The organism is Paenarthrobacter sp. PH39-S1 (genome assembly GCF_030063245.1).
Classification (GTDB): Bacteria; Actinomycetota; Actinomycetes; order Actinomycetales; family Micrococcaceae; genus Arthrobacter_M.
The window spans coordinates 1-56747 of sequence record NZ_JASISR010000005.1 but is presented as its reverse complement, the minus strand read 5'-3'; the positions used below and the strand labels follow the sequence as shown (position 1 = coordinate 56747).

51 protein-coding genes, 1 tRNA gene and 2 pseudogenes (1 of these 54 running past the window's edge) are annotated in these 56747 nt (G+C 64.3%); 14 read left to right on the top strand and 40 right to left on the bottom strand.

What is annotated here, in order from left to right:
- Positions 1–433: the 5' portion of a 3-hydroxyacyl-CoA dehydrogenase NAD-binding domain-containing protein gene (locus tag QMG52_RS04795; RefSeq protein WP_283559288.1), read on the bottom strand. Its footprint begins 131 nt before the window's first position; only the first 433 of its 564 coding nucleotides appear in the window; the start codon lies at positions 431–433; its stop codon lies beyond the left edge, outside the window.
- Between the two features lie 132 nt (positions 434–565).
- On the opposite strand from QMG52_RS04795, the gene QMG52_RS04790 reads away from it, so the two are divergent.
- The 3 genes from QMG52_RS04790 to arfB are packed head-to-tail and all read left to right on the top strand — an operon-like array spanning position 566 to position 2586.
- The gene (locus QMG52_RS04790) at positions 566–1237 is read left to right on the top strand and encodes an endonuclease/exonuclease/phosphatase family protein (protein ID WP_349361656.1); all 672 of its coding nucleotides are present in this window, start codon (positions 566–568) and stop codon (positions 1235–1237) included.
- Positions 1238–1247: 10 nt separating this feature from the next.
- Entirely contained in the window at positions 1248–2153 is a 906-nt protein-coding gene (locus tag QMG52_RS04785) for a ribonuclease Z (protein WP_283559287.1), read from the top strand.
- A gap of 10 nt (positions 2154–2163) precedes the next feature.
- On the top strand, positions 2164–2586 hold the full coding sequence (arfB, locus tag QMG52_RS04780) for an alternative ribosome rescue aminoacyl-tRNA hydrolase ArfB (protein WP_283559286.1): 423 nt from the start codon (positions 2164–2166) through the stop codon (positions 2584–2586).
- A 100-nt stretch (positions 2587–2686) separates the two neighbouring features.
- On the opposite strand, the gene QMG52_RS04775 is transcribed toward arfB, so the two are convergent.
- From QMG52_RS04775 to nrdH, 10 genes are all read right to left on the bottom strand, one after another.
- Positions 2687–3091, bottom strand: coding sequence for a PIN domain nuclease (locus QMG52_RS04775; RefSeq protein ID WP_283559385.1), 405 nt, complete (start codon positions 3089–3091; stop codon positions 2687–2689).
- Positions 3088–3306, bottom strand: coding sequence for a type II toxin-antitoxin system VapB family antitoxin (vapB, locus tag QMG52_RS04770; protein WP_283559285.1), 219 nt, complete (start codon positions 3304–3306; stop codon positions 3088–3090). Before vapB ends, QMG52_RS04775 begins: the two co-directional genes overlap by 4 nt.
- A gap of 221 nt (positions 3307–3527) precedes the next feature.
- Positions 3528–4298, bottom strand: a complete 771-nt coding sequence (locus QMG52_RS04765) for an alpha/beta fold hydrolase (protein WP_283559284.1) — start codon at positions 4296–4298, stop codon at positions 3528–3530.
- 249 nt (positions 4299–4547) lie between these two features.
- Positions 4548–4883, bottom strand: a complete 336-nt coding sequence (locus QMG52_RS04760; protein ID WP_283559283.1) for a hypothetical protein — start codon at positions 4881–4883, stop codon at positions 4548–4550.
- Positions 4884–4886: 3 nt separating this feature from the next.
- The gene (locus QMG52_RS04755; RefSeq protein ID WP_283559282.1) at positions 4887–5342 is read right to left on the bottom strand and encodes a type II toxin-antitoxin system prevent-host-death family antitoxin; all 456 of its coding nucleotides are present in this window, start codon (positions 5340–5342) and stop codon (positions 4887–4889) included.
- A 103-nt stretch (positions 5343–5445) separates the two neighbouring features.
- Positions 5446–6420 carry a class 1b ribonucleoside-diphosphate reductase subunit beta gene (gene nrdF / locus QMG52_RS04750; RefSeq protein ID WP_283559281.1) on the bottom strand — a complete coding sequence of 325 codons (975 nt, stop codon included), beginning with the start codon at positions 6418–6420 and terminating at the stop codon, positions 5446–5448.
- A complete protein-coding gene (locus QMG52_RS04745; protein ID WP_283559280.1) occupies positions 6417–7211 on the bottom strand; it encodes an NUMOD3 domain-containing DNA-binding protein in 795 nt (264 codons plus the stop codon). The genes nrdF and QMG52_RS04745 overlap by 4 nt, the downstream gene beginning before the upstream one ends.
- 18 nt (positions 7212–7229) lie before the next feature.
- Positions 7230–9350: a class 1b ribonucleoside-diphosphate reductase subunit alpha gene (nrdE, locus tag QMG52_RS04740; RefSeq protein WP_283559384.1), complete on the bottom strand. Its 2121-nt coding sequence runs from the start codon at positions 9348–9350 to the stop codon at positions 7230–7232.
- Positions 9351–9397: 47 nt separating this feature from the next.
- On the bottom strand, positions 9398–9907 hold the full coding sequence (gene nrdI / locus QMG52_RS04735) for a class Ib ribonucleoside-diphosphate reductase assembly flavoprotein NrdI (RefSeq protein ID WP_283559279.1): 510 nt from the start codon (positions 9905–9907) through the stop codon (positions 9398–9400).
- A gap of 91 nt (positions 9908–9998) precedes the next feature.
- The gene (nrdH, locus tag QMG52_RS04730) at positions 9999–10244 is read right to left on the bottom strand and encodes a glutaredoxin-like protein NrdH (protein ID WP_283559278.1); all 246 of its coding nucleotides are present in this window, start codon (positions 10242–10244) and stop codon (positions 9999–10001) included.
- 527 nt (positions 10245–10771) lie between these two features.
- Here nrdH and QMG52_RS04725 point away from each other — a divergent pair.
- The gene (locus QMG52_RS04725) at positions 10772–11692 is read left to right on the top strand and encodes a LysR family transcriptional regulator (RefSeq protein WP_283559277.1); all 921 of its coding nucleotides are present in this window, start codon (positions 10772–10774) and stop codon (positions 11690–11692) included.
- Here QMG52_RS04725 and QMG52_RS04720 read toward each other — a convergent pair.
- From QMG52_RS04720 to QMG52_RS04710, 3 genes are all read right to left on the bottom strand, one after another.
- On the bottom strand, positions 11604–13064 hold the full coding sequence (locus QMG52_RS04720; protein WP_283559276.1) for an aldehyde dehydrogenase family protein: 1461 nt from the start codon (positions 13062–13064) through the stop codon (positions 11604–11606). The genes QMG52_RS04725 and QMG52_RS04720 overlap by 89 nt on opposite strands.
- Positions 13065–13222: 158 nt before the next feature.
- A complete protein-coding gene (metE, locus tag QMG52_RS04715) occupies positions 13223–15643 on the bottom strand; it encodes a 5-methyltetrahydropteroyltriglutamate--homocysteine S-methyltransferase (RefSeq protein ID WP_283559275.1) in 2421 nt (806 codons plus the stop codon).
- A gap of 213 nt (positions 15644–15856) precedes the next feature.
- Positions 15857–16810, bottom strand: a complete 954-nt coding sequence (locus tag QMG52_RS04710; protein WP_283559274.1) for a methylenetetrahydrofolate reductase — start codon at positions 16808–16810, stop codon at positions 15857–15859.
- Positions 16811–17392: 582 nt separating this feature from the next.
- Between QMG52_RS04710 and QMG52_RS04705 the strand changes: the two are divergent.
- Positions 17393–18751 (top strand): annotated as a pseudogene (locus QMG52_RS04705) (AMP-binding protein); the annotation flags it as partial.
- Positions 18752–18928: 177 nt separating this feature from the next.
- On the top strand, positions 18929–19129 hold the full coding sequence (locus QMG52_RS04700) for a hypothetical protein (protein ID WP_283559273.1): 201 nt from the start codon (positions 18929–18931) through the stop codon (positions 19127–19129).
- On the opposite strand, the gene QMG52_RS04695 is transcribed toward QMG52_RS04700, so the two are convergent.
- Complete coding sequence (locus QMG52_RS04695) at positions 19126–20337, bottom strand: class I SAM-dependent methyltransferase (RefSeq protein ID WP_283559272.1); 1212 nt, start codon at positions 20335–20337, stop codon at positions 19126–19128. The two genes, QMG52_RS04700 and QMG52_RS04695, sit on opposite strands and share 4 nt — an antisense overlap.
- Positions 20338–20543: 206 nt before the next feature.
- Between QMG52_RS04695 and QMG52_RS04690 the strand changes: the two genes are divergently transcribed.
- On the top strand, positions 20544–21509 hold the full coding sequence (locus QMG52_RS04690) for an MIP/aquaporin family protein (protein WP_283559271.1): 966 nt from the start codon (positions 20544–20546) through the stop codon (positions 21507–21509).
- A 44-nt stretch (positions 21510–21553) separates the two neighbouring features.
- On the opposite strand, the gene QMG52_RS04685 is transcribed toward QMG52_RS04690, so the two are convergent.
- A complete protein-coding gene (locus QMG52_RS04685; protein ID WP_283559270.1) occupies positions 21554–22099 on the bottom strand; it encodes a GrpB family protein in 546 nt (181 codons plus the stop codon).
- 8 nt (positions 22100–22107) lie between these two features.
- A complete protein-coding gene (locus QMG52_RS04680) occupies positions 22108–22908 on the bottom strand; it encodes an SDR family oxidoreductase (protein WP_283559269.1) in 801 nt (266 codons plus the stop codon).
- 173 nt (positions 22909–23081) lie between these two features.
- Here QMG52_RS04680 and QMG52_RS04675 point away from each other — a divergent pair, with 173 nt between their 5' ends.
- Genes QMG52_RS04675 through QMG52_RS04665 form a run of 3 tightly spaced genes read left to right on the top strand, consistent with a single transcriptional unit; the run spans position 23082 to position 26323 of the window.
- Complete coding sequence (locus QMG52_RS04675; RefSeq protein ID WP_283559268.1) at positions 23082–24284, top strand: type III polyketide synthase; 1203 nt, start codon at positions 23082–23084, stop codon at positions 24282–24284.
- Between the two features lie 34 nt (positions 24285–24318).
- Entirely contained in the window at positions 24319–25089 is a 771-nt protein-coding gene (locus QMG52_RS04670; RefSeq protein WP_283559267.1) for a class I SAM-dependent methyltransferase, read from the top strand.
- Positions 25082–26323 (top strand): FAD-dependent oxidoreductase, encoded by a 1242-nt coding sequence (locus QMG52_RS04665; RefSeq protein ID WP_283559266.1) that lies wholly within the window; start codon positions 25082–25084, stop codon positions 26321–26323. The genes QMG52_RS04670 and QMG52_RS04665 overlap by 8 nt, the downstream gene beginning before the upstream one ends.
- A gap of 60 nt (positions 26324–26383) precedes the next feature.
- Here the strand turns inward: QMG52_RS04665 and QMG52_RS04660 are convergent, their stop codons facing one another.
- The 16 genes from QMG52_RS04660 to QMG52_RS04585 form a co-directional block, all read right to left on the bottom strand.
- Complete coding sequence (locus QMG52_RS04660; protein ID WP_502920449.1) at positions 26384–26821, bottom strand: YchJ family protein; 438 nt, start codon at positions 26819–26821, stop codon at positions 26384–26386.
- Positions 26811–27293, bottom strand: coding sequence for a hypothetical protein (locus QMG52_RS04655; RefSeq protein WP_283559401.1), 483 nt, complete (start codon positions 27291–27293; stop codon positions 26811–26813). The genes QMG52_RS04660 and QMG52_RS04655 overlap by 11 nt, the downstream gene beginning before the upstream one ends.
- Positions 27294–27689: 396 nt before the next feature.
- Positions 27690–27998 carry a nucleotidyltransferase family protein gene (locus QMG52_RS04650; RefSeq protein WP_283559265.1) on the bottom strand — a complete coding sequence of 103 codons (309 nt, stop codon included), beginning with the start codon at positions 27996–27998 and terminating at the stop codon, positions 27690–27692.
- Between the two features lie 279 nt (positions 27999–28277).
- Positions 28278–28353: transfer RNA gene (locus QMG52_RS04645), tRNA-Ala, on the bottom strand.
- A 136-nt stretch (positions 28354–28489) separates the two neighbouring features.
- Positions 28490–29170: a histidine phosphatase family protein gene (locus QMG52_RS04640; protein ID WP_283559264.1), complete on the bottom strand. Its 681-nt coding sequence runs from the start codon at positions 29168–29170 to the stop codon at positions 28490–28492.
- A 30-nt stretch (positions 29171–29200) separates the two neighbouring features.
- Positions 29201–29647 (bottom strand): ribosome silencing factor, encoded by a 447-nt coding sequence (gene rsfS / locus QMG52_RS04635; RefSeq protein WP_283559263.1) that lies wholly within the window; start codon positions 29645–29647, stop codon positions 29201–29203.
- Between the two features lie 28 nt (positions 29648–29675).
- On the bottom strand, positions 29676–30515 hold the full coding sequence (locus QMG52_RS04630) for a hypothetical protein (protein WP_283559262.1): 840 nt from the start codon (positions 30513–30515) through the stop codon (positions 29676–29678).
- A gap of 7 nt (positions 30516–30522) precedes the next feature.
- The gene (gene nadD / locus QMG52_RS04625) at positions 30523–31131 is read right to left on the bottom strand and encodes a nicotinate-nucleotide adenylyltransferase (RefSeq protein WP_434612438.1); all 609 of its coding nucleotides are present in this window, start codon (positions 31129–31131) and stop codon (positions 30523–30525) included.
- 58 nt (positions 31132–31189) lie between these two features.
- Positions 31190–31435, bottom strand: a complete 246-nt coding sequence (locus QMG52_RS04620) for a hypothetical protein (protein WP_283559261.1) — start codon at positions 31433–31435, stop codon at positions 31190–31192.
- Positions 31436–31588: 153 nt separating this feature from the next.
- Positions 31589–32869: a glutamate-5-semialdehyde dehydrogenase gene (locus tag QMG52_RS04615; protein WP_283559260.1), complete on the bottom strand. Its 1281-nt coding sequence runs from the start codon at positions 32867–32869 to the stop codon at positions 31589–31591.
- Positions 32870–32894: 25 nt separating this feature from the next.
- Complete coding sequence (gene proB, locus QMG52_RS04610) at positions 32895–34055, bottom strand: glutamate 5-kinase (RefSeq protein ID WP_283559381.1); 1161 nt, start codon at positions 34053–34055, stop codon at positions 32895–32897.
- Positions 34045–35655, bottom strand: a complete 1611-nt coding sequence (gene obgE / locus QMG52_RS04605) for a GTPase ObgE (RefSeq protein WP_283559259.1) — start codon at positions 35653–35655, stop codon at positions 34045–34047. The genes proB and obgE overlap by 11 nt, the downstream gene beginning before the upstream one ends.
- A gap of 206 nt (positions 35656–35861) precedes the next feature.
- Positions 35862–36125, bottom strand: a complete 264-nt coding sequence (gene rpmA / locus QMG52_RS04600) for a 50S ribosomal protein L27 (RefSeq protein WP_283559258.1) — start codon at positions 36123–36125, stop codon at positions 35862–35864.
- 50 nt (positions 36126–36175) lie between these two features.
- Positions 36176–36484 carry a 50S ribosomal protein L21 gene (rplU, locus tag QMG52_RS04595; RefSeq protein WP_283559380.1) on the bottom strand — a complete coding sequence of 103 codons (309 nt, stop codon included), beginning with the start codon at positions 36482–36484 and terminating at the stop codon, positions 36176–36178.
- Between the two features lie 408 nt (positions 36485–36892).
- Positions 36893–38440: a bifunctional hydroxymethylpyrimidine kinase/phosphomethylpyrimidine kinase gene (gene thiD, locus QMG52_RS04590; RefSeq protein ID WP_283559257.1), complete on the bottom strand. Its 1548-nt coding sequence runs from the start codon at positions 38438–38440 to the stop codon at positions 36893–36895.
- Between the two features lie 397 nt (positions 38441–38837).
- Positions 38838–42476, bottom strand: a complete 3639-nt coding sequence (locus QMG52_RS04585; RefSeq protein WP_283559379.1) for an Rne/Rng family ribonuclease — start codon at positions 42474–42476, stop codon at positions 38838–38840.
- A 492-nt stretch (positions 42477–42968) separates the two neighbouring features.
- On the opposite strand from QMG52_RS04585, the gene QMG52_RS04580 reads away from it, so the two are divergent.
- Positions 42969–43700: a vitamin K epoxide reductase family protein gene (locus tag QMG52_RS04580; protein WP_283559256.1), complete on the top strand. Its 732-nt coding sequence runs from the start codon at positions 42969–42971 to the stop codon at positions 43698–43700.
- A 68-nt stretch (positions 43701–43768) separates the two neighbouring features.
- Here QMG52_RS04580 and ndk read toward each other — a convergent pair whose 3' ends face one another.
- Genes ndk through QMG52_RS04560 form a run of 4 tightly spaced genes read right to left on the bottom strand, consistent with a single transcriptional unit; the run spans position 43769 to position 49475 of the window.
- Positions 43769–44185, bottom strand: coding sequence for a nucleoside-diphosphate kinase (gene ndk / locus QMG52_RS04575; protein ID WP_283559255.1), 417 nt, complete (start codon positions 44183–44185; stop codon positions 43769–43771).
- A gap of 50 nt (positions 44186–44235) precedes the next feature.
- A complete protein-coding gene (locus QMG52_RS04570; protein WP_283559254.1) occupies positions 44236–44679 on the bottom strand; it encodes a DUF4233 domain-containing protein in 444 nt (147 codons plus the stop codon).
- Positions 44680–46041, bottom strand: coding sequence for a bifunctional folylpolyglutamate synthase/dihydrofolate synthase (locus QMG52_RS04565; RefSeq protein WP_283559378.1), 1362 nt, complete (start codon positions 46039–46041; stop codon positions 44680–44682).
- A gap of 14 nt (positions 46042–46055) precedes the next feature.
- On the bottom strand, positions 46056–49475 hold the full coding sequence (locus QMG52_RS04560; RefSeq protein WP_283559253.1) for an isoleucine--tRNA ligase: 3420 nt from the start codon (positions 49473–49475) through the stop codon (positions 46056–46058).
- Between the two features lie 391 nt (positions 49476–49866).
- Here QMG52_RS04560 and QMG52_RS04555 point away from each other — a divergent pair, with 391 nt between their 5' ends.
- On the top strand, positions 49867–50880 hold the full coding sequence (locus QMG52_RS04555) for an endonuclease/exonuclease/phosphatase family protein (protein ID WP_283559252.1): 1014 nt from the start codon (positions 49867–49869) through the stop codon (positions 50878–50880).
- Positions 50881–51042: 162 nt separating this feature from the next.
- On the opposite strand, the gene QMG52_RS04550 is transcribed toward QMG52_RS04555, so the two are convergent.
- Positions 51043–52551: a glutamate-cysteine ligase family protein gene (locus QMG52_RS04550; protein WP_283559251.1), complete on the bottom strand. Its 1509-nt coding sequence runs from the start codon at positions 52549–52551 to the stop codon at positions 51043–51045.
- A 459-nt stretch (positions 52552–53010) separates the two neighbouring features.
- Here QMG52_RS04550 and QMG52_RS04545 point away from each other — a divergent pair, with 459 nt between their 5' ends.
- Complete coding sequence (locus tag QMG52_RS04545; protein WP_283559377.1) at positions 53011–55059, top strand: acyltransferase family protein; 2049 nt, start codon at positions 53011–53013, stop codon at positions 55057–55059.
- 147 nt (positions 55060–55206) lie between these two features.
- Here QMG52_RS04545 and QMG52_RS22125 read toward each other — a convergent pair whose 3' ends face one another.
- Both QMG52_RS22125 and QMG52_RS22120 read right to left on the bottom strand, forming a co-directional pair.
- The gene (locus QMG52_RS22125; RefSeq protein WP_502920450.1) at positions 55207–55461 is read right to left on the bottom strand and encodes a hypothetical protein; all 255 of its coding nucleotides are present in this window, start codon (positions 55459–55461) and stop codon (positions 55207–55209) included.
- Positions 55462–55600: 139 nt separating this feature from the next.
- Positions 55601–55999, bottom strand: a pseudogene (locus tag QMG52_RS22120) (SDR family NAD(P)-dependent oxidoreductase); the annotation flags it as partial.
- 425 nt (positions 56000–56424) lie between these two features.
- Here QMG52_RS22120 and QMG52_RS04535 point away from each other — a divergent pair.
- A complete protein-coding gene (locus QMG52_RS04535; protein ID WP_283559250.1) occupies positions 56425–56739 on the top strand; it encodes a hypothetical protein in 315 nt (104 codons plus the stop codon).
- Positions 56740–56747 lie beyond the last annotated feature (8 nt).

Below are 56747 nucleotides of genomic sequence, written 5' to 3'. Positions count from 1 at the left end.
CGCCGACGACGCCGGACCGGGCCACGCTCCTGGCGGCCCCGATGTTAAGGTTCCTGGGCTTGCGGGCCGCGCGTTCCGCCGCGAACAGGTAACGCTGGGCCGCCGACTCGGGGCTTTGGCGCCGCTCGTCAATCTTTTCCCGCTCCACCTGCGCCCCGGTCTCGAAGGACACTTCGATGCCGGCGGCCAGGGCGTCGACGGCGGCCTGAGCTGCGTAGGGATCTTTGGCCTTGTGCAACGGGCCTGCCGCCAGCTGTGCGACGGTTCCGGGTGCGCCGTGCGCTTCGGCGATCTTGTCCCGACGCTCCCGCGTCTGCGAGTGCGTACCGGCCTGCTGCGCAAACTCGGCTGCCCACTGCAGTCCTTCCTCGCCGGCAGGATCCTCAATGACGGCGTCGACGAGCCCATCGGCACGTTCGGAAACAATTTGCACCTATCTGCAAATTGTTTCCAGTTCAAGGAGGGCCGGCCGCGTCCGGCGATTCACCACGCCCGCACGCTCATCGCCGTTGCTAAACTGGGCTGAAGACGGTACCCCCGCCCACGAACCGGAAGAGGTATTCCCCTGTTACGAGTCATCAGTTACAACCTCCGCAAGAACCACGCGAGCGATGAACTCGTCGACCTGGCACAAGACTCCGAAATCGACATGCTGTGTCTGCAGGAGTGCGACGCCGCGGAACTCCCAGACACCGTGGGACACCTGCACTTGGCGGATTCAACCAAGGGCAACAGGCTCGGCTTGGCGATGTACTACCGCCAAGACCGATTCACCGCACTTGAGACAAAGGCCTTCGCGCTCAAGAAATCCATGCACGACCGCATGCTCGCGCCGGCCCACGAACGACTGATCGCTACCCGGCTGATCGACCGTGAAACCAATCGCAATCTAGCCATCGCCTCATTCCACGCCGCGCCGTTGACCGCGTCCAATTCACTGCGGCGCAAGCAGATCCACGCAGCGCACGTGGAAATGCTCAGCATGGGTGGTGAGCTCGTCACCCTTATGGTGGGGGATTTCAACTACCCCTTTTTCAGGAAAAACCTCACGGAACACATGAACAAGACCGGCTACGACCTCACGATGAGTGACAGCCGAACGTACACGCGATACAAGGTGTTCAAAGGCCACTTCGACTTCGCCACTTCCCTGGGGCTGGACATCACAAACGTGGAAACCCTGCCGCGAGGAAAATCCGACCATATGCCGATCCTGATCTCCGCCGAATACCTCTAAGCTCTTCAGCATGCGTGAACTCGTCGTTCTCGGCACCGCCTCGCAGGTCCCGACGCGAGCGCGCAACCACAACGGTTACCTGCTCCGCTGGGACGGCAAAGGCCTGCTCTTCGACCCGGGCGAGGGCACACAACGGCAGATGATCTACGCCGGCGTCTCGGTCCGAAACATCACGCGCATCTGTCTCACCCACGTCCATGGCGACCACTGCTTCGGCCTGCCCGGCGTGCTCTCGCGGATGGCCCTGGACGGCGTGGCGCACCCGGTGCACCTGCATTACCCCGCTTCCGGCGCGGACGTGGTCCGGGCGCTGATATCCGTTGCCACCCCCGGTATTGATCTGCGGTTGCACCCGCATGGGGAAGCCGGGCCGATCGCCCCGGGCTTAGCAGTCCAGCCTTTGCATCACCGGATCGAGACTTACGGCTACCGGCTCGTTGAGCCCGACGACCGAACCCTCCTGCCGGACCGGCTCGCGGCAGTCGGCATTGCCGGCCCCGACGTCGGCCGCCTGCAGAGCGAGGGAACACTCTACGGTGTCCGCCTCGAGGACGTCAGCGTGCCGCGGCCCGGCCAGCGCTTCGCCTTCGTCATGGATACAGCCCCGTGTCCGGGCGCCGAGCAGCTCGCAGATGGCACCGATCTACTTGTGGCAGAATCCACCTTCAGCGACGACGACGCCGACCTTGCCGGGCAGTACCGCCACCTCACCGCGGGCCAGGCAGGCGCCTTGGCGGCCGGCGGCGCCGTCGGTACCTTGGTCTTGACGCATTTTTCGTCCCGCTACGTCGACGTAGCCCCGCTCGCCGACCAGGCCCGCGCCCGCGCCGGCGGAGCCACCGTGACAGCTGCACAAGACCTTGACCGAATCGCCTTCCCCAAACGGCGGCCAAGCTCACCCTGCCTCATCGTGTAACACTTATTGCATGGATCTGGTCGTCTCCCCCGCGCTCACGATTCCCGCCTCGGAACTCAGCTGGAGGTTCTCGCGTTCGTCCGGGCCCGGCGGTCAGCATGTGAACACGTCGGACAGTCGCGTCGAACTCTCCTGGAACATCTCCGACTCAGCTGTGCTCTCCGATGCACAACGGCTGACGTTGGTTAGCCGTCTGGGACGCCGTCTCATCGCCGGAGTAATCACCGTGACCGCCTCCGAGCGGCGCTCTCAACTCCGCAATCGCGAGATCGCCCTGGGCAAACTCGCCGAACTCGTCAGCACGGGTCTTGCTCCCGATATGGCCCACCGCCGTCCGACTAAACCCACCCGGAGCTCGCGGCGGCGGCACCTCGCGGCAAAGCAACAGCGGTCAGCAACAAAACGGCAACGCCAACGACCGTCCGCCGAGTAGCTTCATCCCGGCGACAACTTTCAGCCCTCAGGCCTGCTGGACCGCGTCAAGGGAGTGCGGAGCACGGCGGCTTCGGCCGGTCACCCGCCAATGAGGCCACTCAAACCCGAAGTCTCTCCATTGCCTGCCCTGTAATTCCGCGTATCAGCTCGAAGTCCTTGTCCAGGTGAAGAACGGTGAGCCCGGAAAGCTCAGCGCATGAAGCTATGAGCAGATCGGGGATCGAAGGCGCACGATGTTGTCCACGGTCGGCAAGAAGTAGTTGAATAGCGAGCGCTCGATCCTCCATTAACGGCGTCAGATACTCAACTGGCATAAGCCTGAGGGGCACTCCTCGAAACGCGTTCCTGGCTTGGTCTCCAGATCGCGCCGAGAAGCCCACTTCCAAGCGGGTGACAGTGCTAATCCGCATCAAACCGCGCTCTATCCGGGCGGCCCACTCCTCAGCGTCGGGGCTAGTGCCGAGTCTAACGAGAGCAGACTTGTCTACCAGCCACGACGTCAATCCCAAGCACCGGTCATGACCGCGTCGTTACTCAAGTCAGCAAACAATTTGCCGAAGACCTCCAGCTGCGTGGCCGACACGGTGTCCCCACTAACAGCGTCCTGCGCCAGCCGTCGACGTAGATACTCGGTGCGCGAAAGGCCCATTCGCGTCGCTCTTATGTCGATGGCAGCCAGTACTGGCTCTGGGACATCCCGGATCAGAATATCGCTCATACGCACCTCCCTGGTATCCCATGATATCGTACGGAAGAGCAAATGCGGAGGGACATTTCCCCGGTAGTTCTACACCTCGGGAAGAAGTGTGCCGCCAGCGATACGCTAACCAGCAAGACGCATAGAACGGTGTTGAAATCCCGGGCCTTGCAGCCGCGGATCTCTTTCTGGCCCTGCTGGGCGCCGTTCCTAAACTCCTGCACCCAGCGGTTCTGCAAATCTCAGCGGAAGAATTCCAACAGCGTCGGCGCCACCGTCTCCGGCGCCACCGCATGCTCCTGCCCTTCGATGACGTCCTGCCTCCCGTTCTGGACCGCCATCGCCACTGCCGACGCAGAAGCCTGAGCCCATGCAGCGCTCGCACCGCCGTACAACGCCAAAGTCGGTGCGGAAATGCGGCCCAGCCGCTGCACAGGAACAATATTGTCCCCGGTGAGCGTCAGATCGTAGGGCAGGGTCCGCGCCAGAGCCACCAGCGACGGCCACCAAGGCGATTGCTTCATTCCCGCGTCGAAGTCGGCGCCCGTGTGCCGGATGAATTCCTCCACCGCCAGATCCGGATGTCCCTCGTCCACCAGCGCCTGCACCTTGTCAACAAAAACCTGCCAGAGCACGTCTCCTCCCGGGGTCGTGAGATAGGGCGGCTCATACGCGGCCAGCCTGCTGATCCCCACCCCGGCGGCGGCCGCCTCAAGAGCCAAGATGCCGCCGGACGAATGGCCGTACACCACCGCAGACCCGCCAACGGCTGCCACCAGTGCGCTGAAATCCTCGACCTCACGCTCGACGGCGTACGGCGGCGTATCCGTACTCTCGCCGCGGCCGCGGCGGTCGTAAGTGACGACAGTGAAATCTTCCACGAGCAGCGGCACCAGGCCCCCGGGCGACTGACGGGTGTTTAGCGCCCCGCCGACCAGAATGAGCGGGGGCCCGCTCCCGGCTGTCTCGTAGGCAATAGTTGTCCCGTCAGTGGATTGGACCTTTTCGACCATGAAGTTCTCCAATGTGATTGGCGCGGCCTGGCACTGCGACCTGGCCAATCCACTTCTACCCGCAAGCGGCCGGATCTTCAAGGGGGTCCGCAGGGGAGTCCCGCACGTTGGGGCGCAGCTGCCGATCACCGAGATCGACGGGCACCGCTATGCCGCGGGTCCCGCAGAGGCTTCCCCGCCCGGAATGAGTTTGCTTGTGCCGAGCGGGGGGAGATGGCTACATTATTGGTCCGTAAGAAAAGCGTCGGGTCACTTCGTCTGGTTCGGATGACGGGTGTGCACCTGCTCCAGCACCACCGTTCGGCCCGAAACGTAATACCAGATTCCAGCCCCACCGGACAGTTCGTATTGCCACCGCTCCCGAACGCCGCCGTTGTGCGTGAACGTCGCGAGCTTCCCCTTGAGCGGGTGCATGGTCGGCGTGACCTCGTTCGGATCGCGCGAGAGAGGGTCCCACGCTGCCGTCAACACATTACGCTGCACGGCCAGAAGGTCACCCCAACCGCGCTCGGCTTCGCGGGTTCCAAATTGAATCGCGTACTCCGTCGATTCGACGGACCGCTCGACGCGTTTTCCCTTCGGCATGAGTTAAGGACGAGAGATCGGGACCGGCTGGTCAAACCACGTCAGTTCGCGCGAGTGGAGCCCTTCGGCGATCGCTGTGGCCGTGGAGCGCCACATGGCCATCTCCGTTATTGCAAGGTGGGCTCTACCGGTAGAGAATGATGCGCGGGCCGACCGAAGTAGATCGCGTGCACAAACTTCCCGATCCTGAGCGTCGAGGGCCAGCATCCAATCGAATCGGTCAGCGAACCGGTCGCCGAGCGAGCGGCCGGCATCGTCGACGGTAATGGCGATGATCTGAGCTGCAAGCTCGAGGAGTCGGTCGCGCGCATCATTTTCCTTGACCGACATGAGCACAAGGGCATCACCGCCGCGCCGAGTCACCTCGATCGGCGACTCTTCAGCAGCGCTGAACAGCGGCGCAGGCTGCCGGGAGAGTTCTGACGACTGGAAGACGCGGCGGGGAAGGATGGTGGACATACCGACATTTTACTTCAGATTATGTTCTGAGTTCCAGCCCCTAATGTTCTGCTGCACGAGGGTTATTGCTCCCCCACCGCGCCCCATCAACGGCACAGCGCACTTAGAAGTCCCAGTCGTCGTCCTCCGTGTTCACAGCCTTGCCGATCACGTATGAAGACCCGGACCCCGAGAAGAAGTCGTGGTTCTCATCCGCATTCGGGGACAGCGCGGAGAGAATCGCCGGGTTCACGTCCGTGACAGCGGCCGGGAACATAGCCTCATACCCCAGGTTCATGAGTGCTTTGTTGGCGTTGTAATGCAGGAACTTCTTGACGTCCTCAGCCAGGCCCACCGCGTCGTACAGGTCGTGCGTGTAATGGACTTCGTTTTCGTACAGCTCGTACATCAGCTCGAACGTGTAATCCTTGAGCTCCTGGCGTTTGGCCTCGGAGACCTTCTCCAGCCCGCGCTGGAATTTGTAGCCGATGTAGTAGCCGTGCACGGCCTCGTCGCGGATGATCAGCCGGATCATGTCCGCGGTGTTGGTCAGCTTGGCCCGGGATGACCAGTACATCGGCAGGTAGAAGCCGGAGTAGAAGAGGAAGGATTCCAGCAGGGTGCTGGCCACCTTGCGCTTGAGCGGGTCATCTCCTGCGTAGTAGTCCATCACGATCCTGGCCTTCTTCTGAAGGTACTCATTTTCGGTGGACCAGCGGAAGGCGTCGTCAATCTCTTTGGTGGAGCAGAGTGTAGAGAAGATGGACGAGTAGCTCTTGGCGTGCACGGATTCCATGAACGCGATGTTCGTGTAGACGGCTTCCTCGTGCGGGGTCAGCGCATCGGGAATCAGGCTGACGGCGCCCACGGTTCCCTGGATGGTGTCCAGCAGCGTCAGGCCGGTGAAGACGCGCATGGTCAACTGCTGCTCGTCCGGGGTCAGCGTGGCCCAGGACTGGATGTCGTTGGACAGCGGCACCTTCTCCGGCAGCCAGAAGTTGTTGGTCAGGCGGTTCCAGACTTCAACGTCTTTGTCGTCCTGAATCCGGTTCCAGTTGATCGCCTCAACATGGCTGAGCAGCTTTACTTTTTCGGTCATGACTCCGACTCACTTTCTGAAGAGAGACTAGGTTTGGCTGAGTCTTCGACGCAGAACCTGCAGTCGGCTTTCTCGACGCCTTTGTTAGTGTGATGTCTGGTGTGGGCGCTACGTTGGCTCGAAGGCTTCGGCTGCCCCTTTTGGGCCGCTGACTGTTTCGCCCGGGTTTCTGCAGAAGGAACCTTTCCATAGTTGGGGTTCTTGGCACCCCTCCTGGCCTCGGAAAGCACCTTGCGAGACTCTTCGGACATCACATGCCCGTACCCGGGGTGGTCTGGACCAAATTTCCCAAAGTTCGGGTTGTGCGGACCGGAATTCGTTCCTTTGCGGTCGCCTGCCCACTTCCTGCGCTGCTCCAGACTATGTTTGCCGCCATAAAACGGGTTCTCTGCGCCTGGACGGCTAAGTCCCTTACGACCGGTGTTCCTGATCCGGGCAGCTTCACGCTGCACTTCCGTCCAGACGACACCGGTGGGACCAAGGCCTCCCTCGGAGAGGTTCAGCAGGCGATCCCCTTCTCTCCGCAGATAACTGATCCAGTCAATTTCTGCCTGACCGAGTTCCAATAGGCCTTCGATCCAATCCAATTCATCTGCGATGACTTGGGAAAGATCCTGCTTCCGGAGCCAGTCATAGAACGGTGTTTTGCGGCCCTCGGCTGCAACACGGAGATGCTGGTGGAACCGACGGCTGACCGTCTTGGTCGTGATCCCGACGTAACGGTACTCGACCTCCCGCCGAAGCCGGATGCCGTAAACCAAACCATCTGTCGCCGTCGTCGTTCCATTCATATCAACCGATAAAGGTTGTCATAGCATACATGAAACACAATTTTCCACCTCAGTCCCCTCCAGTGCCAGCTGGCGCAGACGGATGTAGTAGATCGTCTTGATGCCCTTGCGCCAGGCGTAGATCTGCGCCTTATTAATGTCGCGGGTGGTGGCGGTGTCCTTGAAGAACAGCGTCAGCGACAGGCCCTGGTCCACGTGCTGCGTGGCGACGGCATAGGTGTCAATGATCTTCTCGTAGCCGAGTTCGTACGCGTCCTGGTAGTACTCCAGATTGTCGTTGGTCAGGTAAGGCGCCGGGTAGTAGACGCGGCCGATCTTGCCTTCCTTGCGGATCTCGATCTTGGAGGCCACCGGGTGGATGGAGGAGGTGGAGTTATTGATGTAGCTGATGGAACCGGTGGGCGGAACGGCCTGCAGGTTCTGGTTGAAGATGCCGTGCTCCATCACGGAGGCCTTCAGCTCCACCCAGTCATCCTGGGTGGGGATGTGGGTACCCTCGAAGAGTTCGGCCACGCGGGCCGTCTTCGGAACCCATTCCTCGTTGACGTACTTGTCGAAGAACTCGCCGGAGGCGTACTTGGACTTCTCGAAGCCGCCAAAGGGGCTGCCGGTCTCGATGGCCAGCAGGTTGGAGGCGCGGATGGCGTGGTACACCACGGTGTAGAAGTAGATGTTGGTGAAGTCCAGGCCTTCTGCGGAGCCGTAGTGCACGCGCTCCCGGGCCAGGTAGCCGTGCAGGTTCATCTGGCCCAGGCCGATGGCGTGGGACTGCTCGTTGCCCTTGGCGATGGACGGCACGGAGGTGATGTTGGACATTACGGACACGGCGGACAGGGCCCGAATGGAGGTTTCGATGGTGCTGCCGAAGTCCGGGGAGTCCATGGTTTTGGCGATGTTCAGCGAGCCGAGGTTGCAGGAGATGTCCTTGCCGGTCTCGGCGTAGGAGAGGTCATCGTTGTAGACCGTGGGAGCGGAGACCTGCAGGATCTCGGAGCAGAGGTTGCTCATGATGATCTTGCCGTCGATCGGGTTGGCCCGGTTTACCGTGTCCTCGAACATGATGTACGGGTAGCCGGATTCGAACTGGATCTCCGCGAGGGTCTGGAAGAACTCGCGGGCCTTGATCTTGGTCTTCTTAATCCGGGCGTCATCGACCATTTCGTAGTACTTCTCGGTGACGTTAATATCGGAGAAGGGCATGCCGTAGACGTTTTCGACGTCGTACGGGGAAAACAGGTACATGTCCTCGTCGCGCTTGGCCAGCTCGAAGGTGATATCCGGGACCACCACACCCAGGGAGAGCGTCTTGATCCGGATCTTCTCATCGGCGTTCTCGCGCTTGGTGTCCAGGAAGCGGTTAATGTCCGGGTGGTGGGCGTGCAGGTAGACCGCGCCGGCACCCTGCCGGGCACCGAGCTGGTTGGCGTAGGAGAAGCTGTCCTCGAGGAGCTTCATCACGGGGATAACGCCGGAGGACTGGTTCTCGATCTGCTTGATCGGTGCGCCCACCTCGCGGATGTTGGTCAGCGCGAAGGCCACGCCGCCGCCGCGCTTGGACAGCTGCAGGGCGGAGTTGATGGACCTGCCGATCGACTCCATGTTGTCTTCGATGCGCAGCAGGAAGCAGGAGACCAGTTCGCCGCGCTGGGCCTTGCCGGCGTTGAGGAACGTGGGGGTGGCGGGCTGGAACCGGCCTTCGATGATCTCGTCCATCAGCTTGGTGGCCAGCTCTTCGTCCCCGCGGGCCAGGTGCAGGGCAACCATGCAGACCCGGTCCTCGTAGCGCTCCAGGAACCGCTTGCCGTCGAAGGTTTTGAGCGTATAGGAGGTGTAGAACTTGAAGGCGCCGAGAAACGTCTCGAAGCGGAACTTCTTTTTGTAGGCGCGCTGATACAGCTCGCGGATGAAGTTCATCGTGTACTGGTCAAGCGTCTCGCGCTCGTAGTACTCGTTCTTGACCAGGTAATCCAGCTTCTCCTCCAGGTCGTGGAAGAACACGGTGTTGTTGTTCACGTGCTGCAGGAAGTACTGGTGGGCCGCCTCGCGGTCCGCGTCAAACTGGATCTCGCCGTTGGGACCGTACAGGTTCAGCATGGCGTTGAGCTCGTGATAGCCGAGCCCCTTATAGGCGGCCGGCATGCCCGCGTCCTTGGTGGCCGTGTCCTTGGTTCCCGTGTGGGTGCCGGTTACGGCCGGTGCTGCAACAGTCGTGTCCAAAACGTATCCAATCCTTGATTAACCCGGTCAACGTCCACGGACGTCCCCATGAGCTCGAAGCGGTAAAGAAGCGGAACCCTGCATTTGGCGGCGATGACATCGCCGGCAAGGCAGTAGGTTTCGCCGAAGTTTGTGTTCCCGGCGCCGATCACGCCGCGAATGAGTGCCCGGTTCTGCCCGACATTCAAAAACTTAATGACCTGCTTGGGCACCGCCCCGTGACCTGTTTCACCGCCGTAAGTGGGCAAAATCAGCACAAAGGGCTTCAGCGCAAGCAACGTCTCTTCGGAAGTGTAGAGCGGGAGCCGGGCCGAATCCACGCCGAGCTTCCGGACAAACCTGTGCGTGTTGTCCGAGACGGACGAAAAGTAGATGACGTTGCTGGCGGTGCTGCCCGCGCCGGCTGAGGCGGACGACGGCGGCGCCGTCAGTTCCGCCGTCGTCGAACGCTTTGTCTGTGCTAGTGCCAGAGCCTGCATTGCGCCGCCTCGTGCTCCATTGTTCCCCGGTCGTTGGTCCCGGCAGTCCATCCGCGCCGGGCGGCCCGTCCGGACTGCCATCCGCAAAGTATTAGGAGGCCACCGAAGCGGTCGCCAGCGCCAGCTCGGCGATCTTGTCCGGGCGGAAGCCGGACCAGTGGTCCTGATCGGTGACCACGACAGGGGCCTGCAGGTAGCCCAGAGCACGAAGGCGCTCCAGTGCGTCCGGGTCCTGGGAGATATCGACGCTCTGGTAGGTGATTCCCTTTTTATCCAATGCCCGGTAGGTGGCGTTGCACTGAACGCAGGCCGGCTTGGTGTAGACCGTAACGGTCATTTCCCTGTCCCCTTATTACTTGGCGGCACCTCTCGGTACCTGATGTAGCGGCCTGACCGTTTCCGGCAAACCCTCTGATGACGGGCCCAATCCGTCCGTTTCCGCTGCCTGCCTGATGCAGTTCGCCGGCGGCAGCCGGTGCGGCGGTGAGGACTGAAGATCGGTCTCGCCAGCGTCCCGGTAGCTTAAACCCGGGGTGCTTGATTCTGTACTTCAATACTACATGTAGTGCGCGCCGCTGGAAGTGACCCCAACATGATGTATTACAAGTATGTCATTTTATGCACCGGTAGTCCACAGGACCGGCCCGGAAAATCAGCGGAATCCCGCCGATAAAGGCCCCGCTATCCACAGCCTGTGGAGTAGTTAGCCACATAAATCCACGGGCGTGTTGCGCGGGTCGGCGTGTCGGGGGCGCCTTGAATGATGGGTAGCGATGTCCTGCGTCAGCAGAACGCGGACGATTCACCCCGTCGGCGTGGTGTAGTCTTGCTGGCGCTGGCGACGGAACGGGAAAAGGAACTCTTATGGTCAATCCGATTCACCTCCGGACTCTTCTCGAGGTCACGCGCCTGGGCTCGTTCGCCGCCGCGGCCGGACGGCTGGGGTACACCGCGTCGGCGGTATCGCAGCAGATGTCGGCCCTGGAACGGGATACCGGCGTCATATTGTTTGAACGCTCCGCCCGGAGCGTCCTTCCCACCGAAGCCGCCATCGTCATGACCAGGCACGCAGCCAAGGTACTAACCGACATCGACGCGCTGCTGGCGGCTACCGCCCGGACGCATGCGACTACCACCCAGGAACTGCGGTTAGGCATCTTCCCTTCGCTGGCGAGTCACGTCCTGCCCAAGCTGCTGGCGGACCCTGCCTGGCACGATCTAGGCATCAACCTGAAGGTATCGGTGGCCGAGCCGGCGCAGACCATCGCCGGGCTGCGGACCGGGGGCGAACTCGATGTCGCGTTGATCTATCAGGTGGGACAGGGCGGTCTCGCCTGGCCGCACACGGTCAACCGGCAATGGATCGGCGACGACAACTTCCGCGTGGTGCTTCCCAAAGCCTGGGGAATCCGAACCGGGGCGGTCGTTGCCGCGGCGCAGCTTTCAGATATGCCCTGGATCATGCACCATCCGGGGACCAGCGACGCATCGGTGATCGAACGGCTCTTTGCCAGCTGCAATCTGTACCCCACGGTGGCGGTGTACAGCGACGACTTCAATGCCAGCCTTGAGCTCGCCGCGGCCGGTCTCGGTGCTGCGCTGGTGCCGGAGTTGGCCCTGCGTGAGCGGCCGCCGGGCATCGTTGTGCTGGATGTTCCGGAAATCCGGCTCGCCAGGAACATCTTTGCACTGCTGATCAACGAGAAGCAGACCGCTCAGGTCGGGGTTTTCGTGGATCTGCTCTCCGGAATTTTGCACCGGCTGGGCCGCATACCGCAGCATTAGGCGCGACGACTTTCCGGATGGCCAAATTCTTCAGCGCATTGAACGGCGGGTAGACAAGCTTCATCGTGTCCGGCTTCAGCGGCTTATCCAGGACGGCCTTCCGGTGCGAAAACGTATCCACGGAGAAGCGCCCGTGATAACCGCCCATTCCGCTGGCCCCGATGCCGCCAAACGGCAGTCCGGGCACCAGCAGATGCGCCGCGGGAATGCCGAAACAGAGCGCGCCCGATGACGTCTGCTCCGTGAACCGGACCTTGATCTCCGCGCGTTCCGTGAAGACATAGAGGGAGAGCGGTTTGTCCCGCTCATTGATGAAGTGGATGGCCTCATCCGCGTCAGATGTCTCCACCAGCGGGAGCACCGGGCCGAAGATCTCCTCCTGCATCAGAGGTGAGGCCGCGCCGGCGCGCACCACCGTCGGTGCCAGGTACCGCGAATCAGCGTCCCGTTCCCCTCCCGTGATCACATCTGCAGTGTCCAGCAATCCAACCAGACGTTGAAAATGCCGGTCGTTGACAATGCGGCCGTATTCGGTGCTGCGGCGCGGATCCGCACCATAGAGCGCAGAAATGGCCAGCGGCAGCAGCCGCGCGAGTTCCACCAGCACCGCCGCGGAGCCCAGGACATAGTCCGGTGCCACACAGGTCTGGCCGGCGTTGAGATATTTGCCCCAGGCCAGCCGCATCGCCGTTGCCGGAAGGTCCACCGAATCGTCGACATAAACGGGCGATTTCCCGCCCAATTCCAGGGTAACCGGGGTCAGGTGCTCGGCCGCGGCCAGCATGACAAGCCGCCCCACCACCCCATTACCGGTGTAGAAAATGTGGTCAAAGCGTTCCGTGAGCAATGCCGTGGTTTCTGCCGCGCCGCCCTCCACCACAAAAACGGCGCTGTCCAGGTACTGCGGAATCCAGCGCTGCATCGCGGCCGAGGTCACCGGGGCCACCTCGCTGGGTTTGACCACCACCGTGTTACCCGCTGCGAGCGCGCCAACCGCTGGTGCCAGCAGCAGCTGCACGGGATAGTTCCACGGCGCGATCACCAGCACGACGCCGAGGGGCTCGCGGATAATCTGTGCGCTGGCCGGCTGCAGGGCCAGCGGCACGGCGGATCGCTCCGGAGCCAGCCAGCGTGTCAGGTTCCTCAGCGTGTGGCTGATTTCCGCGGTGACGAAGCCGATCTCGGTCAGCCACGCCTCGCTGGGATGTTTGCCCAGATCCTGCCGCAGGGCATCGGCGAATTCCTGACCGCGTTCGGTGAGCATGCGCCGCACCGCTCTCAGCCGCTCGGTCCGCCACGCAAGGGAACGAGTGGCGCCGGAATTAAACACGGCACGGGCGGCGGCGACCTGTCCGGAGATGTCCTCGGTCATGGCACCAATCTACTCCCGGGCGGCAGCTCACTCCCCTGCAAAACGCACGCCGCCGTCGTCGTTCCGTTGGCTGACGGTACGACGACGGCGGCACGGACGGTTGATCTTGCGCGGCCCGAACCTGTGGGGGTGCCGGCCAGGCTGGACCAGCGCCCCCGTCAGCCGATCCGGGTGCGGACTTCCCTGGCCGCTTCAACCAGGTTGCGCAGCGACTCCTCGGTCTCGGCGTAGCCGCGGGTCTTCAGCCCGCAGTCCGGGTTGACCCAGAGCTGGCGCGCCGGAACATGCCGGACGGCGGTCTCCAATAGCTCCACGACCTCAGCCTGGCCGGGGACACGCGGCGAATGGATGTCATAAACGCCCGGGCCAACACCTCGGGCGAAGCTGTGGTCCTCCAGGTCATGCACGACCTCCATCCGGGAGCGGGCGGCCTCGATGGACGTCACGTCCGCATCCAGTCCGTCGATGGCGTCGATGATCGCGCCGAATTCGGAGTAGCACAGGTGGGTGTGGACCTGCGTGCCGTTTGCCGCCCCACCGGTTGCCAGCCGGAAGGATTGGACAGACCAGTCCAGGTACGACGCCTGATCCGCCTTGCGCAGCGGAAGCAGTTCGCGCAGCGCCGGCTCATCCACCTGGATGATCCGGATCCCGGCGGCCTCCAGATCCGCGATTTCGTCGCGCAGTGCCAGGGCAACCTGGTTGGCGGTCTCCCCCAACGGCTGGTCATCGCGGACAAAGGACCACGCCAGGATGGTGACCGGGCCGGTCAGCATGCCCTTCATCGGCTTGGCCGTCAGGGACTGCGCATATCGCGCCCATTCGACCGTGATCGGCCGGCTGCGGGTGACGTCGCCCCAGAGAATGGACGGGCGGGTGCAGCGGCTGCCGTAGGACTGGACCCAGCCGTGTACCGTCACGTCGAATCCCTCGAGGTTCTCGGCGAAGTACTGCACCATGTCGTTGCGCTCGGGCTCACCGTGCACCAGCACGTCGAACCCGAGTTCCTCCTGCAGGTCCACCACACGCCGGATCTCGTCCTTCATCAGTGACTCGTACTGCTGCTGCGTCAGCTCGCCCTTGTTGGCGCGCGCGCGAGCGGAGCGGATTTCACTGGTCTGCGGGAACGAGCCGATGGTGGTGGTCGGCAGCGCCGGCAGAGCCAGCTCCGTTTCCTGCACGGCGGCACGGGCGGCGTAGGCGTCCCGGCTGAAGTCCGCGGCGGTCAGCGCGGCCAGCCTCGCCTGAACCTCAGCGCGGTGAACGCCGACGGCGGCGGCACGGGACGCGATGACAGCCGACGCCGCGTCGATGGCCGGCTGCACCGACGCAGGATCCGTGAGCAGGCCGGACAGAGTGACCACCTCGGCGGCCTTCTGATCCGCAAAGGCCAGCCAGCTGCGCAGCTCGGCACGCAGCTGCGTCTCCTCCTGCACATCGTGCGGAACGTGCTGTGTTGACGTTGAGGTGGAGACCGCGACGGTCAGCCCACTCTTGCGCAGGTCGGCCAGCTTGCCCGCCGAGGACTGCAGGTCATTGCGCCAGATGTTGTGACCGTCCACCAATCCGGCCACCAGGGTCTTGCCGGCCAGCAGGGCCAGCTGATCCGGCGACGGTACGGCACCCTTGAACAGGTCCACGTGCAGGGCATCAATATTGCTCTCGGCCAGCGTGGGAAGCAGCTCGTCCACGGCGCCGTAGGGGGTGCTGACCAGAATGGCCGGACGGGCGGCATCGGCGCTGAGTACCTCGTACGCCCGGGCAACGGCCGCCTGAACCTCAGCGACGGGAACGTTCTGGTCCGCCACCAGGGCCGGCTCGTCAAGCTGGATCCAGTCGGCACCCGCCGCCGCCAGACGCTCGAGCAGCTCGGCGTAGACCGGAAGGACATCCGCCAGGCGGCTCAGCGGAGAGAACCCTTCCGGGGCGTCATCCGAAGCCTTGCTCAGCAGCAGGAAGGTGACCGGACCCACCAGATACGGCCGGGTGTGGATACCGTTGGCCAGGGCGAAGGCAAATTCCTCGACAATGCGGGTTGATGTCAGTGAGAAGACGGTTTCCGGGCCGATTTCCGGCACCAGGTAGTGGTAGTTGGTGTCAAACCATTTGGTCATTTCCAGCGGCTGCTGCGCGGCTGTGCCTCGGGCCAGGGTGAAGTAGCCGTTGATGTCCAGCCGGCCTTCGCGATCGAGCAGTGCGCCGAAGCGGGCCGGAACGGCGCCGATGTGCGCGGCGGCATCCAGTACCTGGTCGTAGTAGGAAAAAGTGCCGGGGATGGCCGCGGACCCGGTCAGGCCCAGGCCTTGGAGCCGCTTGGCCGTGGCCAGCTGCAGGTCCTTGGCCACCGTGTCAAGGGCCGCGGCATCGATGCGGCCGGCCCAGAAGGATTCGACCGCCTTCTTCAGTTCCCGGCGGCGGCCGATCCGCGGGTAGCCCAGAATGGACGCGGCGGGGAACACCGGCGTTGCGGCGCTGGTGTCGGCTGCCGTCGCGGGCGCGGTGTCGGCAACCGTAGTGCCGGCAGTTGTCGTGTCAACAGTTGTCGCGTCGGCAGCGGTGGTGTCGGTGATGTCAGTCATGATTCAGGTCCTCAATGGTAGTCAATTACTCAGGCGGGTCAGTCGGGCCGATTCGGTCCGGGTCGGGCAACTCAGGCGGGCCGGGCCGGGCCGGGCGGGGCGGTTCGGTTCGGGCGGGCGGTTCGGGTCAGGCCGGCTCAGCCGGGTCAGTCGGGTCAGTCGGGTCAGTCGGGTCAGTCGGGTCAGTCGGGATCTATGGTGGGGTGAGCCGGCTCATAGTGCCGATTGCCGGTGGACAGAGCGGGGCCGTTCGGGCCGGAGCAGCTGCAGTTTGTCTAGCACGTCCAGGGCGGCGCCATGCTCGTTGAAGGTGTACAGGTGGATCCCCGGCGCTCCGGCGTCGAGGGCGGCGCGGGCCAGATCGACGGTGGCCCGCACTCCGATCCGGCGGCGTTCGCCGTCATCGTCCGCCGCGGCCAGCGCCCGGACCAGATCCGGGGATGGTTCGACGCCGGCCAGGGTCCCCAAACGCTGCAGCCGGCGCACGCTGGTGAGCGGCATGACGCCCGGAATCAGCGGGATGGTCACTCCTGCACGACGGGCCCGGACCAGCAGCTCCTCGTACTCCGAGGGATGGAAGAAAACCTGGGTGATGGCGAAGTCTGCACCGGAACGCTGCTTGGCCAGAAGCACCTCAACGTCGTGTTCTTCGCTTGGGGACTCGGGATGTTTTTTGGGGTAGGCGGCGACGCCTACGGCGACCTTTCCGGCGCAGAGCAGGGCGGTGCGGCGCTGCTCCACGCGACGGATCAGCTCGACCAGGTCCTGGGCGTAGGTCAGCGATCCGGGACGATGTTGAGGCTGCGCCCCATTCGGAAGGTCTCCGCGCAGGGCAAGAATCCCGCGCACCCCGTGGTCCAGCAGGTCGGTGACGATGGCCGCCAGCTCCTGCGCGGTATTGCCGACGCAGGTCAGATGCGCCAGCGGCCGCAGTGTCGTCTCGGTCAGCAGCCGGTTGAGCAGCTCCACCGCGGTATTCCGGTTGGAGCCGCTGGCACCGTAGGTGACGGAGACGTAGTCCGGATTGGTGCTTTCCAGCTCCCGGATGGTGGTCCAAAGGTTGGCCAACGCCGCCGGGGTGCGGGGCGGATAGAGCTCGTAGGAGAGGGCATTGGGAGCGGTCCCGGAGAGTTTCGGGTGCGCCTGCAGAAGGCTTGGAGGTGACATTTGCTGTCCTTGGCTGGTTGCCATTGACGCCCGCGACGCCGGTGCTAGCCGACAAGCGCGCGAACGCCAATGCTATGCGAAAAAGGATCGCCAGAAGGGCCCGCCGGAATGGGGCCCGTCCCGAAGGAGGGAAACCATCGCGGCGTTGCCGTCCCCGTGGTTGGACCGGAGGCAGGCAATCGGCGTTCTGCGTGCAAATGTCAGGCCCACATGGGGGCACCCACACCCTCAGGCATCCGGAAGCTGGCCGGACGCCGTTGCGAGGATCGCTGACACGTTACTTTCAGTAACTTGAAAAAGACTCTACGCACCCGGTGCCGGCAGCACAACCGCTGGGCGAATTAAGACGTACCTTTACGGAATACAGCCGTCGAATATGCGGAAACCTCGTGGCGGGGACCTCTTCGGCCGAATTAACCGCAAATTCCACCGCTGACCAGTCGCCTCCGAGGACGGGTTTCCTACCGGCACCGCTGCCGCAGCAGCTGGCTTAATTCGCCGAACCGGTCCGGATTCCGGCCACGCCGTCCACGGCATGGGGCACGACTACCCATCGCGCCTGCCCGCATTAGCGTGTGCATTATGACCAATGATGTTCACGACGCCACCCGGGTCCCTGCTCCCGCGCCTGCCGATGCCCGGTCCGCCGTCCCTTCATACGTTTCCGGTACGTCCGCCCTGCCGCTGCTGGGCGAGACCATCGGTGCCAACTTCAGCAGGATCGCCACGGGGAATGCCGGGCGCGAAGCGCTGGTGGACCTTGGGGCGGACCGGCGCTGGACCTATGCGGAACTAAATGGCGACGTCGACGCCGCTGGCCCGTGGACTGATGTCAGCGGGTGTGGCCAAGGGCGACCGAGTGGGGATCTGGGCCCTCAATTGTGCCCAGTGGGTGCTGGTGCAGTACGCCAGTGCCAAGATCGGCGCCATTCTGGTCAATGTGAACCCCTCCTACCGGGAGCACGAGCTGCGCTTCGAACTGGTCCAGTCCGGTCTGAAGCTGCTCGTGTCGATGACCGGGCACAAGTCCACTGATTACCGTGCCATGGTGGAGGCGGTCCGGTCCGAGTGCCCGGATCTGACGGACGTGGTGTACATCGGCGATCCCGGCTGGGATGACCTGCTCGCAGGCGGCAGCACGTTGGCCGCCGACGCCGTCGCCGTCCGGATGGCAACCCTCAGCCCCGATAACCCGATCAATATTCAGTACACGTCCGGTACCACGGGCTATCCCAAGGGCGCCACCCTCAGCCATCACAACATTCTCAATAACGGCTTCTTCGTGACGGAAACCATAGGGTTCAGCAACGAGGACCGGCTCTGCATCCCGGTGCCGTTCTATCACTGCTTCGGCATGGTGATGGGCAACCTTGGTGCCACGTCGCACGGCGCGGCAATCATCATTCCGGCTCCCTCCTTCGATCCGAGGGCCACGCTCCAGGCAGTGCAGGATGAGAAGTGCACGGCTCTCTACGGCGTCCCCACCATGTTCATCGCCGAACAGAACCTGGCGGACTTCGCCGGCTACGACCTCTCCACCCTGCGGACCGGCATCATGGCCGGCTCGCCCTGTCCCGTGGAGGTCATGAAACGCTGCATCAGCGAGATGAACATGACTCAGGTCGCGATTGCCTACGGCATGACCGAGATGTCTCCAGTCTCCATGCAGACACGTCCGGACGATGACCTGCAACGCCGCACCGCCACCGTCGGCCAGGTCCATCCGCACTTGGAGGTCAAGATCGTCGACCCGCTCACCGGGCTCACCGTCCCGCGCGGAACACCTGGCGAGTTCTGCACGCGGGGCTATTCGGTCATGCTGGGCTATTGGAATGACCCGGTAAAAACCGACGAGGCCATCGATCAGGCCCGCTGGATGCACACCGGCGATCTGGCTCAATGCGCGATGACGGCTACGTCAATATTGCGGGTCGGACAAGGTTCCGCGCTATGTTCTGGTGGTCGACGAATTTCCGATGACCGTGACGGGTGCGGAAGATGGAGATGCGGGCCAAATCGGCCGATCGCCTGGGCCTGCAGAGCTGACCCGGACGCGCACGTCGCGGGGCCCGATTTTGGCACTTCCGCGCTCCCCGGCCGCAGGTCTATGCTGTGGCCATGAATATACTCCCAGCCAGTTACCTGAATTACCTTGAGGGCAAACCGGCCGCAGTGGTCGCGACGGTGAAACCGGTACTTCAGCAGTCAGCGGCCGATAGGCTGCACGGGGTAAGGGTTAAGCTCCTCCAGCACGACGAGATCCAGGCCGTGTTGGATGAGCGGATTCCGTTCGGCGAAATCCTCGAAGCGATCGACTAACCGGTCCGGCCGCGCACCGAAACGGTCACGGTGAATTTAGCGTTCCGTCCCTGTACCGAGGTCCGGCCCACTCGCTGCTGAAGCTGCGCCCGGTAGTCCAGGTGGTTGTTGTACACCGTCCACAGCTCTCCTCCCGGAGCAAGCACACGGGCGGCGGCGTCGAAGAGCTTGAGGGCCGCCCCGGTGTGCACGGTGGCACCCAAGTGAAAGGGCGGATTCAGCAGAATCAGATCGGCACTGCCGCCGGGGAAACCCGCCATGGCGTCGTCCTGCACAGCGGTGATCCGCCCGGCGAGGCCGTTGGCGTGTGCCGTTGCGGCGGCGGAGGCGACGGCGGCGGCCGACTGATCGGTGGCCGTTACGGTGAGGGCGGGCCTTGCGGCGGCCAGGGCGGCCGCGACGACCCCCGAGCCGCAGCCTAGATCCACCGCCTGCCGGGCGTCCGGCTTCATCCCGTCCAGGAAGCCCAGCAGGTACCGCGTACCGATATCCAGCCTGGCGCCGGCAAACGTGGCGCCATGGGCGCACAGCCACAGCCCCAGTTCGTGGCTGAATTCCCTCACCGGGTAGAGGGATTCACCCGAGGGCCGGATCGGCCCGCGGGCGGTGAGCACACGTGACTTCTGCCGCCCCAGCCCGGCCCGGACATCGGCGAACGATTCCTGCAGCACAGCGTTCATCGCCACGGTCATATGCTTGATCCGTCCGCCGGCAAAAACGACGACGCCAGGGTGCGCGTAGCGGGCGATCTGATCCGCCACTTCGGCAAGCTCGGCCAGACTCCGCGGGAGCTGCCAGAGCACCACCCGGACGCCGGCGAAGAGCTCCTCCCCCAGCGGGACCCGGCGAAATCCGCCGGACAGTCCGAGCTCGGCGGCATTGCGGTCCAGCGCCCGCGCGCCGGAAACGAGGTCCTGCTGAACGCGAAGGTCCACGGAACCCAGAAACGACGCCACCGCGAGGGTCAGCGCGCCGTACCTGTCGCCCACGACCGCAACGGCGCCGCCGTCGAGCGCGCCGCCGTCGAGCGCGTCGCCGTCGAGCCCGTTAAGGGCTGCCGCGGACTCGGAGAGAATCAGTGTGTCACTGGCATCGAAGGCGAAGAGGTTTTCTGCCTCCACATCCGGGAAACGGCGGAGCGCGCTGAAATTGAACAGCGCGTCGGGATCCGCTCTGCCTGCCGTGCCGTCTGCCGTGCCGTCTGCCATGCCATCCTTCGGACTGTCGATTGCGTCGTGGTCGGAATCAGAACCTGACCAGTTTAGCCGCGCATTCCCCAACCCGGACCCAGCTCTGCCCAGCCATGGCCAGACGGTATGCCTGCTGCTAGCATAAGGACGTTTGGTTAGTCAACTTAAGGGTGTTCATTTAATCAATTAGGGCGTCGCCGTCATCGACGACCAAAGGGGTCATCATGAGCGAAATAACTCCGTTGCGGAATGCGATCCGCAACGGCAGCGGTCTCAAACGGGTCGGCGGAACCTGGGGTGAGGTACTGGCCGAGTTCCTGGGCACCTTTGTCCTGATCGCCTTCGGCGACGGCGTCGTGGCCACGGCCGTGGCCGCGCTCCCCGGCAGCGGCCGTGCGGCGACCTCTACCACCATCTTCAATGCCGCCGGGGACTGGTTGCTGATCACCTGGGGCTGGGCGTTCGCCGTGGCACTGGGCGTTTACGTGGCCGGCGGTGTCAGCGGGGCGCACCTGAACCCTGCGGTCACACTGGCTTTTGCCGTCCGCCGGAACTTTGCCTGGAAAAAGGTGCTTCCCTATATTGCGGCGCAGGTGGTCGGGGCGTTTGCCGGCGCGGCCCTGGTCTATCTCGTTTACCATCAGGCGATAGACGCGTTCAACCGGGCCTCAAAGGTGGCCAGGACCGATCCCGGCGGGAACGCCACGTTCTCTATCTTTGCCACCTTCCCGGCCCCCTATTACAACGGGGACATGATCGGTCCGCTGACCGATCAGATTGTGGGCACCGCCTTTCTGATTCTCCTCATTGTGGCCATCATCGATCTGCGTAATACCGCGGTGAAGGCCAATCTGGGCCCGCTGATGATCGGTTTCGCGGTCGCAGCGATCGGCATGTCCTACGGAGCCAACGCCGGATACGCCATCAATCCGGCCCGTGATTTCGGCCCGCGGCTGTTCGCCTGGGTAGCCGGCTGGGGCGATGTCGCCTTGCCGGGGACGGTCGACGGCTCATTCAGCGCCTACTTCTGGGTGCCGATTATCGGCCCGCTGATCGGCGGGGTGATTGGCGTGCTGATTTACGATCTGTTCGTCGGTGACATTCTGCACGCGCGGAAAGCGCTGGCCGAACCGGGGCCCGCGCGCGAACAGAATCCGGATCTGGACGAAGGCACCGCCGCCGAAGAATGACACGCGTTCCGGTGTCGGGCCAGAGCCGGATGCCGGATGGCGGACTATCCGGCCCTGGCCCTGCGGAGGATCTGTGCTATTATCGCGGTTTTGGCGTCAGCGTAGTAGTTCATGTCGGTCCAGGTCTGCCGGGCAAGCTCCCGTTTTCGTTCCGCGTACAGAAGCCGGTCCGGCTCGTTCGTCCGGAGCCAGTCCCTGAGGTCCAGGTAGTCGGACGTCTCGGAGCCCCCCGCTGCGTAGACGTGCAGGTGCGCGTCCCGCTGCGGAGTACGGAACATGCGGTGTCCCGGCTCGCGGACCCGGAGGATGAATCCGGACGTCTCCAGCGCCGGAACGTACTGCTCCTCAGGGGCGAGGTCGGCGACGATCAGCAGCATGTCGATGATGGGTTTGGCCGCCAGTCCGGGTACGGAAGTGGACCGGATATGCTGCACGGAAAGCGCCCGCTCGCCGAGGGCCTGCCGGACCCTGTCCGCCAGCCTGTCAAAGTGCGCGGGCCAGTCCGGAGCATACTCGACAATACGAATCGATATGGGCTCCCGGCCGCCGATCAGCACCGAGTCAAGGTACGCAACCCGGTCTTCATTCACTGCCTCATTCACTGGCCTTTTCGCCACTCGTCACTGGTGATGTTCGAGCCGCCCTGTGGGCCCATCTGGAGCATGCCGCCGTCGACCGCCCAAGAGGCACCGGTGACATAACTGGCGGCCGGGGAGGCCAGGAATGCGATCACCGCGGCAACCTCCCGTGCGTCGCCCGGGCGCCCGAGCGGAATGCCGGGACGTTCCGAGGCCCGCGGGTCTTCGTCTGTCTGTCCCGTCATCGGGGTGGCAATCTCCCCGGGCGCCACGCAGTTCGCGGTGATGCCGTACTCGCCAAGTTCCAGCGCCACCGTTTTCATCAGGCCGCCGAGTCCGTGTTTCGCGGCATCATAGGCCGCGGCCCCCACCCGAGGCTGCGTCTCATGGACGCTGGTCACGGCGATCAGCCTGCCACCGCGGCCGGCCCGGACCATCCGCTGCGCCGCTCGCTGGATACAGACAAAGGCACCGGTGAGATCCGTATCGACGGTGCGGCACCAGTCCTGATAGCCAAGCTCCAGAAACTTCAGCCCGTCTCCGGCGCCGGCGTTATTGACGAACACATCGAGTCCGCCGAGCTCCTCGGCCATCTTGTCAATGACGTCGCCGCATTCCGGCAACTCCGTGGTGTCCAGCCTCGCCACGACGGCTGTTCGGCCAAGGGCGCGGACCTGCGCGGCGGTTTGCTGCGCCCCGGCGTCGTCTTGGTGCCAGGTGATGCCGACATTGAGCCCGGCCTCCGCGAGCGCGACGGCGGTGGCCCGTCCGATCCCCGAGTCCGAACCGGTCACAATGGCTGTGCTGGGGGAATACGTCATGGTGTTTCCTCTTTTGTCTATTATTTTGTAATATTCCGGCCGTATTCGAACGGCCCAGTTGCCCGCCCGAACTGCCGATGGGCACGGTGGTTACGGCGCCCGGGAGCCGGTGGAACCATAACAACAGCTGGCTCACCATTGTCTTCTGTCACCCCGTCCTTGCACAATGGACTATGACGGTCATCCTGAGAGCATTGGAAACTGCCGTCCCGCCGACGGTCCTGATACAGACCGAAGCCCGGGACGTCTTCGCCGCGCAACCGGGTCTGACCCGGCTGGGGACTCGTCTGGTACGAACCTGCTTTGACGGTTCCGGGATTGATACCCGTTATACGGCCGTGGAGGAACTGACCCGGACGCAGCGAAGTGAAAATCCCGTCTTCTTCGATGCCGCCTCGGGAGAAATGTTCAGCCCCAGCACCAAGGTCCGCAATGACATTTTTGCCGTCCAAGCCACGAAGCTCTTTGTCGAGTCGGCCCGGAAGGCACTCGATGCCTGTGCGGGCATCGGCCCCTCGGATGTCACACACGTGATCACCGTTTCCTGCACCGGATTTTTCAACCCGGGCCCCGATTACAAGGTGGTCCGTGCGCTCGGGCTCAATCCCGGCGTCCAGCGTTACCATCTGGGCTTTATGGGCTGCTACGCCGCCTTCCCGGCGCTGCGGGCGGCCAAGTCCTTCTGCGAGGCTGATCCCGAGGCCGTGGTGCTCGTGGTCAGCGCGGAACTGTGTTCCCTGCACGTGCGGACCTCCAACAACCCCGATGCCATCATGGGCTCTTCACTTTTCGCGGACGGGGCCGCCGCCGCCGTCGTCAGCGCCAAGGAACTGCCGCAGACCGGCGCCGGAATCAGTCTTGACCATTTTGAGACGACGCTGACCCCGGTGGGCGAGGAGTCCATGGCCTGGAACATCGGGGATCAGGGCTTCGAGATGGTTCTGGGAAGCTACGTCCCGCACATCATTGACGAGCACATCGTCGGTGCGCTGGAGCCGCTGCTGGCCCGGGATCCTATCGTCAGCGCTCTGCCGTACCGCGACATCAGGCACTGGGCCATCCATCCCGGGGGCCGCAGCATTCTGGATAAGGTGGAGGCCAAACTCGGCCTCAGCGCCGAACAGCTGAAGCCCGCCCGCGAAACGCTGCGCAACTACGGCAACATGAGCAGCGCTACGGTGCTGTTCGTACTCAAACACATTCTCGAGCAGGTCCCGGACGAAACCGCAGATGGCGCGGAGGAACGGATCTGTTCCATGGCCTTCGGCCCCGGGCTGACGGTGGAGACCGGGTTGTTTACGAAAGTCCCCGGCCAGCCCAGGGCGGCCGGCGCCGCGTCACAGGCTGCGGCGTTCGCGCAACCGGTGGCAGTCTGACCACGATGCCGCGGACTTTGACGCCCGGGCTGCCATGACACGGGATTTCCTGCGCCACCGGGCTGCCGGTGATTTCCTGCGCCACCGGGCCACGGGGGCAGTGGAGGAAATGGACAAGCCGGACTGTGATCCGCAGCTGCTGGAACGGACCTACGCGCAGTTCCCGCTCATCAACGCCGCCGTGGCCGGCTGGCGGGGCACCTACATCCAGCAGCTGCGTCCGCTGCTCTCCGCCGACCGGACAACTACGCTGCTGGACATAGGCTGCGGCGGAGGGGATGTTCCACGCCGGCTCGCCGCGTGGGCCGCGCGGGACGGACTGCCACTGCGCATCACCGCCATCGATCCGGATGAACGGGCCCATGCCTTTGCCGCCGCCCGGCCCGCTGTCCCCCGGCTAACGTTCCGACGGGCTTTCAGCTCGGAACTGGTGGCGGAGGGGGCAACGTTTGATTTGGTTATCTCCAACCATGTCCTCCACCACCTCAGCGCGCTGCAGCTACACGGTCTGCTCGCAGATTCACAGCTATTGGCCACGCAGGCCAGCGTCCATAGCGACATTGCGCGCAGCCCGCTGGCTTACGCCCTTTTTTCCGCCGGCACACTGCCCGTCTTCCACCGCTCATTTATCCGCCGCGATGGCCTGACCTCCATCCGCCGCAGTTACACCGCGTCCGAGCTTCGGTCCGCCGTACCGCCGACGTGGCGAGTGCAACCGCAGGGCCCGTTCCGCAACCTGCTGACGTACACGGCCGTCGCCCACGGGCGGGTAGTCAGCTCCCCGGAGTCAGCGCGCCATGCATGATGTCATCATTTCCGGCGGTGGGCCGGTGGGCCTCTTTTTGGGTACCTTACTGCGCCAATCCGGCGTGGACGTCCTGGTGCTGGAGAAACGCGCCCAACGGAGCAATCATTCTCGCGCCATCGGCATCCATCCGCCGTCCCTGGCCGCGTTGGAATCCATTGGAGTCGCGGCACCCCTGATCGCTCAAGGCGTGAAGATCCACAACGGGATGGCACGAACCCGGGGCGCAGATCTCGCCGGTTTGTCATTTTCCGGCGGCCGGGCGGCTCATCCGTTTGTGCTGGCGGTACCGCAGTCCGTCACGGAATCGGTCTTGGAAGAGCGGCTGCAGGCGCAAGGGCCCGGGGTCTTGGTGCGTGGGGCGCAGGTACTGCACGCGTACGACGACGGCAGGCAGGTCACCGTCTCGGCCCGCGTCCGCCGATCGGAACCTGACAGGGGCATCGAGCAAGACAGGGGCATCGGGCAAGACAGGCAGAGCGGGCAGATCGGGCAGGACAGGGAGCTCGGGCAGGACAGGCAGGACGGGCAGGTCGAGACTGGGTTCAGCGCGCGTCTGCTAGTGGCCGCCGACGGCGCCCGATCGGGCCTTCGCTCGCAGCTGGGCGTCGCAACCTTTAACCGCAACTATCCAGATACTTACCTGATGGGCGATTTTCATGACGACACAGGTGACGGCTCAACGGCGGTGCTGCATCTGGAGCCGGGGGGCATCGTGGAATCCTTCCCCCTGCCCGGCGACGTAAGGCGCTGGGTGGTCCATACCGACTCCCTGTGCGTGCGGCCCAATGCTGGTTCGCTGGCGCAGCTCATCCGGGCGCGGACCGGCGCCGTTGTCGATTCCGGCACGAACAGCATGCTCAGCGCCTTCACCGTCCGTGCAAGACTGGCCCGCAGACTGATCCACGGACGGGTGGCCTTGATCGGAGACGCCGCCCATGAGATCAGTCCAATTGGAGGTCAGGGGATGAACCTGGGCTGGCTGGATGCCGCAGAACTCGCCCCGATCATCACCGCCGCACTCGACGGTAAACCTTCCTCCGGCGCACTGCAGGCGTTCGAACAGCGACGGCAGCGGGCTGCCCGGCAGGCCGTCCGCCAGGCACATCTCAACATGGCCCTGGGACGGCCGCTGCCGCCTGCCATCATGACTATGCGGAACTGTACCTTGGCACGACTGATCGCCGTGCCCGCTGTGCACGATTTCGTGGCACGCCGCTTCACCATGCAATGAATTCAGCAGGCAGCGGCTTCAGCAGGCAATAGTCACTTCGATGTGTTTTCCGTGACCCGATCAGGAGGCGACTACGCCGTCGAGATATAGCCAGCGCCCGCCGGCCCGGACGAAATGGCTGAACTCGCGCTGACTGCCAGCGCCGCCGTCGTGCTTGAAATAGGCATGGAATTCCACCGTTCCTTCGGTGTCCAGCGGGCCGCCGGCCGTTGTGGAGAGGATGTCCAGCCGGTACCAGCGCAGGCTCGAATCGAGCTCAAATTGCTCGGGACGGCTGCTCGGGTGCCAGCTCCGCAGCAGGTACGCAGTGTCGCCGACGGCGAAGGCCGTATAGCGCGAACGCATCAGTGACTCGGCTGTGGGCGGTGGCTCGTCTCCTTCCAGGTAGCGCTTACAACACGCGCCATAGGTCTCGCCGCTGAGGCACGGGCACCTGGCGTCCGCGTCGGGATAAGCGGCGTCTGGAGTCTTTTCGTAGGAGTCGCCTTTAGTCTTGATGCCGGTCCTCGGATCCCTTGGTCTCCGGCGGGAGCTGGTGCCCCATCTGCCTGTCGTCCGGGCGCACGGAATTGCCTTCCCTCTCCACTGCCTCTTTGGGGGCCGAATTCCCGGCCTCTGGAGCGGTCCGTCGACCGTGGGAATCGACGTCGGGATCAACCCTGTCCGCCTCCCTGATCTGTTCCTCGGTACGGCTTCGCGCGGTCTGGGCGTGGTCCTGACGCCGGCCTGCTTCCCTCCGCAGTTTTTCGGCGTTGAGCTCCGCTTCCTTTGCGTCCGCGTCGGCCCTGGCGGCTTTCGCCTCGCTTTCGCGGGCGCTGAACTCATCGTTCTTCGCCGACTCGCGGAGCTCTCCGGCGCGTTGCCGATCCGCTGTGACCTTTCGCCTGCGACCCAAGAAAATCAGGAGTCCCAAAATTATCAGGACGACGATCACGACGACGATTATCCAGATCACCGCAGTTGTATCCATACGATCCGCCTCATTCCGTTGACCACAATAGGTATAGCCCCAGTAAAGCGCAGAACGGGCGGTAAGGCCATGCAATTGGCTATGCCTTGCTCAGGTCAGCAGGAGTGGGGCGTCAACGAAACGTAGACAGCTTAGGTTCGTCAACGTACGGCTGACGGATGCCTACTGACTCGTCGCAGGAACTTATCCGGACAGGCCTGTCCGATGCCTTGTTAGCGGCGGACCCGACTCCACCGGCTACGGCAGGTATTTCCACGCCGACCCGGGCGCCGACACGGATGGCGACCCCGACGCGACCTAACTAACAGTGGAGCTGAGACCATTCGAAGCGGCCGGCCTCCGCCTGCTGATATTACGGATGCCGATTACCGAATGCCGTCTGGATTAGTTGACCGATTACCGGAATGCTGGTGCGAATAGTCTCCCAGATAACAACTTCCTCGACGCTTCCTCTGTGAGGATGCGAGCCATCCCGTAGCCGCTGCTGCCGTCAGTAATGACGTCTACAGGAATACCCAAGATGTCTTCCGCCTCCGCTTGGAATCCGGCAACGTCGAGAAGCGTAACGCCCATGGGTGCATGGACCAGCAAATCAACATCACTGTCCGGCGTGTCCGCACCCGTTGCGCAGGAGCCGAAAACTCTGACTTTAGAGAGTCTGTTTCGGACGGCGGCTTGGCGAATCTCAGCACTGTGAGCGTCCATAGTGAGAGATGGTCGCAGGCGCGTTGCCTTCAGGATTGTTGCCAAAGTCTCCGGTCGCGGCACACGTACCCCAGCCTCAGGCGGAGACGTTCGGCTGCGCAACCCCACTGACTTCGGCAAGTTTTGACTGGCTCAGTCGCGCGCGCTTCCGAGATCTGCTGGGACGGCTCCATGAGGACAACCATATCTCGTTGACATAGTACGGGACGGTTGCACTTGAAACCCGGACGAAAAGAAAACCGCTGGAACTCTCAATTTCCTTGAGTTCCAGCGGTTTTTTGGTGGAGCTGAGGGGATTCGAACCCCTGACCCCCTGCATGCCATGCAGGTGCGCTACCAGCTGCGCCACAGCCCCAATCTCTATTGCTTCGTTTCGGAGTTTTACGACCTCGCCGGAGCAACTTTTCAATCTTAGAACAGTAAATCCCCAGATACCAAATCGGCGTATTGACCGCACGGCGGTGGGTTAAAGTCGGGCCGGGAACCGACTGCTAATTTTCGACGGGTTCGAGCTGCGGTTCTGGAAGAGTGCCCGCGTTGTGTTCAGTCAGCTTCCAGAGGCCGTCTGGTCCCCCAATCACGCCGCCGTCAGGTTCCTCCAGCACGGACCAATTGCAGTTGGACAGCCCGGACAATGAGGCCCAGTTTACGTAGGGGAGTCCCATCAGCCGGGCGATGGCCACCCTTGCCGCTCCCCCGTGCGTGGTGACGACCATGGTCCCTCCCGGTTCCAGACCCTTAAGCGCGGCCAGAACCGCCCCTCTCATGCGTTCGGCCACTTCTACCCGGGTCTCGCCCCCGCCGGCCCGCACTCCACCCTCATCCCGCTCCCAGCGCAGTACCTCATCCGGATAGCGTTCGGCGATCTCCTCGAACGTCAGGCCTTGCCACTTTCCGGCATAGGTCTCCCGCAGCCGTACATCCGTTCCAACTTCCAGCCCGGTAAGATCCGCCAGGGCCTGCGCGGTGTCCCGGGCACGCCGAAGATCCGACGAGACGATGAGGGAAGGCCCGACGGCGGCCAGCAGAGCGGCTGCCTTGTCCGCCTGCGCGCGGCCAACGTCGTCGAGCGCTATGTCCGCCTGGCCCTGAAAGCGGCGTTGCGCGTTCCACCGGGTCCGCCCGTGGCGCCAGAACACAATCCGCCGGCGTTCACCGGCGGATTGTGACAATCCTGAACTCTTCACGTTGTGGTCCGGGTGCTACTCTGCCGGGTCCGCTGATCCATCGGCGGCAGCGGATCCGGCCTCCGCAGCACCTTGGGCATCCGCCTTCGCGGATGTGTCCTCGCCCTCAAGCTGCAGGTCAATGACGGGGCAGTCCTTCCAGAGGCGCTCCAGCGCGTAGAAGATCCTGTCCTCTTCGTGCTGGACGTGGACCACCACTTCGGCATAGTCCAGCAGAACCCAACGGCCTCCGGAGCGGCCCTCTCGGCGGACCGGGCGAAGGTTCGCCTTGATCAGTTCCTCTTCGATGCCGTCGACAATGGCGTTCACCTGCCGTTCGCTGGGCGCGGACGCGATGAAGAAGATGTCCGTGATGGCCAGTACGTCGCTCACATCCAAGGCAATGATGTCCAGGGCGAGCTTGTCCGAGGCTGCCCGGGCGGCTGCCCTGACGATGGCGACGGAACTTTCTGTTGCGGTCACTGATTTCCTTCTGGTTGGGCGGTGTGGCCTAGCGGGCCAGTCCGGTAATGATCAATATAAATCCGGTGATAAGAGCCACGGCTGCTATCAAAATTGCGCCCCAAAGGATCAGTCTGTTGCGCTGAAGCCGTCCCAAGCCCGCGGTTACGGCGTCCAGCGGCTCCAGACCGTTAGCGCTTCCTGCCGGCAGCGGCGGCCTTTCGGTTCGCTCGAATGCAGCAGCCGGCAGCTGATCCCGGGTGGGCGACTGTGCCGGTACATCCGCGGCAGGAACAGCCGGAGACGACGCGGGCCCGGTGCGCGTAAGCGGCATCAGTCGTGAAACCACGGGAATATGGGAGGTGGTCGGCGGCCGCATGACGGGCCTGTCGATGCCAGGCACGCGGATAAACTCCAGCGGGGTCACCATGGCCAGATTGTGGGCAGCTGCCGGATCACTGATTGGTGGGTTGCTCTGGGTGCTGTCCTGCGCCGGCCACTCCCTGGCCTGGGTGTGCCGGTTGAGCACCTCGGCGCGTTCGGCCATGGCACGTTGCTGAGCCATGATGTCAGGATCCACGGCCAGCGGATCGGCCGTCGCGGCGGCCGGCAGGTTGTCAATCTGCTCGCGCGCGTCCTCGACCAATGCGTGAGCCGCCGCGACTGCTTCCTCGACGCTCAAGGAACTTTCCACGGCCGGACCGGCGCCCCGGGAAGAGGTGTCGCCGAAAGAGGTTCCGCGTTCGGCCTCCAGCCGGGCCAAACGGAGGGCACGCCGGGTCGGCAGTACAGGGCCCTGGTCAACGGCAGCGGCGCTCGGCTGTTCCGAAGGACCTTGCGCGGGTCTGCCTTCCCTGCGACCGGGCACCGGGTCTGATTCCTTGCTCATTTGCTACTCATTCAGTACTGGAACTCACTTGTTGATTGGAACCCACACCGTTGTGTCCTGATTCAAGGTATAGCCCGTATTTCGCGATGTACTGCACCACTCCATCGGGGACCAGATACCACACCGGGTTCTGTTCCTGGACGCGATTGCGGCAATCGGTGGACGAGATTGACATTGCCGGCACTTCCAACAAACTGACGTCGGAGCGGCCCATGCCGTCGAGGACGTGGCCGGGACGCGTCACACCAACAAAGTGCGCCAACGACCACAGCTCGTCGTTTTCCTTCCAGGACATGATCTGTGCCATGGCGTCCGCGCCCGTAATGAAGAACAGATCAGCCTCCGGACGCATCCGGCGCAAGTCCCGCAGCGTGTCGATGGTGAAGGTGGGACCGGGCCGGTCGATATCGACCCGGCTCACCGTGAACCGCGGGTTGGATGCCGTCGCAATAACCGTCATCAGGTAGCGGTGTTCCGGCGTGCTGACCTGCTGTCTATCCTTCTGCCATGGCTGCCCGGTGGGTACAAAAACAACCTCGTCGAGATTAAACACGGCGGCGACCTCACTCGCAGCGACGAGGTGACCGTGATGAATAGGGTCGAAGGTCCCGCCCATGACGCCCAGTCGGAAGCGACGCGCGGACCCGTTCACCGGTTGTGCGGATGGCGATATGTCAGGAATGGGAAATCTTTTCGCCCTCGCCATGGTCGTGCTTGTTCGTGTGCTGGCGGTGCGGATCGGCGCTCTCATCGACCGCGGTGTGCCGGTTACCCATATTGGTGAAGGAGAGGGTGATAAACATCAGCACCAGCAAAACGACGAAAATCGACACGCCGAACATCCACCACGGCATCAACAGCGGCGCTTTTTCCTCATGTTCGGTGGCAGCTGCGAGAACGCCAGCAAGCTGGGTCAACATATTTCTCCCCTAAGTATCAATGGCAGGTACATTCCGGGAATGCACCCGCACCGTCGGTGGTGTGTCCTGAAGCTAATGTTACGCGAACGGGCCGCCGCCGGCACCCGGACGCTCCGGGCGCCGCCGTCGGGCATTACCCAAACAATCCTGACACTAGCTCCGGACCTGACCTTCGCCCTGCACAATCCATTTGGTCGTGGTCAGCTCGGTCAAACCCATGGGTCCGCGGGCATGGAGTTTCTGCGTCGAAATGCCGACCTCGGCGCCCAACCCCATTTCGCCGCCGTCGGTAAACCGGGTGGAGGCGTTGACGATCACTGCGGCTGAGTCCACCTCCGCGATGAACCGCTCCGCGTTCGCCAGATCGTTGGTCAGGATGGCTTCGGTGTGGCCTGTGCTCCAGCGACGGATGTGGCTGACCGCCTGGTCCAGGGAGTCGACCATGGCCACGGCCAGATCGAGGTCCATATACTCCCGTCCCCAGTCTTCATCGTCGGCCCGCACGGCTTTCAGTCCGGCGGGCAGGGCCGCCATGATGCGTTCATCCACGTGCAGCCGGACACCGGCGGCGGAAAGCGCTGTCAGGACCTCCGGCAGCACGGTGGCTTCGCTGTGGACCAGCAAAGTCTCCACCGTGTTGCAGACGCTGGGGCGCTGGGTCTTCGCATTGAGCACAATGTCCACCGACATCTTGGCGGACGCTGATTTGTCGATGAAGATGTGCACGTTCCCCTCGCCCGTCTCGATCACCGGTACGGACGCGTTGTTCAGCACCGACTGGATCAGATCCCGGCCACCGCGGGGAATGAGCACGTCCACACGGCCGCGTGCGCGCATCAGAGCGTCCGCACCTTCCCGGCCGTAGCGGTCAACGCTCTGCACGGCGTCGGCGGGAAGCCCGGACTCTTCCAGCGCGTCGCGCAGGATGCCCAGCAGTGCTTCGTTGGTCTTCGCGGCGGCACTGCCGCCGCGAAGGATGACGGCGTTGCCGCTTTTAAGCGCGAGCCCGGCGATGTCGACGGTGACATTGGGCCGTGCCTCGTAGATGGCTGCCACCACGCCCAACGGGACGTTCACCTGGCGCATCCGCAGGCCGTTGGGCAGGGTTTGACCTCGGACCACGTTGCCCACGGGATCCGGCAGCGACGCAAGATTTTCCAGCGCCTGGGAAAGCCCTGCCATCCGGTCCTCCGTCAGAGTGAGCCTGTCGAGCATGGCAGCGGATGTTCCGTCACCCCGTCCCCGGGCCAGATCCAGGGCATTGGCCGCGAGCACCCGGCCGCGGTGCTCCCCGAGGGCGGCAGCGATCGCCAGCAGTGCCCGGTCCTTCCAGGAGCGGTTGGCATGCGCCATCCGGCGCGATGCCGTCCGGGCCCGGTCCGCGATGGCGTACACCGCTTCGGTCACATTCTGTTCCACAGCCAGCTCAGTCATGGCACAAGTTTAGGCCAAGCGTGTCTCAGAGCAGTACCAGATCATCAACGTGAACAACTTCGCGTTCATATTCCGGGCCCAGCGCCCGGGCCAGCTCCTTGGTGCCGTGGCCCAGCATCTGCGGGAGTTCGGCGGCCGCATAGTTGACCAGTCCGCGCGCCACAACCACTCCGTTCAAGTCGGCAAGTTCGACGGCGTCACCGGCTTCGAAATTGCCGCTGACAGCCGTTATGCCAGCCGGCAGCAGGGACTTGTGCCGCTCTCGAACGGCCTTAACGGCGCCGTCATCGAGCGTCAGCGTGCCGCGGATATCGGCCAGATGAGCCAGCCAGAGCAGACGCACCGGGCGGCGCGCGCCATTGACGCTGAACCAGGTGCCGACGTCGGCGCCGGCCAGCGCCGCGGCCGCGTTGGCCGCGGATGTCACCAGCGCGGGGATGCCGGTATCAGCGGCGATGGCGGCCGCTTCGACCTTGGTGGCCATCCCGCCGGTGCCGAGGCCGGCCTTACCGGCGGTACCGATCGTCACGCCTGCCAGATCCGCAGGTCCGGCAACGTGGCTGATCCGCTGCGCCCCGTGCTGCGGCGGCCCGTCATAGAGCGCATCGACGTCGGAGAGCAGCACCAGTGCCTCGGCCTTGACCAGGTGCGCAACCAATGCCGCGAGCCTGTCGTTGTCGCCAAAGCGGATTTCGTGCGTGGCCACCGTGTCGTTTTCGTTCACAATCGGCACGACGCCCAGGTGCAGCAGCCGTTCCAAAGCGCGGTGGGCGTTGACGTGCTGCGTCCGGCGGGTCAGATCTTCCGCCGTCAGCAGGACCTGGCTGACCGTGACACCGTGCGCGGCGAACGCTTGGCTGTACCGGGCCATCAGCAATCCCTGGCCCACGCTGGCCGCAGCCTGTTGGGTGGCCAAGTCCTTGGGCCGTCGGGCCAACCCGAGCGGAGCCAGTCCGGCGGCGATCGCTCCGGAAGAGACCAGAATCACCTCGGTGCCCTGCAGTCGGCGTTCGGCCAGCACCTGCACCAGCGACACCAGAGCGCGCTCAGAAATTCCGCCGGCCACGGTGGTAAGGGACGACGAGCCGACCTTAACGACGATCCGGCCGGCGGTGGCGAGCCCGGAGCGGTCCCGCAGCTGTGCTGCCGCCGGACGCCCCGGCTCCAGCTGCGCCTTAGGAGTCATCGCCGTCGTGGTCCAGTGCACCATCCTCGACCAGCTGGCTTTCACGCAGCGGCGCAGCCTTCTTGCCGGGCCCGGGCGTCCCGGTCCAGACACCGGACTTACGCTCGGCCTCCAGCTCCACCCGCGTGGCCGCCCTGGCATCCTTGCGCTCCTGCTGCTCTTCGCGCTTTTGGGTACGGGTCGGCCGGTCACCGAAATCCGCCATCCGGATGTCGGTGCCGCGCGGGGATGCAAGGTGCTCGGCCCCGCCCATCATGGTGGGTTCCCAATCGAAGACCATGCCGTCACCCTCGCCGATAATGACCGTGACTCCGGGCGTGGCCCCGGCCTTGAAGAGTTTATCCTCCACACCGAGCTTGGCCAGCCGGTCCGCCAAATAGCCGACTGCTTCCTCATTGTTGAAGTCAGTCTGCAGCACCCAGCGCACCGGCTTAGCGCCCAGAATACGGAACAGCGGCTCCAGATTCTTTTCCTCGCGGCGGATGGTGAATCCGCCGTCGTTGACGGCCCGGGGACGCAGCACCGGAACGGCCACCCGGGCTGCCTCGGCCTTAACGTCCTCGCGGGCGGCTTTGACAATTTCGGCCATCGCGAAGCCCAATTCACGCAGGCCCTCGTGGCTGACTGCGGAGATTTCAAAGACCTTGTAGCCGCGGGATTGGAGATCGCCCCGGACGTATTCGGCCATGTCGCGGCCGTCCTTGGTGTCGATCTTATTGAGGGCGACCAGCTTGGGCCGTGCGTTCAGCGGAACGACCTCGCCGTCCGAACCAGCAAAACTCATGTCGACGGCGTAACGGTCCAGCTCCTGCTCGATGATCGCGAGGTCGCTGAGCGGATCACGGTCGGATTCGAGCACCGCGCAATCCAGCACATGCACCAGGGCCGCGCAGCGCTCGACATGGCGCAGGAAGTGGTGTCCCAGTCCCTTGCCCTCGCTGGCACCCTCAATCAGCCCGGGCACGTCTGCGATGGTGAAGCGAACGTCCCCGGCCTGGACAACGCCCAAGTTCGGGATCAGCGTGGTGAACGGATAGTCGGCGATCTTCGGCCGCGCCGCGGACATCGCGGCGATGAGGCTCGATTTACCGGCGGAGGGGAATCCGACCAGCGCGATATCGGCGATGCTTTTCAGCTCAAGGACCACATCTCCGGCGTCGCCGGGGACGCCGAGCAGCGCAAATCCGGGGGCTTTGCGCCTCTGTGAGGATAAAGAGGAGTTGCCCAGTCCGCCCTGGCCGCCGGCGGCAGCGATATATTCGGCGCCCTCACTCACCAGATCGGCCAGCACATCGCCGTCCTTGCTCTTGACGACGGTTCCGGTCGGAACCTCGAGGATCAGGGTCTCGCCGGTCTTGCCGTTGCGCCAGTCACCCATGCCGGGACCGCCGTTGCTGGCGTGCCGGTGCGGGGCGTGGTGATAGTCCAGTAGCGTGGTCGTGTTGGCCGAAACGCGCAGGATGACGTCGCCGCCGTTGCCGCCGTTGCCGCCGTCGGGCCCACCCAGCGGCTTGAATTTTTCCCGTTTGACCGAGACGCAGCCATGGCCACCCGACCCGCCGGATACGTGCACTACAACCCGGTCAACAAAGCTGGCCAATGGATTCTCCTTGAGTAGTTCTGCCCTGCGGCAATTCTATCCGCGGGCAGTAAAGCAATTCATGCAAATCAAACGCCGCAGTTGAAACAAACGCCGCAGTTAAAACAGATGCTGCGGTTAAAGCAAACGCTGCAGTTAAAAGCCAGTGGAGCGAGCCAAGCGGCCCGCTCCACTGCGAAAAGCGTTTGGTGTTACCGTCCTTGCTGCTACTGCGCAGCGGCAGCGGTAACGATATTCACGACCCGGCGGCCGCGGGCGGTGCCGAATTCAACAGCACCTGCCATCAGCGCGAACAGCGTGTCGTCGCCACCGCGACCGACCCCGGCGCCTGGGTGGAAGTGCGTTCCACGCTGGCGGACGATGATCTCGCCGGCGGAAACTACCTGACCACCGAAACGCTTTACACCCAGGTACTGGGCGTTAGAGTCACGGCCGTTGCGAGTGGAACTCGCACCCTTTTTATGTGCCATTTGAAATGCCTACCTTTTCGACTAAAGACGACTAAACCGCGGGATCGCAACTACGCGATCGAGGTGATTTTTACCTTGGTCAGTTCCTGACGGTGACCCTGGCGCTTCTTGTAGCCGGTCTTGTTCTTGAACTTCTGGATAACGATCTTCGGTCCCCGAAGATCCTCCAGAATCTCAGCCGTAACCTTAATCTCAGCCAGGTCCTGCGCGGCAGAGGTGATTTTATCACCATCAACCAGGAGCAAAGCGGGCAGCTCGAATGTGCTACCGGCTCCACCGGGGACGCGGTTCAGGGTTACGAAGTCTCCAACGGAAACCTTCTCTTGGCGGCCGCTTGCGCGGACAATCGCGTACACCACTGTGGAACTCACTTCTCTCGACGTTTATTACAAAGTTTGCGTGCGGACCCGGAAGATCGTGACCGGATACCAGCTGTGCTCACCGCTCCCTGTTCCTGCCGTATCAACAGTTTCATGAACACTTCGCGTTTTCGCACCGTGCCTCGACGCCGAGGACCTCTCAAAGGAGTAAATGCCCTGTACTGGCGTAAGCACCGAAGATCAAGAATACGCTAAATCTACCCTCGGCCGCAAATGAGACTGGTCCTCGGAGACTGTATGTGAGGACGCCACCAAGTGGAACCGCATCACCCCGTCACCGGAACCGTGCTTCGTAAGCATAGCCCGAATGCGCCCGGTTCCCGCGACAGGCTGCCCGGCGCGCCGCGGGGAATCGCGGTATGGGCGATCGCGCTACTGGGAATGGCACTACTGGGAATACAGCCTCGGCGCGTCGAAGAATGCCAGTTCGAGGCGGGCTGAGCCGCCGAACGCCTGCCGCATCCGCTCCCGCTCCCCCGTCGAGCCGTTCCGTGCAGCTTGGTCCGTGATGGAGATTGCCCTCCGGGTGGCGGCCGCGAAGTCTTCATCCGCGTAGGTGCTCAGCCAAGCCGCATACGGGTGCTCGCCGTCGTCGGCCGGTTGGTCCGCACGGAACTGGGCGTGCAGCGTCGCTCCCACGTCCGCATACAGCCAATAACACGGCAGCAGGGCCGCCACGAGTTCCGCATAGCTGCCGCCGGCACTGGCCGCGAGCAAATGATCAAGGTAAGCCTTGGTCACCGGGCCCGGCGTTGCATCCGCCAGTTGGCCGCCCAGCCAGTTGCGGTGCAGCTCTGTCTCCACCAGCAGGCACTGCCGGGACGAGTTGGCCCAGAAAAGTTGTTCTTCCTCGGTCGGCGCCAGGGCGCTGGCCCGCGCCAGCACGCGTGAGTACCCGTTGAGATACAGCGCATCCTGGGCCAGATAGTACTCGAAGTGCCGCCTGTGCAGGCTGCCGTTGCCCAAGGCCCTGATGAAGTCCAACCCGAAGATGTCGCGGCGCACGCCGGCGATTTCCTGCCACAACTGGCCTGAGAAATCGCCGTCTGCCGGTGGCCGGTGCGCCCAGAGCGACTGAAAATGATTGACCGGGCCGTGGCCCCCGCCGACCTGGAGTTCGTCCGCGTGCTCCAGTGCACCCTGCAGCCACGCCTTGACACGCTGCAGGGAGGCCGGCCAGTCCCCCAGCTGCGCCTGCACCGTGGCGAGGCCGGCGGAAAGCGAGCAGCCGGTGCCATGCGTATTGCGGGTGCGCACGCGGGACGCACTGAACTGGTGCACCGAGCCGTCCGGGGACACCAGGGCATCCGGGCAGTCCTGCGAGTCCAGGTGCCCGCCTTTGACCAGCACGCGCACGTCACTGCCCGCCGCCAGCCGCTTGCCCTGCGCCAGCGCATCGTCCCAGCTGCGTGCCGGCGGCTCGTCGACCAGCACGGCAAGCTCCGGGAGGTTCGGCGTGATCAGATCGGCTTGCCGCAGGAGCTCCCGCAGCGCATGCTCGGCATTGGCCGGCAGCAGACGGTCTCCGCTGCTGGCCACCATCACCGGATCAAGAACGACGACGGAGGGCCGGGTCCGTGTCAACCATCGGGCGACCGTGTCGATCACGTCAGCGTCCCCGAGCATGCCGATCTTGACCGCATCGATCTCAATGTCCTCGGTGACGGCGTCCAACTGTTCCTTGAGAAATCCGACGGGGGGAACATGGACCGACCTAACGCCCCGGGTGTTCTGCGCCGTCAAGGCCGTGATGGCAGCCATGCCGTAGCCGCCATTCGCCGCAATACTCTTCAGGTCCGCCTGGATGCCTGCCCCACCGGAAGGATCGGAGCCGGCGATGCTGAGCACGCGCGGCACCCGGTTCAGAGCGGGCCGCGGATCCGGGCTGCGGTGCTGCTGGCTGGCCTGCTGGTTGTTTTGCTGGTTGCTGCGCATGGACGGACATCCCTTCGCCGGCGCTGACCGGGCAGGTTCAACGGGTCTGGATCTCAACCGGCCCTTTGGCGCGGCACCCCGTGTCGGAAACCAACACTAGCCGATGCCGCCGCCTCGTCCTGCCAGCCTTGAAGCCGCGCCCGTTAGTGAAGGTTCCGGACGACTGCAAAACCGAGAAAATCCGACGACCGGCGATGTTCAGGCCGAGGGCTTCGCGGTCCCCCGCCCTGATCACAACGATATAGCTCACAGCAATTTAGCGAGCCCCGTGACGGTTCTGCCGCACCGACAGAAATGGTGGCCACAGGCAACACCCCGGCAACCCCGCGGGTATTCGCGGGGTTGCCGGGGCATTAATCACGCCTGCATGTCTGCCGGAAGGTATGCAGCGGAAGGCCTACAGTTCGGAGGCCGGCACTCCAACGCCGAGAATGATCGGCGCGGTGGTCTTCGCTGCGTTCTTCGCTGCGGACTGGGGAGCCTGGGCGGGCTTGGCCGGAACATGCACGGAATGTCCTGGAGCTCCAATATCCGAGGAATTGGCCTGCCGTGTGGTCCCGGATGTACGCTGCTGGACCTCGTTCGCGTTGGCCGATCCCTGTGCGCGGCTGGCGCCGCGGTTACGGCGGCCGCGGCGTTCACGGGTGCGCAGTGGCTGACCGTTTGCGTCCAGGCCCGAATGATCCGGGACCTCCCCGGTGGGTCCCTCCGACAGGTGATCGAGAACCTGGGCGAGACCGGCCAGGGCCTGCGACGGATCCACCGGGGACCCCGGCTGCCCGCTCGTGCCGTGCGGCAGTTCAATTGCTTCCCCGCCGATATTCAGCACAGACGCGGCCGGGCTGCCCGCGCCGGCGGCCAGCGCGTTCCCGGGCGCCGTGTTCGCGGGCAGAGCATTCCCGGGTAGAGCATTCCCGGGTAGCGCATCCCCCGACGGAGCATTCGCGGCGAAGGTGCCCGCCGATTCAGCGTCCGCTGCCTGCGATTTGCCCGGCTGCCGGTTCTGGTCCAGCTGGCGCTGTCCCAATGTGCTCCGGTCGTCCTGCCGCGGTACAGCCGACTGCCGTCCTGTGCCGTCGGGCTGCACGGCGGTTTGATGCTCTGCGCCCTCATGATGCGCGGCATGGGTGGCCGCGGCGATCGTGGCCAGGGCGGCCCGGGCCGCCGTCGCCTTGGCCTGTCGCTCTGCGTCGACCGGCTCGTTCACCGGCGCATCCCATATCTCGGTCTCAACGGCCTGTTGGCCCCTGCGGCGCTTCTTCTCGCGCGGTGAGCGGGCCGGTTCCTGCCGCGGCTGCTCATTGCGGGCTGACGGAAGGTGCTGTTCCGCCGTCGCCGTATGCGGGCGTCGGTGTTCCACCGGAACCTCATGCGTAACGACGCCGCGGCCGGCGCAGGCCTCACACTGCTCGCCGAACACCTCGAGCAGCCCCGTACCCATCCGCTTACGCGTCATCTGGATCAGGCCCAACGACGTCACTTCCGCCACCTGATGTTTGGTCCGGTCCCGGCCCAGGCACTCGACCAGCCGGCGGAGCACCAAGTCACGGTTGGATTCGAGCACCATGTCGATGAAGTCGATGACAATGATGCCGCCGATGTCTCGCAGTCGCAGCTGCCGTACAACTTCTTCGGCCGCCTCCAGGTTGTTTTTGGTGACCGTTTCTTCGAGGTTTCCGCCGGAACCGGTGAACTTGCCGGTGTTGACGTCGACGACGGTCATTGCCTCGGTGCGGTCAATCACCAGGGAGCCGCCGGAAGGCAGGAACACCTTGCGCTCCAATGCTTTGGCGATCTGCTCCTCGATGCGGAACGCGGCGAAGATATCCTCGCCCTTGGTCCATTTCTCCAGCCGATCCACCAGATCCGGGGCCACATACGTCACATAGGCCTCGACCGTGTCCCATGCCTCTTCGCCGGAGACCATGAGCTTGCTGAAGTCCTCGTTGAAGACATCGCGGACCACCTTGATGGTCAGGTCTGGTTCGCCGTACAGCATTTCCGGAGCGAGCGTTTTGGTCGACGTGGCCTGCGCCTCGATCCCTTCCCACTGCGCGCGCAGCCGGTTGATGTCGTGCGTGAGTTCTTCTTCGCTGGCGCCCTCGGCCGCGGTACGGACAATGACGCCGGCGTTTTCCGGCAGATGGTCCTTCAGGATCCGTTTGAGCCGGTTCCGCTCCACGTCGGGGAGCTTGCGGGAAATACCCGTCATGGAACCGCCCGGGACGTAGACCAGGTAACGGCCCGGCAGCGAGATCTGGCTGGTCAGCCGCGCGCCCTTGTGGCCGACAGGGTCCTTGGTCACTTGGACCAGCACGGAGTCCCCTGATTTGAGCGCGTTTTCGATCCGGCGCGCCTGCCCGTCCAACCGGGAGGCTTCCCAGTTGACCTCACCTGCATACAGCACGGCGTTGCGTCCGCGTCCGATGTCCACGAAGGCGGCTTCCATGCTTGGCAGCACATTCTGGACCTTGGCAAGATAGACATTGCCGATCAGCGAGTCCTGCTGCGTCTTGGAGACGAAGTGCTCCGCGAGGATGCCGTCTTCGAGCACGCCTATCTGGATCCGTTCGTCGCGTTGGCGGACGATCATGGTGCGGTCCACGGATTCCCGCCGGGCCAGGAATTCGGCCTCGGTGATGACCTGGCGGCGGCGGCCGGTGTCGCGGGATTCGCGCCGGCGCTGCTTCTTGGCCTCAAGCCGGGTGGATCCGCGAAGGCTGGTGACCTTGTTCGAGACCGGAGCCTCGGACGGCTGCCGCGGGGCACGGACGCGGGTCACCGTGTTGGGCGGGTCCTCATCGGTGCCGCCGGTCAGTTCCAGGTCCTGATCGCCGCGGCGACGACGACGACGGCGACGAGAGGTTACGCCGTCGGCTCCCTTGTCGCTGTTGTCCTGACCGGTATCGTCACCGGTCCGGGCGGAATCCGTGCCTTCATCAGTGGTGTCCTCGGAGCGTCCCCGACGGGTCCGGCCGCGGCGCCGTCGACGGCCGCTTTCGCTGGTCTCAGAATCTTCGTCCTCGTCGGTGGAGTCGGCGGCGTCGGCGATCTTGGTCGAGGCCGGAACAACCACGGCACTTAGGTCCGGGGCCTGGAACAGCACCGACAGGCCCGGCGTCAGGAAGAGCGGGCTCTGCGTCGGCTCCGCAGCGGGTGCGGCCGCGGACTCTGCGTCTGCTGCAGTCGGTGCCGCCGCAGGCGCGCCCGCGGACGTCGCAGGCCCGCCAGTCGCAGGAGCGTCAGGCGCAGTCGCCGGCGCGGCGTCATCTGGTGCTGCGGGCACGGAGACTTCTTCAGGTACGACGGCTTCCGCAGCCACAGCGCCGGCGCCCGGCTCAGCTGAAACCGCAACAGCGGCGGGAGCAGGATGAGCGGCGGGAGCAGGATGAGCGGCGGGCTCGGCCGGACCGGTGGCAACCGTGACGGCAGGGGAGGCTGCCGGCGAGGAAGCACGGCGGCGGGCCGGACGCTTCGGCGCCTTCGCGGCGGATTCGCCGGTTCCGTCAGTTCCGCCTGCCGAGATTCCGGCGGACGGAACCACTGTGGGAATCCCGTTGGCAGGAACCGCCGTAGGAATTTCGGCTGTCGGAACCGCAGGGGAGAAACGCTCCACGGGAGCAGCAACCGCGCTGCCGGCCGTCTCTGATGTCACCTCGGGGAGCACCAGCACCGTCTGTGCCGGGGCCATCCCGACGGGGGTCGTTGCGCCGTTATCGGCCGCTGCCGGGCCGGTGACCTTCCTCGCCCGGCTGCGCCGCACCGATGCTTTCCGCACCGACGCCTCCGTCACGGGGCCAGCCTCCGTGGTTTCCGCAAGGCCTGAGCCCTCAACGCTCTCCGAGCTCTGCATGGCCTGGGCGGTTTCGGCCACCGCCGCACCCGGCTCCACGGGGTTCGTCCCGCCGTTGTCCGTCGTGACAACCTTGCGTCGGCTGCGCACCGCACGCTTCACCGCTGGTTCTGCCTCGGTGTCTGCCGGTACTGCGGCATCCTCTGCCGCGTCGGTCCCTGTGAACGTCTGGTCTTTATCCATCTGTGGCATTACTCCAGCCCTTGAGGCGTCGCCACATCCGGCGCCCAGGAGGGCGAAATAGTCAAAACCCGCGGGCGTTGACAGAAGTCATCTGGATACTTTCAAGGTCGCACCATCATTGGGGTGCGGCATCACTCGAAAGCCAATTGCATGTTCCCTCTCCCGCTGGTGGTCTGCCCAGCAGGGGCCGCGCGGTGGATATCGGAACACGGCGGGTATCTTCACCCCGTCCGCTCCCGGTGCGTCACCGGCGAGCTTGAAAGCTTGCGATTGGACCGTAACCCGCATATGGATCGGGCGCCAGCCAAGTTCATTGTCTCATACGGGACGCCCGGCTGTCCGTATTCCAGCGCCGTTGAACGGCCCGCGCCCTGGTCGCTTTGGTGCCTTCACCATCGTCCGTCGGCGCGCCGGTCGGTTTCATGCCCGGGCAGCAGGAAGGTGATCGGGTTACAATCGGGACAGATCCGCATACCAACGAAACAGGTGAAAATGGCCCGGCCCAAAAATGCCGCAGGCACCACGTTGACCACAGGCACCGGGTCGCGGAACGGCCCGCGCACCGCTACGGCGTCCCGAACTGCGCCCCCGATTGCCGCTCCCAGCCATTCCGTTGACGTCGAAACACGCCTTCCGCTGCTGACCCGGCGAAAGCCGTTCGCTTGGCTGCTGCTGATCACGGGCGTCGTCGCGTGGTTGGCCTCTGGAGCGCTGGTGCTGGACCGGCTGGAACTCTACAAGAACCCCAATGCCGTCACCAGCTGCGACGTGAACCCATGGATTTCCTGCGGGAAGGTGATGGCAACGCATCAGGCCGAGCTGTTCGGTTTCCCGAATCCGCTGATAGGCGTCTTCGCCTTTGCTGTCATCATCACGACCGCCATGGTGCTGTTCGCAGGGGCCCGGATGAACCGATCGTACTGGATCGGGCTGCAGACCGGTGTCACCCTCGGGATGATTATGATCGCTTGGCTTTGGTCGCAGGCACTGTACGCTATTGGCATTCTGTGCCCATATTGCATGGTGGTCTGGGCCATGATGATTCCGCTTTTCGTCTGGACCACGGTCCGCAACGTTCAACACGGCGTCATTCCGGCGTCTGCCGGTGTGAGGAGGTTCCTTGCCGACTGGGCCTGGGTAATTATTGGTCTGCTCTATCTCGGCGTCGCCGCGAGCATCTTTTTCCGCTTCGTGAATCTCTTCGTTGGCGGCGGGGCCGGCTAACCATCTCTTCCCGCGAAGGTAAGTCGGGAGGGTAGACCCGGGTCCTGGCGGACAGGGCCCCGGATGGTTCAGGCGAACCAGATGGCGATTTCGCGTTCCGCCGACTCGACCGAGTCTGAGCCGTGCACCAGATTCTGCTGCACCTTCAGCCCCCAGTCGCGGCCGAAGTCACCGCGGATGGTACCGGGCGCCGCCGTGGTCGGATCGGTGGTGCCGGCCAGTGAGCGGAAGCCTTCGATGACGCGGTGGCCCTCGAAGATAGCGGCCACCACGGGTCCGCTCAGCATGAACTTCACCAGCGGCTCATAGAACTGCTTACCGACGTGCTCCTCGTAGTGCTGTTCCAGCTGTTCCCGGGTGGCAGCGGTCTTCTTCAGCTCGACCAATGTATAGCCCTTCGCTTCCACCCGGGCCAGGATTTCGCCGGACAGGTTCCGCGCGACGCCGTCGGGCTTGACCAGTAGCAGGGTGCGCTCAATGCTCACAGTGACTCCAATATCGTAGTTGCAGCGTTTGTACAGGAGGAATTCAGTAGTCAGTTTACGGGCTTAGTGGGGTGGGATTGATCCCATTCGGCCTGCTCGCGGTCCCTCCGGGCGTTTTCCCGGTCGATCCGGATTCCGGTCCGCAGCGCGTACCACCAGGCCAGCGCGAACAGCACACCGATGACAAACATCATCGGCTCCAGGAAACCGGCCGCAATGAGCACCAGCTGCAGAATCCAGCCCAGCGCCGGCCCCCACTTCCGGGAAACGAAGGCGCACGCCGAGATCAGCACGATGCTCAGAACAATGCCGGCCACCAGGATCAGCGGCTGGGACACGTCCTTGGCTCGGAGCCCGAAAACGGCAAGCGTGGCGAAGAAGGCAACAAAGGCCTCCAGCGCCAGCACCACGGAAGCGAACATCACCTTCGTGGAGCGCCGCTTCTTCGGCATACCGGGGCGCCACTCGCGCTGTGCCTTGGTCAGACGAGCCATTTAGGTCCCTTCCTTGCCCAGCAGGATACGGGCCTCGGCAACCACCGTGATGGAGCCGGTGATCAGCACCCCGCCGGCCAGGTCATTGTGGCTTTCGGCGCGTTCCACGGCCCACTCGATCGCGTCGTCGAGCCCTTCGGCGACGTGGATGTTTTCCGCGTTCCAGCCCAGATCCGAGGCCAGTTCAGCGAGCTCCCCCGCCGGCATAGCCCGCGGCGATTTCGACTGCGTCAGGCAGATTTCCGCCGCGTCGTCGCCATAGGATTCGCGCAGCTGGCGCAGGATTCCCTCCGCGTCCTTTTCCTGCAGTACGCCCAGCACGACGACCAGCTTGCTGAACGCGAAGGCTTCTTGCAACGCCTCGGCGCTGGCGGCAATGCCGGCAGGATTGTGGGCGGCGTCCACCAGCACCGTCGGAGCCGTGCGCACCACTTCCAGCCGACCGGGCGAGGTCACCGTTTCCAAGGCTTCGCGGACGACGTCGATATCCAGTTCCTTGGTTCCGCCGCCGAAGAACGCCTCAAGTGCCGCGACGGCGACGGCGGCGTTTTCCGCCTGGTGCGCCCCGTGGAGCGGGAGCACGAGATCTCGATAGCGTCCGGCCAGACCCTGCACCGTCAGCATTTGGCCGCCCACGGCTACAGCGCGGGACTCGACCCCGAACTCGACCCCCTCGAAGCGGAACTCGGCGTTCTTGTCGCGCGCCGCTTCCAGCAGCACCTGGGCGGCGTCAACGGGCTGGGCCGCGCTGACCAGGAAGGCGCCTTCCTTGATGATGCCGGATTTTTCCAGCGCAATATCGCGCGTGGTGTCCCCCAGCAGCTCGGTATGGTCCAGCGAGATCGGCGTCACCACGGCCACCAGACCATCCGCGACGTTGGTTGCGTCGGTGATCCCACCTAGCCCCACCTCGAGCACGGCCACCTGCACCGGTTCGTCGGCAAAGACCGCGAAGGCCAGGATGGTCAAGCATTCGAAGTACGTCAGCCGCGGCTGCGAATCCGCCTCCAGCTCGGCATCCACGATGGCCAGATACGGCCGGATCTCATCCCAGATCCGCACAAACGTCCCATCCGGGACGGGCTCGCCGTCAATACTGATCCTTTCCGTCACCTTGGACAGGTGCGGACTTGTGTACCGGCCGGTACGCAGGCCGTGCGCGCGCAGGCCCGATTCGATCATCCGGGCAGTTGAGGTTTTTCCGTTTGTGCCGGTGATATGGATGACAGGGAAAGCCTTGTTCGGCTCTCCCAGCACATCCATGGCCCGGAACAGCGGTGCCAGTCGGGGCTCCATTTTATTTTCCGGCGCCCGCCCCAGCAGTTCGGCGTAGACGCTCTCCACCGAGAACTCGTCGTGCATGTTGTCAGCTGCGCTCATTGTGCCGCCGTCCGTTCAACCGTGACTGTCGTGTCGATATCTCCGGGCACCAGTTCCAGCGCCAGGGACAGCGTTTCCCTCCGGACCAGGCCCGCGTTGGCATGCAGCGCATCGATGACGTCCTGCGGACCTGACACCGTGGTGACGATCCGGTCGCTGACCCTAAGGTCGGCATCCTTGCGGGCCTGCTGGATGGCACGGACCAGGTCCCGGGCCGTACCCTCGGCCTCAAGCTCCGGAGTCAGCTCGGTATTGAGGACCACGAAGCCACCGCCGGGCAGCATCGCCACCGCGGCGGAGGTCCCGTCCGCTGACTCGGCGACCACCGTCTCCAGCGTGTACTCCTGCTGTTCCAACTTCAGCCCTCCTGCAGTGACGACGCGGTCCGCGCTGACGGACCAATCGCCGGATTTGGCGCCCTTGATGGCGCGCTGAACGTCCTTGCCCAGCCGCGGACCTGCCGCGCGGGCGTTGACCACCAGCTTCTCCTCAATGCCGAACTGCTCCGGCGCGGCGCCGGCACGGTCCAGCAGCCGCACGGAACGGATATTGAGTTCATCGGCGATGACCGCGGCGTGCCCGGCAAGTTTCCCGGCCGCGGGGGCGACGACTGTCAGTTCCTGCAGCGGCAGGCGGACCCGCAGTTTCGCGGCCTTACGCAGGCTGGAGCCGGTCGAACAGATCTGCTGGACCCGATCCATCTGCTCCACGAGTGCGGCATTCGCGCCGAAGAGCGCGGCGTCCGGCCAGTCCGTCAGATGGACCGAACGGCCCCCGGTGAGACCGCGCCAGATTTCCTCGGTGACCAGCGGCAGCAGGGACGCGCCCACGCGGCAGACGGTTTCGAGCGTCGTGTACAGCGCGTCGAACGCGTCATGGTTTTCGTCGAAGAACCGCTGGCGGCTGCGCCGGACATACCAGTTAGTCAGCATGTCAAGGTAGCCGCGCAGGGCATCGCAGGCCCCGGAAATGTCATAGTCGTCCAGCATGGCCGTGACGGTGCGCACCAGATCCCCGGTGTTGGCCAGCAGGTATTGGTCCATCGTGTCGGTGTAACCGTCGTAGCGCAGCGCCGCCTCGTAGCCGGCCCCGTTGCCGGCCGCGTTGGTGTACAGCGTGAAGAAGCTGTACACGTTCCACAGCGGCAGAATGACCTGCCGGACCCCGTCGCGGATGCCCTGTTCGGTCACGATCAGGTTTCCGCCACGCAGGATCGGGCTGGACATCAGGAACCAGCGCATGGCGTCCGAGCCGTCGCGGTCCAGCACCTCGGAAACATCCGGGTAGTTGTGCAGGCTCTTGGACATCTTCTGCCCGTCGGAGCCGAGCACAATGCCGTGGCTGATGACGTTCCGGAACGCCGGCCGGTCAAAGAGTGACGTGGAGAGCACATGCAGCATGTAGAACCAGCCGCGGGTCTGCCCGATATACTCCACGATGAAGTCCGCCGGGTTGTGGGTGTCGAACCAGTCCGCGTTCTCGAACGGGTAATGCACCTGCCCATAAGGCATCGAGCCCGAATCAAACCAGACGTCCAGCACATCCTCCACGCGCCGCATCGTGGACTGGCCCTCCTCCGGCGTCCGAGGATCGTCCGGGTTGGGGCGCGTCAGCTCGTCGATGAACGGGCGGTGCAGGTCAATCCGGCCCTCCTTGTTCAGCGGCAGGCGCCCGAAGGCGGCATTGAGCTCTGCCAGCGATCCGTACACCTCCGTGCGCGGGTACTGCGGGTCGTCGGACTGCCAGACCGGAATGGGGCTGCCCCAGTACCGGTTGCGGCTGATGGACCAGTCGCGGGCGTTCGCGAGCCACTTGCCGAACTGGCCATCCTTGACGTTGCCCGGGATCCAGTTGATGTCCTGGTTCAGCTCCACCATCCGGTCCCGGAACGCGGTGACTTGGACGTACCAGGAGGACACGGCGCGATAGATCAGCGGGTTGCGGCAGCGCCAGCAGTGCGGGTAGCTGTGCTCATAGCTGGCCTGCCGCAGCAGCCGTCCGTCGGCGCGCAGCACGCGGGTGATCGGCTTGTTCGCCTCGAACACCTGCAGCCCCACGATCCCGTCCAGATCGCCGGCGGCAAACAGCGGCAGGAACCTGGCGCCGTCGTCCACGGACAACAGCACGGGAATGCCGGCCTGTTCGCAGACCTTCTGATCGTCCTCTCCGTAGGCGGGCGCCTGGTGCACAATGCCGGTGCCGTCCGTGGTGGTGACGTAATCGGCCAGCAGAATGCGCCACGCATTCTCCGTGCCGTATTTGTCCGTGTCCGCGAAATAGTCCCAGAGCGGCTGGTAGGAAAGACCCGCCAGCTCCGCGCCCCGGAACGTTTCGGCGACCGCTTCAGCCGCAGCGGCTGCGGCGTCGGCCCCCTCACCATAGCCAAGGTCTTTGGCATAGGAGCCCAGCAGATCCGAGGCGATCAGGAAACGCTGACCGGACCTGTCAACACCACGGTTCACCGTCCCGGTCCCGCTCCCCGCCGGTCCGCTGTCCCCGCCAGGCTGCCCGGTGGACCCTGCCGGCGTGGCCCACAGCTCGGCCAGCGTTCCGTGCGGGCCCGCCGGCACGACCACATAACTGATGTCGGGGCCGACGGCGAGGGCAAGGTTGGTGGGCAGCGTCCAGGGGGTGGTGGTCCAGGCGAGCGCCAGGACACCAGCCAAGCGCCGGGAGATTTCCGACTCCCCTGCCGTGAGCGGGAAGGTAACCGTCACGCTCTGGTCCTGGCGCATCTTGTAGACGTCATCGTCCATACGCAGCTCATGGTTGGACAGCGGGGTTTCGTCCTTCCAGCAGTAGGGCAGCACCCGGTATCCGCTGTAGGTCAGGCCTTTTTCGTGCAACTGCTTGAACGCCCAGAGCACGGATTCCATGTACTCGACGTTGAGCGTCTTATAGTCATTGTCGAAGTCCACCCAGCGCGCCTGGCGGGTGACGTACTCCTGCCATTCGCCGGCGTATTTCATCACCGAGGAGCGGCAGGCATCGTTAAACTTGTCGACGCCCATCGTTTCGATCTGCTTCTTGTCCGTCATGCCAAGCTGCTTCATCGCCTCCAGCTCCGCCGGCAGGCCGTGCGTGTCCCAGCCGAATCGGCGTTCCACCCGCTTGCCGCGCTGCGTCTGGTAGCGGCCCACCAGGTCTTTCACGTACCCCGTCAGCAGGTGACCGTAGTGCGGCAGACCGTTCGCGAAGGGAGGGCCGTCGTAGAAGACGAACTCGTTGCTGCCAGCTGCCTGACCGGCGAGGGCGGAGTCGCGGCGATCGATGCTGGCCTGAAAGGTGCCGTCCTCGGCCCAGTATTTGAGGATCCGCTCCTCGATCTCGGGGAAGCGGGCGGCGGCGGGAACGTGCGCGGTGGCAGCCCCGGCCGGAGCGGCGGCGGCGGAACTGGCCTTCGGGTAGTGGGTCATCTCATCATCCTGTGGGAAAAGTGAACGATACTGCATTCAGGATGCGAGGACGGCGCCCATCCGGGCTTCGCTGCGAATTGCTCGCCGCCACCAGGACAGATACCGCGGTACCACCTCACTTACCGCAGCCCGCGGTACCAAGGTACCTGCCGGCGTCGGCCGCTCATTGCTGCTGTGACGGGCTTACCCGTCCGGTTCTACCGATTCCCGCGCCGTGGTCCGCGCCGAAAAGTTCTTCCGGAAGCTCCCCGGTGATGGCCGGATCGATGCTGGTCTACACAGTCTAGGCGCCGGGCGGGAAAACTTCCTACCGGCCCGTTGTCCGGGCGGCGCGTTGGTGCGGAAAGGGTGCGCCTTCCCTCGCCTTCGCGCGTGCCGTTATGCTGACGCAATGAAGCGCCAGACGACGGCAGCGTTACCAAAGGCGGCCAGGCGCCGGCGCGCAGCGTCGTGGACGGCGGTGGCCATTCTGCTCGGGCTGCCGGCGGTGTTGCTGACGCTTGTGCGGCTGGTCCCGGATGATCTCGGCACCCCGTGGGTCCAACTCGTCACGTTCACGCCGTATTCACCGCTGCCGCTCACCGTGGCCGCGGCGGGCGCATGGATGACTTTCAGGCGGAGCCGGGCAGCGTTTCACCGCGTTCTTGCCGGCATTTTTGCCGCCACCTTGGTGCTGCAGCTGTGTTGGCTGGTTCCCCGGTTCGTCGCGCATCCCGTCAGCACGGCAGGGCCGTTCCTGACCGTGATGTCCATCAACGCCCGCGACGCGAAGGCGTCGCCGGAGGATATTGTGGCCTCGGTCCGCCGGTACAAAGTGGACGTTCTGGTGGTCGTGGACCTGAACCGCTATCTGGCACGCGATCTGCGGAACGCGGGACTCTCCCTCGAGCTGCCGCAGAGCGACGTCCGTCCCGTTCCCGGCGGCAGCGGCCTGTACTCCCGCTTTCCACTGCGCCACGAGGACGCACCCGTTCCGGAAGACAACAGTCTGCGCCAGGCAACGGTGCTGGTGGAGAATGGGGGCTCCACGATTCCGGTGCTCTTTTCGGCAGTCCATATCACCTCACCTCGGCCGCATCAGACGGACGAATGGGCCCGCACCTACCGGCTCGTCAGGGACGCGGCGCGCCCGGGCACGCCCCAGGTGATGCTCGGGGATTTCAATTCAACGATTGACCATGCCGGCTTCCGGGATTTGCTGGCCGCTGGATTCACGGATGCAGGATCCGGAACGGGGCAGGCGCTGGTGCCGACGTGGCCGTTCGGAGCGGTTGTCCCGCCCTTCGCCACCATTGACCATGTGCTGAGCAGCCCGGACCTCCCTCCCGCTTGGTACACCACCGAGCCCATCGGGGGCAGCGATCACGCGGCCGTTCTGGCCCGGCTGAGCCTGGCCGACGGGTGAATCTCCTGGCGGCGAACGACGGATGAATCGTCCTGGCGGCTAACCCTGCCGCCCGGTTGAAAGTACTGCCGCACCGGTTGAAAGTACTGCCGCACCTGCAAGAAGAGCAGCGCCCCCGCTTCACGTGGGGTTCAGCAGGGGGCGCTGGTCTTTTCCGGTGCGTCAGCCCCGGGTACCGGCGTCTGTAGCTGCGCGCTGGACCGGTTCCCACTCATGCACGGGCTGATTGCTGTGCATCCGCGCGGAGTACGTCGCGGTCATCGCCGCCAGCGCCTCGCGCCGGCTCAGCCCGGCGGCCTCCAACCGACGGACCGCATCCAGCATCCAGCGCGCGCCGTTTTGTCCGCTGACGGTCCGCTCGCGCAGCACGCCCAGGTACCTCTCGACGCACGCCGCATCCACTCCCAGGCGCCGGAGTCCCTCGCCCGCCATGGGCAGCAGCCGGCGCATCAGCAGCTCGTCCACCGGTACGTCCCCCACGCCGGGCCAGTAAACCGTGGCTTCGAGGCCTTCCCGGGCACACGCCCTGAAATTGTCGTGGGCCGTCCGGAACGCCATGCGGGACCAGACCGGCCGTTCGGAACCGCGCAGCATTTCGACAAGTCCATAGTAGAAGGCTGCGTTGGCCACGGTATCCAACACCGTGGGACCGGCCGGCAGCAGTCGGTTTTCCACGCGCAGGTGCGGAGACTCTCCCCTCGGCTCGAAGATCGGACGGTTCCACCGGTAGACAGTGCCATTGTGCAACCGCAGTTCGTGCAGCGACGGCGCTCCGCTCGCCGTGGGCCCGGCCTGCCCGCTCTCCTCCGCCAGTTCCGGCAGCAACGCCGGGAAGTAGCGCACGTTTTCCTCAAAGAGGTCAAAAACGGAGGTGATCCAGCGTTCGCCAAACCATACTCTCGGACGCACGCCCTGATTGCGCATCTCCGGCGGCCGGGTGTCGATGGCCTGCTTGAACACCTCGACCCGGCTTTCCTGCCAGAGCAGCTTCTCCATGAAAATGGGGGAATTTGCCGCCAGTGCAACCTGCGGGCCGGCGATGACCTGAGAGGCGTTCCACGCGGCCGGGAATTCTCGGGGAGAGACCTGAAGATGCAGCTGGACGCTGGTGCAGGCAGCCTCCGGTGCCACACTTTGGGCGTAGAACCGCAGGGCTTCAATGCCCCTGATGTCCAACAGCACGTCCTCACCGCGGGCCTGCAGCACGGAGTTGTTAAGCGCTGCGTAGCGTTTCTCCGGACTCATCCAGTTCTCGTCGTCCAAAAGCTCCCGGGTCAGGGTCGGCAGGATCCCGACCATCACAATCCCGGCACCTGCACGCGCGGCCCGCTTCTCGGCCTCGTTGAGCTCGCGGCGCAGCCCGTCCTCCAGCGTGCGCAGGCCGCCGCCGGCGATCCGCAGCGCCGGATGGTTCAGCTCAATGTTGTACGCGCCGATTTCCGTCTGAAACGCCGGATTGGCAATCTCACCCAGGACGGCCGCATTGCGCAGCGTGGGGGCGAAATGCTCATCCACGAGGTTGAGCTCCAACTCCAGGCCGATCGACCGGTCATCGGCAAAATGCGCCGTGACCAGAAACTTGTCAAACGTATCCAAATTCTCCAACAGCCGCTCACGATAGCGCGTGCGCTGTTCACGGCTGAACGTCCCGGACTTTACCTCTGCACCCATGACTGAGGCTAACCACAGCAGACCCCCGCTGCATAGAGGAAACGGCATATTTCGCAGCGCTCCTCCGGGACCCTCAGGTGGAGATCTGGCCCTTCAAACGCCCCACCGGTAGCGGGAGATCTCCCCCGTTGCCGGAGTGCCCAGCCTGACGCTTCTCGTTCGTCGGAGCAACTGGGGTACCGAGTAACAAGCACAACCCCAAACCGCCGGTCCCGCGGCAACGGCATCGTCTCCCGAGTTCGCCGCCGTCGTGCTTCAACGCCGGTTGACAGCTTATGCAGGCCCCCTCTGGCGTTCCTGCCTGTGGTCCGCCCCTGCCACACGTAACAATAGGTCAATTCAACGCGTCCCCGGGGCTTCTACCCGGTTTCGTCACCGAGGCCGTTTAGCCTTGATGAGAGAGCCGACACAGTGATCCGGCTCGACAGCAGGGCAGTAAGGATCCGGGGGAGAGTGAACATGGAAAAAGGCGTTCTCAAGCAGTCGGTACGGAGGCAGGGGCAGATCGGGGACAAGATTCGGTCTGAAACCGGGCGTATCAATGGTCTGGACGGGTTGCGCGCCATCGCCGTGCTCGCGGTCTTGGTCTATCACTTGCACGCGGGTTTGCTGCCGGGCGGGTTCCTTGGCGTCGATGTGTTCTTCGTCGTTTCCGGCTTCCTGATCACGAGCCTTTTGCTGCGTGAGTTCTCGACGACCGGCCGGATCTCGATGAGGCAGTTCTGGCTGCGCCGGGCGCGCCGTCTGCTTCCGGCCCTGATGGTGGTCGTCATGGCGAGCACCGCGCTCGGATTCCTCATTGGCCGGGACCTGCTCGTCGGCATCGGCCGCCAGACGCTCGGAGCGGTGACGTTCTCGAACAACTGGCTCGAAATCGCCGCGGGGTCCAGCTACTTCGCCCATACGTCACCCCAACTGTTCGCCAATTTCTGGTCCCTGGCGGTGGAGGAACAGTTCTACATCCTGTGGCCCTTCGGATTCCTACTGCTCATGCGCGGCGTCACCAGACGCCGAACACGCACCGGCATTGCTGCTGGATGCGCAATTGCATCCGCCGCATTGATGGCTGGCCTCTATCTCCCTGGCACCGACGCCACCCGCGTCTACTACGGCACCGATACGCACGCCTTCGGCTTGATGATCGGCATTGCCTTGGCCTTCGCGTGGTCCGGCGGAACCGGGATGAATCTGAGCCGTCCAAACTGGCGGCAGCGCCGCGTCTTTGTGGGCCTGGGCGCCCTCGCCCTGCTGATCGCCTGCATGTTCGTCCTGGACGCGGCTTCCCGGTTCACCTACCGAGGCGGAATCTTCCTGGCCTGCCTGTGCACAGCGATGCTGATCCTGACCCTGCTGGAGGGAACGGGTCCGCTGCAGTCCATGATGAGCCATCGGGCGATGACGTGGGTGGGCCAGCGCTCCTACGGCATCTACCTGTGGCACTGGCCGGCCCTGCTCATTTCTGATGCGCTGATGCCACAGGCCATTGGCACAGCGGGTTGGTGGTTTGCGCGGATCATCGCGCTTGCCCTCACCTTCGTTATCTCCGCACTGTCCTTCAGGTATGTTGAGCAGCCCGTTCGCAAGCTCGGCTTTCGGGCTGCTTGGGAGGCAGCAGTTGCGGCGGTGACGCGCGGAGGCCGGAAGTTCGACGGCGCCAAACTGGCCGCCGGTCTCGGTGCCACGCTGGTGCTGCTCGCCATCGCGGGAATTCTCACTGCCCCGGCAAAATCGCAGGTGCAGGCTTCACTGGAACGCAACCAGATGATCGTCTCCGATTCGAAGGCGGCCGCCAACCATCCCGCAGCCTCGGCCTCGGAAGCTGCTCCGACTACGGAACATGCTTCGCCGTCGGAAACAGCGTCTCCGTCCGGAGATGCCGCGCTGGCGGATAACACGTCCACCCCGAAGCCGGCCGCGACACCGATGGCGGACAAACCCTCGGTGCCGCCATTGGCGTCCGGCGCCCCGATGGCGTACCCAACGGGTGAGGAGGTCATCGCCATCGGGGATTCCCTGGTGGTGACAAGTGCGGACGGACTACGCGACCGGTTCCCCGGCATGTCCTTCGACGCCGTGTCTAATCGGCAATGGCCCGACGGCGTCGCTACGGTCGGCGCCCGGATCGCCGACGGTAGCATGCGCCGGGCGGTTGTTCTTGACTTCGGCACGAACGCCGGTGTTTCGGATCCCTCAATGGTCTCCAAGGTATTGGACTCACTCGGCCGGGACCGCATGGTCGTCCTCGTCAATCTTTACGGGGCCAGCCCGTGGGTACCGGACGCGAATAAGGTTCTCGCGGACGCCGTGAAAGACCGTCCGAACGCCATCATTGCCGACTGGAACAAGGCGATTTCCCAGCGACCGGATCTGCTTCAGCCGGACCAGATCCATCCCGGAATTTTCGGGGCACACCTGTACGCAGACACCGTCAAGAAGGCATTGCATGACCTCGCCGTGCGCAGCGGCGGGACGGTCCCGGCCGACTATGCGATCGTCGATGACTACTGACCTGAAAATAGGTGACCACGGTCGGTGAGATGCGCCTGGTTTTGGTTCATGCGGGGAGTGTCTACCCGGTTTTTGGAGTGGTTCGGCGGTGACGATGCCCCCGTTGCCACCGCCGGCGATTCCGGGATACACGGGCCTTCAGGCGGATCAGGACCGCCGGATGACCCTCTGCGCGGCGGCCTGGGCCACCGGGCGGATCACGATCTGGTCCAGGTTGATGTGGTGTGGAAGATTCACCGAGTAGCCCACCACCTCGGCGACATCGTCGGCCGTCAGCGGCTTCGCCACACCGGCGTAGGTCTTCCGGGCTGTGTCCTTGTCTCCGGCGAACCGGTTCAGCGCGAATTCCTCGGTGCGCACCAGGCCCGGCAGCACCTCGATGACCCGCAGGTTGTTCTCCACTTCCTCCAGCCGCAGCGACTGGGTCAGCGCGTGCTGGGGGAATGTGGCCGCGTTGTATCCGGCGCCCCCTCATAGGCCTCAAGGCTTGCGGTGGAGTGAGATTCAGCACGGTGCCTTCGCCGTGCGCGCGCAGGAACGCCCGGATCGTCTTCATGGTCCCGAGCACGTTGACCCGGTACATCCAGTCCCAGTCGTCCTGTTGGGCGGCGGCCACCTTGTCCGCTCCGCGGGCACCTCCGGCGATGATAACCAGCGTGTCCAGACCACCGCGGCCGGTGACAAACACCCGCAGCCGCTCCACGTCGTCGTCGTCCGTCACTTCTGCGGTGAACGGCACAGCACCAGTTTCGCCAGGCCAGGGCCTGGAGCTTCTCCGTGCGGCGGGCGACGCCCATGACGTCCCACTGGTGGCGCGCAGCTTCCGGACGGTCGCGGCGCCGATGCCGGAACCCGCCCCGGTCACAACGGCGAGCCGGTGCGGCACCGGTGCAGCAGCTGTGGGAGGAACAGTCCGGCTTGTTTCGGACGGTTCAGTCATGCCCCCAAGCCTAGCCTGCGCAACCCGCCACACGGCTTTTGGTGTGGTGGGCAGGGCGACGGCGCTCAGCGCGAGGGCCCCGCCACACGGCTTTTGCTGTGGTGGGCAGGGCGACGGCGCTCAGCGCGAGGGCCCCGCCACACGGCTTTTGCTGTGGTGGGCAAGGCGACGGCGCTCAGCGCGAGGGGTCATTTGCAGGACCGATTGATCGATAGGGACACGCCATCACCGGCGCCATGAATCCAATCCTGCATTCAGATCTCGATGAACCGGGATCCGAATGCGGACAGGCACCGCGCTCAAGGCCGCGCTTTCCGTTTCGTTGAAATCCATGCAAAAAGGATTCTGTTTTTTCTTTTCCACGGGTGGGGTTTGGGGTCGTTTTTGACGGTCATTTTGTCGGACCCCTCTGGTTGACTTTAGGTATGGAGACACCGCAGGCGCAGGAGCATTTCGGCGGGGACGATCACCCCGCCGGTGCGGGGGCGTTGCCCGGTGCGTGGTCCATGGCGGCGATCGTGGGCGCCGATCCCTCATCGTTGGCGGCGTTGCTGGGCCGTGTGGCGGTTGATCAACTCGATTTCGACCAGGGAGTGGCGGTGCTGACCGGGGCAGGCGAGAGGGGGTGTCTACTTAACTGTGTATTAAGGTTCCTGTTGGAGATGAGGAATTGCCATGACGGTTACCGAAGGACACGAGCAGCAGGGGGCTTCGTTTGGGGGGCCTGGGCCGGAGCCTGAGTCTGCCC

What these genes read in the sequence shown, in the direction of transcription:
- QMG52_RS04745 (WP_283559280.1), bottom strand. Translation starts at nt 7,211, where the DNA reads ATGAATGGAACGACGACGGCGACAGATGGTTTGGTTTACGGCATCCGG.
- QMG52_RS04720 (WP_283559276.1), bottom strand. Translation starts at nt 13,064, where the DNA reads ATGACCGAGGACATCTCCGGACAGGTCGCCGCCGCCCGTGCCGTGTTT.
- QMG52_RS04710 (WP_283559274.1), bottom strand. Translation starts at nt 16,810, where the DNA reads ATGTCACCTCCAAGCCTTCTGCAGGCGCACCCGAAACTCTCCGGGACC.
- nrdE (WP_283559384.1), bottom strand. Translation starts at nt 9,350, where the DNA reads ATGCCGGCCGCCTATAAGGGGCTCGGCTATCACGAGCTCAACGCCATG.
- QMG52_RS04670 (WP_283559267.1), top strand. Translation starts at nt 24,319, where the DNA reads ATGACACGGGATTTCCTGCGCCACCGGGCTGCCGGTGATTTCCTGCGC.
- QMG52_RS04725 (WP_283559277.1), top strand. Translation starts at nt 10,772, where the DNA reads ATGGTCAATCCGATTCACCTCCGGACTCTTCTCGAGGTCACGCGCCTG.
- nrdI (WP_283559279.1), bottom strand. Translation starts at nt 9,907, where the DNA reads ATGCAGGCTCTGGCACTAGCACAGACAAAGCGTTCGACGACGGCGGAA.
- QMG52_RS04545 (WP_283559377.1), top strand. Translation starts at nt 53,011, where the DNA reads ATGGAAAAAGGCGTTCTCAAGCAGTCGGTACGGAGGCAGGGGCAGATC.
- QMG52_RS04700 (WP_283559273.1), top strand. Translation starts at nt 18,929, where the DNA reads ATGAATATACTCCCAGCCAGTTACCTGAATTACCTTGAGGGCAAACCG.
- QMG52_RS04785 (WP_283559287.1), top strand. Translation starts at nt 1,248, where the DNA reads ATGCGTGAACTCGTCGTTCTCGGCACCGCCTCGCAGGTCCCGACGCGA.
- QMG52_RS04535 (WP_283559250.1), top strand. Translation starts at nt 56,425, where the DNA reads ATGGAGACACCGCAGGCGCAGGAGCATTTCGGCGGGGACGATCACCCC.
- QMG52_RS04690 (WP_283559271.1), top strand. Translation starts at nt 20,544, where the DNA reads ATGAGCGAAATAACTCCGTTGCGGAATGCGATCCGCAACGGCAGCGGT.
- QMG52_RS04680 (WP_283559269.1), bottom strand. Translation starts at nt 22,908, where the DNA reads ATGACGTATTCCCCCAGCACAGCCATTGTGACCGGTTCGGACTCGGGG.
- QMG52_RS04630 (WP_283559262.1), bottom strand. Translation starts at nt 30,515, where the DNA reads ATGAGCAAGGAATCAGACCCGGTGCCCGGTCGCAGGGAAGGCAGACCC.
- QMG52_RS04570 (WP_283559254.1), bottom strand. Translation starts at nt 44,679, where the DNA reads ATGGCTCGTCTGACCAAGGCACAGCGCGAGTGGCGCCCCGGTATGCCG.
- QMG52_RS04555 (WP_283559252.1), top strand. Translation starts at nt 49,867, where the DNA reads ATGAAGCGCCAGACGACGGCAGCGTTACCAAAGGCGGCCAGGCGCCGG.
- nrdH (WP_283559278.1), bottom strand. Translation starts at nt 10,244, where the DNA reads ATGACCGTTACGGTCTACACCAAGCCGGCCTGCGTTCAGTGCAACGCC.
- QMG52_RS04760 (WP_283559283.1), bottom strand. Translation starts at nt 4,883, where the DNA reads ATGCCGAAGGGAAAACGCGTCGAGCGGTCCGTCGAATCGACGGAGTAC.
- QMG52_RS04580 (WP_283559256.1), top strand. Translation starts at nt 42,969, where the DNA reads ATGGCCCGGCCCAAAAATGCCGCAGGCACCACGTTGACCACAGGCACC.
- thiD (WP_283559257.1), bottom strand. Translation starts at nt 38,440, where the DNA reads ATGCGCAGCAACCAGCAAAACAACCAGCAGGCCAGCCAGCAGCACCGC.
- QMG52_RS04565 (WP_283559378.1), bottom strand. Translation starts at nt 46,041, where the DNA reads ATGCACGACGAGTTCTCGGTGGAGAGCGTCTACGCCGAACTGCTGGGG.
- nrdF (WP_283559281.1), bottom strand. Translation starts at nt 6,420, where the DNA reads ATGACCGAAAAAGTAAAGCTGCTCAGCCATGTTGAGGCGATCAACTGG.
- QMG52_RS04550 (WP_283559251.1), bottom strand. Translation starts at nt 52,551, where the DNA reads ATGGGTGCAGAGGTAAAGTCCGGGACGTTCAGCCGTGAACAGCGCACG.
- nadD (WP_434612438.1), bottom strand. Translation starts at nt 31,131, where the DNA reads ATGGGCGGGACCTTCGACCCTATTCATCACGGTCACCTCGTCGCTGCG.
- QMG52_RS04755 (WP_283559282.1), bottom strand. Translation starts at nt 5,342, where the DNA reads ATGTCCACCATCCTTCCCCGCCGCGTCTTCCAGTCGTCAGAACTCTCC.
- QMG52_RS04695 (WP_283559272.1), bottom strand. Translation starts at nt 20,337, where the DNA reads ATGGCAGACGGCACGGCAGACGGCACGGCAGGCAGAGCGGATCCCGAC.
- QMG52_RS04765 (WP_283559284.1), bottom strand. Translation starts at nt 4,298, where the DNA reads ATGGTCGAAAAGGTCCAATCCACTGACGGGACAACTATTGCCTACGAG.
- QMG52_RS04650 (WP_283559265.1), bottom strand. Translation starts at nt 27,998, where the DNA reads ATGGACGCTCACAGTGCTGAGATTCGCCAAGCCGCCGTCCGAAACAGA.
- QMG52_RS04585 (WP_283559379.1), bottom strand. Translation starts at nt 42,476, where the DNA reads ATGGATAAAGACCAGACGTTCACAGGGACCGACGCGGCAGAGGATGCC.
- QMG52_RS04560 (WP_283559253.1), bottom strand. Translation starts at nt 49,475, where the DNA reads ATGACCCACTACCCGAAGGCCAGTTCCGCCGCCGCCGCTCCGGCCGGG.
- vapB (WP_283559285.1), bottom strand. Translation starts at nt 3,306, where the DNA reads ATGAGCGATATTCTGATCCGGGATGTCCCAGAGCCAGTACTGGCTGCC.
- QMG52_RS04655 (WP_283559401.1), bottom strand. Translation starts at nt 27,293, where the DNA reads ATGGATACAACTGCGGTGATCTGGATAATCGTCGTCGTGATCGTCGTC.
- QMG52_RS04615 (WP_283559260.1), bottom strand. Translation starts at nt 32,869, where the DNA reads ATGACTGAGCTGGCTGTGGAACAGAATGTGACCGAAGCGGTGTACGCC.
- QMG52_RS04665 (WP_283559266.1), top strand. Translation starts at nt 25,082, where the DNA reads ATGCATGATGTCATCATTTCCGGCGGTGGGCCGGTGGGCCTCTTTTTG.
- QMG52_RS04620 (WP_283559261.1), bottom strand. Translation starts at nt 31,435, where the DNA reads ATGTTGACCCAGCTTGCTGGCGTTCTCGCAGCTGCCACCGAACATGAG.
- QMG52_RS04675 (WP_283559268.1), top strand. Translation starts at nt 23,082, where the DNA reads ATGACGGTCATCCTGAGAGCATTGGAAACTGCCGTCCCGCCGACGGTC.
- proB (WP_283559381.1), bottom strand. Translation starts at nt 34,055, where the DNA reads ATGACTCCTAAGGCGCAGCTGGAGCCGGGGCGTCCGGCGGCAGCACAG.
- metE (WP_283559275.1), bottom strand. Translation starts at nt 15,643, where the DNA reads ATGACTGACATCACCGACACCACCGCTGCCGACGCGACAACTGTTGAC.
- rpmA (WP_283559258.1), bottom strand. Translation starts at nt 36,125, where the DNA reads ATGGCACATAAAAAGGGTGCGAGTTCCACTCGCAACGGCCGTGACTCT.
- arfB (WP_283559286.1), top strand. Translation starts at nt 2,164, where the DNA reads ATGGATCTGGTCGTCTCCCCCGCGCTCACGATTCCCGCCTCGGAACTC.